The following is a 57,671-nucleotide window of genomic DNA, read 5'->3' on the forward strand; positions in this document are numbered from 1 at the left end:
GCCCAGGGCTCACCCTGAGGCCGGCCGCGGCGGGCATGAATGCCGGGCCGGCGGCATCGGCCAGCCGGTCGGCACTGGGACTCAGCCGGCCAGGGCACTGCGGCCCCGCATCCCCAGCACCTCGTTGCCCACCAGTGCGAACAGCACCAGGGCGCCGCCGCCCAGCACCGCCTGGTTGGGCGCCTCACCCGCACCCCACCAGGCCCACAGCACGCCGAAGATCACTTCCAGCAGGCCCAGCAGCGAGATCTCGGGGCCCGAGAGCACGCGTGCCGCGGCCACGGCCATCAGGCAGGGGATGGCAAGCTGCACCACGCCCAGCAGGGCCAGCAGCGAGATGTCGCGCGCCGAGGCCGCCAGCGGCCAGGCCAGCGGCAGCGTGACAAGGGCCGAAAGCAGCGCGCCGACCAGCACCGCGCCCAGCATGTCGGGCGGGTTTTCGCGGCCCTTGAGGTGCTGCAGCAGCGTCCAGTTCACCGAGGCGGCCAGCGGCACGGCCAGCGCCACCGCCATGCCCAGCAGGGTGCTTGCATCGCCGCCGCCGACTTCGTGCCCGTACATCCAGGCGATGCCGACGCCGGCCAGCGCGATGGCGCCCCAGGTGCGCGGCGCCAGCCGGTGGCCGAGGGCAGTGCGCGCCATCAGCGCCGTGACCAGCGGGCCGATGGACATGGTCACCAGCACATTGGCCACGCTGGTGAGCGTCATCGCCACCATGAAGGCGGTGTACATCACGGCCCAGCAAAGGCCCGACAGCCAGAGTGCGCGACCGCCACTGCGCAGCGCCGCCAGCGTGGCCCGCGGCCCGCGCAGCGCCGGCAACAGCACCGCCAGCGCGAGCGCGTTGAAGCCACTGCGCCAGAAGGTGACCTCGAAGCTGCGCGCCGCCTCGAGGTGGCGCGAAACGACGCCGGCAATGCTCCACAGCAGCGTCGCGGCCACCATCACCCACACCGCGCGGCGGTGGGTCATCACCACGGCCGTGAGGCCCTCAGGCGGCCGGGCGGCCGGCGCGCTTGCGCTCGTGCTCGGACAGGAAGCGCTTGCGCACGCGGATGCTCTTGGGCGTGATCTCGACCAGCTCGTCGTCAGCGATGAACTCCACCGCGTACTCGAGCGTCAGGTCGATGGGCGGCGTGATCTTGATCGCGTCTTCCTTGCCGCTGACACGGAAGTTGGTCAGCTGCTTCTGGCGCGTGGCGTTCACGACGAGGTCGTTGTCGCGGCTGTGGATGCCGACGATCAGGCCTTCGTACACCGGGTCGCCCGGCTTGACGAACATGCGGCCACGGTCGTCGAGCTTGCCCAGCGCGTAGGTGAAGATCTCGCCCGCGTCCATGCTGATCAGCACGCCGTTCTTGCGCCCGGCAATCTCGCCCTTGTAGGCCTCGTAGCCGTCGAAGATGTTGCTGATGAGGCCGGTGCCGCGCGTCAGGTTCATGAACTCATTGCTGAAACCGATGAGCCCGCGCGCCGGGATGCGGTATTCCAGCCGCACGCGGCCGCGGCCATCGGTTTCCATGTTGGCCAGCTCGGCCTTGCGCTCGCCCAGGGCCTGCATCACGCCGCCCTGGTGCTGGTCCTCGATGTCCACCGTCACCATCTCGATGGGCTCGTGGCGTTCGCCGTTGACCTCGTGGAACACCACGCGCGGCTTGCCCACAGCCAGCTCGTAGCCTTCACGGCGCATGTTCTCGAGCAGGATGGTCAGGTGCAGCTCGCCGCGGCCCGAGACCTCGAAGATGCCGTCTTCGGCCGATTCCTTGACCTTCAGCGCGACGTTGCTCTGCAGCTCCTTCTGCAGCCGGTCCCAGAGCTGGCGGCCGGTGACGTACTTGCCTTCGCGGCCGGCCAGCGGACTGTTGTTGACGCAGAAGTTCATCGTCAGCGTCGGCTCGTCCACATGCAACATGGGCAGCGGCACCGGGTTTGCGGGGTCGGTGAGGGTGACGCCGATGCCGATGTCCTCGATGCCGTTGACCAGCACGATCTCGCCCGGGCCGGCCTCGGTGGAGGCGATGCGCTCCAGGCCCTCGAAGGTGAGCACCTGGTTGACGCGGCCCTTGAAAGTCTTGCCGCCTTCCTCGGGCGTGCCTTCGCACACCAGCACGTCGGTCATGGGCTTGAGCGTGCCCTGCGTGATGCGGCCCACGCCGATGCGGCCGACGAAGGTGGAGTAGTCCAGCGACGAGATCTGCAGCTGCAACGGCGCCTCGGGGTCGCCCTGGTGCGCCGGCACATGGTCGAGCACGGTGTCGAACAGCGAGCTCAGGTCGCTGCCCCAGGCCTCGCCCGCCGGGCCCTCCTTGAGCGACGACCAGCCGTTCAGGCCCGAGGCGTAGACGACCGGGAAATCGAGCTGGTCTTCGCTGGCGCCGAGCTTGTCGAAGAGCTCGAAGGCGGCATTGATCACATAGTCGGGGCGCGAGCCCGGCTTGTCGACCTTGTTGACCACGACGATGGGCTTGAGGCCCAGGGCCAGCGCCTTCTTGGTGACGAACCGCGTCTGCGGCATCGGGCCTTCCTGGGCGTCGATCAGCAGCACCACGCCGTCCACCATCGACAGCGCGCGCTCGACCTCGCCGCCGAAGTCGGCGTGCCCGGGCGTGTCGACGATGTTGATGTGCGTGTCCTTCCAGGTCACGGCGCAGTTCTTGGCCAGGATGGTGATGCCGCGCTCGCGCTCGATGTCGTTGCTGTCCATCACGCGCTCGGCCACCTTCTCGTTCTCACGGAAGGTGCCGCTCTGGCGCAGCAGCTGGTCGACCAGCGTGGTCTTGCCGTGGTCGACGTGGGCGATGATGGCGATGTTGCGAATTTGCTTGGTCATGTCGTTCCCTGGACTTCGATCGGGCTCAGCAGGCGGTCGGCGATCAGCTCGCCTGCGGTGATGTGGGCGGTGCCGAGAAAGGCCGGCGGATGGGTGCCGTAGACGCGCACGGCGGGCGCATCGGCCATTGCCACGCGGCGGCGCAGGCCGGTGAGAAAGCGGCCCGCCTCGTCGTCGGGCAAGCGAACTTCGGGCCAGGCCGCCACCAGTGCATCGGCCGGCTGCAGCTGGGCCTCGCGCGTGGCCTCGTCCATGGCCTGCAGTGCTTCCAGCGTGACCGCCTGGGCAATATCGAGCGGCCCGCAGGCAGTGCGGCGTAGCGCCGAGAGATGGGCGCCGCAACCCAGCGCCTGGCCGATGTCCTCGGCCAGGGTGCGGATGTAGGTGCCCTTGGAGCAGACGACGTCGATCACCAGCGTCTCATCCTGCCAGGCCACGATGTCGAGGCGGTGAATGCTGACGCGGCGCGACTCGCGGGCGATCTCGACGCCGGCACGCGCGTACTCGTAAAGCGCCTTGCCCTGGTGCTTGAGCGCCGAATGCATGGGCGGGATCTGAGCTATCACGCCCAGGAAGCGCGCGCAGGCGGCTTCGATGGCGGTGCGGTCAACCGCGACCGGATGCTCCTCGATCACCTCGCCCTCGGCGTCGCCGGTGGTGGTGCGCTGGCCCAGGCGCAGCGTGGCCAGGTAGCGCTTGTCGGCGTCCAGGCTGACCTGGCTGAACTTGGTGGCGGCGCCAAAGCACAGCGGCAGCAGGCCGGTGGCCAGCGGGTCCAGCGTGCCGGTGTGGCCACCCTTCTCGGCGCGCAGCATGCCCTTGGCCTTTTGAAGGGCGTCGTTGCTGGTCCAGCCCAGCGGCTTGTCGAGCAGCAACACGCCGTGCAGCGCGCGGCGCGGGATGCGGGGGCGCTGCGGTTTCACGGGCTCAGTCTTCCTTGGCGCGAACCGAATTGGCGCGCGCAATCAGGGCCGAGAGATCGGCGGCGCGCTCGGTGGTCTTGTCGAAGTGAAAGTGCAGCGTCGGCACGGTGTGGATCGACAAGCGTTTGAAGAGTCCGTTGCGCAGATAGCCGGCGGCCTCGTTCAACGCCGCGGCGCTGTCCTCGGGCGTGCCCAGCAGCACCGAGAAATAGATCTGGGCGTGGGCGTAGTCGGGCGTCACGTCCACGCTGTTGATCGTGACCATGCCCACGCGCGGGTCCTTCAACTCGCGAATGAGCTCGGCCACGTCGCGCTGGATCTGGTCGGCAACGCGGAAGCTGCGGTTCGGTACGGCCTTCTTGTGTCGCATGGTCTGGGTATTCCAAATGAATCAGCCCCGCCTCAGGGGCGGGGCTGATCGCTGGGGTAGCGTCGGCGCCCGCCTTACAGCGTGCGTGCCACTTCCTTGACCTCGAAGAACTCCAACTGATCGCCTTCCTTGATGTCGTTGTAGTTCTTCAGCTTGATGCCGCACTCGAAGCCTTCCTTGACCTCGCGCACATCGTCCTTCATCCGCTTCACCGAGTCGACCTCGCCGGTGTAGATGACGACGTTCTCGCGCAGCAGGCGGAAGCGCGCGCTGCGGATCACCTGGCCGGCGGTGATCATGCAGCCGGCCACGGTGCCGATCTTGCTGGCCACGAAGACGGTGCGGATCTCGGCCGTGCCTATGGTTTCCTCGCGCTGCTCCGGCGCCAGCATGCCGCTCATCGCCGCCTTCACCTCATCCACCGCGTCGTAGATGATGTTGTAGTAGCGGATGTCGACGCTGTTGCCCTCGGCCAGCTTGCGCGCGCCGGCATCGGCGCGCACGTTGAAGCCGATCACCACGGCCTTGGAAGCGATGGCCAGGTTGATGTCGCTCTCGGTGATGCCACCCACCGCGGCGTGCACGATCTGCACCTTGACCTCGGCGGTGCTGAGCTTGAGCAGGCTCTGGGCCAGCGCCTCCTGCGAGCCCTGCACGTCGGCCTTGACGATGAGCGACAGCGTCTGCGCCGCGCCCTCGCCCATGTTCTCGAACATGCCCTCGAGCTTGGCGGCCTGGCGCCGGTTGAGCGTGACCTCACGGTACTTGCCCTGGCGGAAGGTGGCGATCTCGCGCGCCCGGCGCTCGTCGGCCAGCACCATGAATTCGTCGCCGGCCTGGGGCACCTCGGTGAGGCCCTGGATCTCCACCGGCAGCGAAGGTCCGGCCGATTCGCAGGGTTTGCCGTCCTCGTCGAGCATGGCACGCACGCGGCCGTAGCTGCTGCCGGCGAGCACGACATCGCCCTTCCTCAGCGTGCCGCTCTGCACCAGGATGGTGGCCACCGGGCCACGGCCCTTGTCGAGCTTGGCTTCGATCACCAGGCCCTTGGCGGCGGCCTCGGTGGGCGCCTTCAGCTCCAGCACCTCGGCCTGCAGCAGCACCTGCTCGAGCAGGGTATCGATGCCGATGCCGGTCTTGGCCGACACCGGCACGAAGGGTGAATCACCGCCGAAATCTTCGGGGATCACGCCTTCGGCGACGAGTTCGCTCTTGACGCGCTCGACGTTGGCGTCGGGCTTGTCGATCTTGTTCATCGCGACCACGATGGGCACGCCGGCGCTCTTGGCGTGGGCAATGGCTTCCTTGGTCTGCGGCATCACGCCGTCGTCGGCCGCCACCACCAGGATCACGATGTCGGTGGCCTGGGCGCCGCGGGCACGCATCGCCGTGAAGGCGGCGTGGCCCGGGGTGTCGAGGAAGGTGATCATGCCGCGCGGCGTTTCGACGTGGTAGGCGCCGATGTGCTGCGTGATGCCGCCGGCCTCGCCCGCCGCCACACGGGCGCGGCGGATGTAGTCCAGCAGGCTGGTCTTGCCGTGGTCGACGTGGCCCATCACCGTGACCACCGGGGCGCGCGGCAGCGCCTCGCCGTCGGTGCCCGCGGTTTCTTCCTCGGTGAAGGCTTCCGGATCGTCCAGCTTGGCGGCCAGCGCCTTGTGGCCCATTTCCTCGACGACGATCATCGCCGTCTCCTGGTCGAGCTGCTGGTTGATGGTGACCATCTGGCCCAGCTTCATCAGCTGCTTGATGACCTCGCTGGCCTTGACCGACATCTTGTGCGCCAGGTCGGCCACCGAGATGGTCTCGGGCACATGCACTTCCTGGATCACCTGCTCGGGCTGCTGCTGGTAGCCATTGCCACCGCCGTCGCGGTCGCCGCGGCGGGCGCCGCCACGCGGGGCGCGCCAGCCGGCGCGGCCACCGCCGCTGTCGCCGCGGGTCTTGAGCGCGGCGCGCTTCTTGGCCGCGTCGTCGGCCCAGCTGGACGAAAGCTTTTCGCTCTTGACCTGCTTGTTGACGCCGGGCTTGGCGGCGCCGGCGGCACCCGCAGCGGGCGCACCGGGCGCGGCCTTGGGCTTGTGGATGGTGCCCTTGATGGCTTCCTTGGCCGCAGCCGCGGGATCGGGCTTGGGCTCTTCGGGCTTCTTGGCGACCAGCACCTTCTTGGGGCCGGCCATCATCGCGCGGATGGCCGCGGCCTCGGCCTCGGCGGCCTTGCGGCGGCGCGCCAGGTCTTCGGACTTGGCGGCATCTTCGGCCGCCTTGTCGGCAGCCTTGACGACGCGCAGCAACGGCTTGGGCGGCTCGGGCGGCTTCACGGGCTCGGGCACAGGCGCCGGCTCGGCCTTGACGGGCTCGACCTTGGGCGGCTCGGCCTTGGCGGCTTCGGCCGGAGCCGGAACGGCGGCGGCAGCTGCGGCGGCGGCTGCTGCAGCAGCAGCAGTTGCTGCAGCAGAAGCAGGCGTCTTGCCCTTCCTGCCAGTATTGATGGCGGCTGCGGCGGAAACGGCGGCAGCCTGAGCCGCAGCGCGGGCCTCGGCCTGGGCGGCGATTGCCGCAGCGGCCTCGGCCTCTGCGGCGGCGCGCGCCGCAGCCTCGGCGGCGGCGGCAGCAGCAGCTTCGGCGGCGGCGCGAGCCGCGGCTTCCTGCTCCTCGCGCAGGCGGCGGGCCTCGGCCAGTTCCTGCTCCTGCACGCGGATGGCTTCGGCCTGGGCGCGCGCTTCTTCCTCGCGGCGCTGCAGATCGGCCTCGTCGTCGACGCCACCGGCACCCTCTTCGACGGCCGGCGAGGCGTCGTCGCGCTTGACGAAGACGCGCTTCTTGCGGACCTCGACCTGGATCGAGCGCGCACGGCCGCTGGAATCGGCCTGCTTGATCTCGGTCGTGGTCTTGCGCGTGAGCGTGATCTTCTTGCGCTCGGCGCCGGCACTGGTGCCGTGGGCGACGCGCAGGAAGTCGAGCAGGCGCTCCTTGTCCGACTCGGTCAGGGCATCATCGGGCGACTTCTTCGTCACGCCTGCCGAATGCAGCTGCTCGAGCAGCGCCGTGGGCTGGCGGCCTAGCTGCGCGGCGAACTGGGCGACGGTGGTCACGGCCATGGGATCGGTTTCCTCGGGTGTTTCGTGCGGGCGGCCGGCAGCGGATCAGGCGGTGAACCAGTGTTCACGCGCCTTCATGATCAGCGCCTTGGCCCGTTCTTCGTCGATGGCCGTCAGCTCAATGAGCTCGTCCACCGCCAGATCGGCCAGGTCGTCGCGGGTGTGGATGCCACCGACCGCCAGGCTGGCGATCAGTTCCGGCGTCAGGCCTTGGAGGTCGCGCAGATCCTGCGAGACCTCTTCGACGCTTTCTTCCTTGACGATTTCCATCGTCAGCAGCGCGTCCTTGGCCCGCGTGCGCAGCTCGTGTACCGTGTCCTCGTCGAAGGACTCGATCTCCAGCATCTCCTGCAGCGGCACATAGGCCACTTCCTCGAGGCTGGCAAAGCCCTCGGCGATGAGGATGTCGGCGACCTCGGCATCGACGTCGAGCTTGTCGATGAAGAGCGCGCGCACCGATTCGCTCTCGGTGGCCTGCTTGGCCTGCGATTCCTCGGCCGTCATGATGTTGATGCGCCAGCCGGTCAGCTCGGACGCCAGGCGCACGTTCTGGCCGCCGCGGCCGATGGCAATGGCGAGGTTTTCCTCGTCGACCACCACGTCCATCGCGTGCGGCTCTTCGTTGACGACAATGCTTTGCACATTGGCCGGGGCCAAGGCGCCGATGACGAACTGCGCCGGGTCTTCGCTCCACAGCACGATGTCGACGCGCTCGCCGGCCAGTTCATTGGTCACCGCATTGACGCGCGAACCGCGCACCCCGACGCAGGTGCCGATGGGATCGACACGGCGGTCATGGCTGACGACGGCGATCTTGGCGCGGCTGCCGGCATCGCGGGCGCAACTCTTGATTTCGAGCAGGCCCTGCTCGATCTCGGGAACCTCTTGCGCGAACAGCTCGATCATGAAGCCCGGCGCGTTGCGCGACAGCATGATCTGCGGCCCGCGCTGGGTGGGGTCAATGCCCTGCAGGAAGGCGCGCACACGGTCGCCGGTGCGCAGGTTTTCCTTCGGGATCATCTCGCTGCGCTTCAGGCGCCCTTCAACGCGCCCGCTCTCGACGACGATGTCACCCTTGTCCAGGCGCTTGACGGTGCCGACGAAGATCTTCTCGCCGCGGGCCAGGAAGTCGTTGAGCAACTGCTCGCGCTCGGCGTCGCGGATCTTCTGCAGGATGACCTGCTTGGCCGCCTGCGCGCCGATGCGCCCGATGGGCACCGACTCGATGGCTTCCTCGATGTAGTCGCCCTCTTCGATGTCGGGGATGCGGTCGAGCGCGTCGGACAGCATCTCCTCGGCGTCGGGGTTCTGCAGCCCGGCGACGTCAGGCACCACCAGCCAGCGACGGAAGGTCTCGTAGACACCGGTGTCGCGGTCGACGGCCACGCGGATGTCCCATTCCGCGCCGTGGAACTTCTTGCTCGCCGACGCCAGCGCGGCTTCGACGGCACCGAACACGACATCGCGTTCGACCGTCTTCTCGCGCGAGATGGCGTCCACCAGCATCAGCATTTCGCGGTTCATCGTTTCTACTAGCCTCCGTCAGTCGCGGGTGCGGCCGATTCCGCCCCGGTGCCGCCATCGCCAAGCGTCTTGGTCTTGGACTTGCGGCCCTTGAAATCCACCACCGGCACGAGCCGCGCTTCACGCACTTCAGCGAACGTGAAACCCAGCACCTGCTCGGCCTTGCCATCCTTGAAAGCCAGGCTCCAGCCACCTTCAGCGGTCGCGCTCAGCACGCCCTGCCAGGACTTGCGGCCCTGGAACGGCTGCTTGAGCACCAGGGCAACGGCCTGGCCGGCGAAGCGCGCGTAGTCGGCCTCGCGCTTGAGCGGCCGGTCCAGCCCCGGCGACGAGACCTCGAGGCGGGCGTATTCGAGGCCCTCGACCTCGAGCGCGTACTGCAGCTGGCGCGTGACCTGCTCGCAGTCATCAACGGTGACGGCCTCGCCGTCGTCATCAACGCCACCGGCGCCGCGGTAGACGCGGCCGGGCATGCGGTCGATGGTGACGCGCAGCAGGCCGCGTTGCGCGCGCTCGACATCCACCAGCTCGTAACCCAGGCCGGCCACGGTGGCGGCGATGGCTTCCTGCCAGCCCAGGCGCGGGCCAGCCACGGCGGCTGTCTGCCGCCCGGCGGTGTCACCTGTCTTGCGCTGGAAACTGCTGTCGCCCAAACCCTGCCTGCCCCTTGATCGTCTCTGTACCGCCAAAACCAACAGTCCGGGCCCGAAAGCCTCGGCTGCTACGGCCCGGGCATCAGCCCCGACCTTGGCCTCGCCATCCTGGACCGTCACCCGCCACCCCGGGCGAGCCGCCAAGATCGCGCCAAAGAGATGCCAGGAACGCCTGGAACCCCCTCAAAGACGATCGAGCAAAAAAAATGGGCTGGAAGATTCCGCCCACGCAGCTTTTACCCGGAAAGGCGCATTATAGCCCGCCGCTGGAAGCCGGGCAATAGAGCGGCCCGATGGCGAGGCCCGGGCCGGGGCTGCATGACAGAATCCGGCCCGTCCGCACTCATCGACTTTCGGAGACACCATGGGTTTTCTTGCCGGCAAGCGGTTCCTCGTTACCGGGGTGATTTCCAACCGCTCGATCGCCTACGGCGTGGCCCGCGCCTGCCGCGCCCAGGGGGCCGAGCTGGCCTTCAGCTACGTCGGCGAACGCTTCCGCGAGCGCATCACCGAGTACGCCGCCGACTTCGGCTCCGACATGGTCTATGAATGCGATGTCGGCGACGACGCCCAGATCACCGCCCTGTTCGAGCAACTCGGCCAACGCTGGCCCAAGCTCGATGGCTTCGTGCATTCCATCGGATTCGCGCCGCGTGAATCGATCTCGGGCGATTTCTTCGAGGGCCTGTCGCGCGAGAACTTCCGCATCGCCAACGACATCTCGGCCTACAGCTTTCCGGCCATGGCCAAGGCCGCCCTGCCCTGGCTGGCGCCCAATGCCTCGCTGCTGACCCTGTCCTACCTGGGCGCCGTGCGCGCCGTGCCCAACTACAACACCATGGGCATGGCCAAGGCCTCTCTCGAGGCCAGCGTGCGCTACCTGGCCGCGGCCGTGGGCCGCCGGGGCATGCGCGTCAATGGCATCTCGGCCGGCCCCATCAAGACCCTGGCCGCCAGCGGCGTGAAGGACTTCGGCAGGCTGTTGGGCATGGTGGCGGCCACCTCGCCGCTGGGCCGCAACGTCACCATCGACGAGGTCGGCAACGTCGCCGCCTTCCTGCTGTCGGACCTGGCCAGCGGCATCACCGCCGAGATCACCTATGTCGACGGCGGCTACAGCAACGCCATCGTCGCGCCGACCGAGGATCTGTAAGCCGGGGCTGGCGCCGTCGGCATTCAGCCCTCGGCGACGCAGTCGACGTAGTAGCGCCGCGTGCTGCCCTCACCCTCGTCCTCGACGAGGCCGTGGACATCGGTGTCGAAGCCCGGAAACGCGGCGTTGAATTCGCGCGTGAAGCGCAGGTAGTCGACGATCTTGCGGTTGAAGCGCTCGCCCGGCACCAAGAGCGGAATGCCCGGCGGGTAAGGCGTAAGCAGGCTGGTGGTGATGCGGCCTTCCAGCGCGTCGATGTCCACACGCTCGGTCTTGCGCCGTGCGATGTGGGCGTAGGCGTCGCTGGGCTTCATCGCCGGCTGCAGGTCGGACAAGTACATCTCGGTCACCAGGCGCGCGATGTCGCCCTTGGCATACATCTGGTGGATCGCCAGGCACAGATCCTTCAGGCCCATGCGCTCGTAGCGCGGGTGGGCGGCGCAGAACTCGGGCAGGATGCGCCACATCGGCGCATTGCGGTCGTAGTCGTCCTTGAACTGCTGCAGCGCCGTCAGCAGCGTGTTCCAGCGGCCCTTGGTGATGCCGATGGTGAACATGATGAAGAAGGAGTAGAGGCCGGTCTTCTCGACCACCACGCCATGCTCGGCCAGGAACTTGGTGACCACCGCCGCCGGAATGCCGCTGGCGGCAAAGTCGCCCGCCATGTCCAACCCCGGCGTGATGATGGTGCACTTGATGGGGTCGAGCAGGTTGAAGCCGTCGGCCAGCGCACCGAAGCCGTGCCAGGGCTCGTCGGCACGCAGCATCCAGCCGTCGGCGCGGCCGATGCCCGATTCGGCCAGCGTGTCAGGGCCCCAGACGGTGAACCACCAGTCCTTGCCGAACTCCTGGTCGACCTTGCGCATGGCGCGACGGAAGTCCAGGCTCTCGGCGATGCTCTCCTCCACCAGGGCCGGGCCGCCGGGCGCCTCCATCATCGCCGCCGCCACATCGCAGCTGGCGATGATGGCGTACTGCGGGCTGGTGCTGGTGTGCATCAGGTAGGCCTCGTTGAAGAGGTGGCGGTCGAGCTTGCGCTCGCGCGCATCTTGCACCAGCACCTGGCTGGCCTGGCTGAGGCCGGCCAGCAGCTTGTGCGTGCTCTGGGTGGCAAAGACCAGCTGGTCCTTGGGCCGAGGCCGGTTCTTGCCCATCGAGTGGAACTGGCCGTAGAAATCATGGAAGGCGGCGTGCGGCAGCCAGGCCTCGTCGAAGTGCAGCGTGTCCACGTAACCGTCGAGCGCGTGCTTGATGGTCTCGGTGTTGTAGAGCACGCCGTCGTAGGTGCTCTGCGTGAGCGTCAGGATGCGCGGCTTCACGGTGGCGGCATCGACGCCCGCCAGCAGCGGGTTGGCGGCGATCTTGCGGCGTATCGCCTCGGGCGAGAACTCGCTCTGCGGGATGGGGCCGATGATGCCGTAGTGGTTGCGCGTGGGCGTCAGGAACACCGGCACGGCGCCGGTCATGATGATGCTGTGGAGGATGCTCTTGTGGCAGTTGCGGTCGACCACCACCACGTCGCCCGGCGCCACCGTGTGGTGCCAGACCATCTTGTTGCTGGTGCTGGTGCCGTTGGTGACGAAGAAGCAGTGGTCGGCGTTGAAGATGCGCGCTGCGTTGCGCTCGCTCTGCGCCACCGGGCCGGTGTGGTCGAGCAACTGGCCCAGTTCTTCCACGCTGTTGCAGACGTCGGCGCGCAACATGTTCTCGCCGAAGAACTGGTGGAACATCTGCCCCACCGGGCTCTTGAGAAAGGCCACGCCGCCGCTGTGGCCGGGGCAGTGCCAGCTGTAGGAGCCGTCCTGGGCGTAGTCCATCAGCGCCTTGAAGAAGGGCGGCGCCAGGCCGTCGAGGTAGCTGCGCGCCTCGCGGATGATGTGGCGGGCCACGAACTCCGGCGTGTCCTCGAACATGTGGATGAAGCCGTGCAGCTCGCGCAGGATGTCGTTGGGGATGTGCTGGCTGGTGCGCGTCTCGCCGTAGATGTAGATCGGGATGTCGGCGTTCTTGAAGCGGATTTCCTCGATGAACTTGCGCAGGTTCAGCACCGCCGGGTCGAGCTCGGGGCCGGGCGTGAACTCCTCGTCGTCGATGGACAGGATGAAGGCGCTGGCGCGGCTTTGCTGCTGCGCGAACTGGCTCAGGTCACCATAGCTGGTGGCGCCCAGGATCTCGAAGCCCTCCTTCACGATGGCGTCGGCGAGCGCGCGTATGCCCAGGCCCGAGGTGTTCTCGGAGCGGAAATCCTCGTCGATGATGACGATGGGAAAGCGGAAGCGAAGCATCGGAGAAAGCCTGCGTCTGTTGGGGGCAGCGCGAAGTGTAGGCGGCCCTCCTTGCGCTCCGTGTGACGTGCCGTGTGAGGTGCCGGCCGCTCGCTACACTCGGCCGAGGCAGGCGCCCGGAGCGCTTGCGCACCGGAGTCGACGATGGACTGGAACCCGCCCACGCTGTGGTGGCTGGCCGCAGGCGCCCTGGTGGCGGCAGAGCTGGCCACCGGCACCTTCTACCTGCTGATGCTGGCCCTGGGCTGCGCCGCCGCCGCGCTGGCCGCCCACGTCGGCGCCGGCGCCACAGCCCAGGTCGTGGCCGCGGCACTGCTGGGCGGCGGCGCCACCGTGGCCTGGCATCTGCGGCGCCAGCGCGTACAGCAGGCCGCGCCGGCCGAAAGCAATGCCGACGTCAATCTCGACATCGGCCAGCGTGTGCAGGTCGAGGCCTGGTCGGCCGACGGCACGGCGCGCGTGCACTACCGCGGCGCGGCCTGGTCGGCGCGCCTGGCCCGCCCCGGCGCGGCGCAGCCCGGCCGCCACACCATCGTGGCCATACACGGCAGCGAGCTGCAGCTGGCGCCCGCGACCACCGACTGAACGAAGGACATCATGGAAATCGCCCTCATCCTGGCCGTCATCGCGGTCATCTTCATTGCGCGCACGCTCAAGATCGTGCCGCAGCAGCACGCCTGGGTGGTGGAACGCCTGGGCAAGTTCGACCGCTCGCTCACCCCGGGCCTGAGCTTCGTCGTGCCCTTTGTCGACCGCGTGGCCTACCGCCATTCGCTCAAGGAAGTGCCGCTGGACGTGCCCAGCCAGGTCTGCATCACGCGCGACAACACACAGCTGCAGGTGGACGGCATCCTCTACTTCCAGATCACCGACCCCATGCGCGCCAGCTATGGCAGCAGCGACTACATCGTGGCCATCACCCAGCTGGCCCAGACCACGCTGCGCAGCGTGATCGGCAAGATGGAGCTGGACAAGACCTTCGAGGAACGCGACCTCATCAACGCCGCCGTCGTCAACGCGCTCGACGAAGCGGCGCAGAACTGGGGCGTCAAGGTGCTGCGCTACGAGATCAAGGATCTCACGCCGCCGGCGGCCATCCTGCATGCGATGCAGGCGCAGATCACCGCCGAGCGCGAGAAGCGCGCCCTCATCGCGGCCAGCGAGGGCCGGCGCCAGGAGCAGATCAACATCGCCACTGGCGAGCGCGAGGCCTTCATCGCGCGCTCTGAGGGCGAGAAGCAGGCCCAGATCAACAAGGCCCAGGGCGAGGCCGCGGCCATCACCGCGGTGGCCGACGCCAGCGCCGAGGCCATCCGCAAGATCGCCGCCGCCATCCAGCAGCCCGGCGGCGAGCAGGCGGTGCAGTTGAAGGTGGCCGAGCGCGCGGTCGAGGCCTACAGCCACCTGGCCAAGACCAACAACACCATGATCGTGCCCGGCCACATGGGAGAGGTGGCCACTCTCATCGGTACTGCGATGACGCTGATCAAGGGCGGCGGAAAGGCGGCGCCATGAACGACACGCCGCAGCGCAATGTGCTGGGCCTGCCGCTGGTGGCCTGCTCGTACGACCCGCTGACCGGCTGGTTCCGCGACGGCTGCTGCAGCACCGATCTGCACGACCAGGGCAGCCACGTCATCTGCGCCAAGGTGACGGTGGAGTTCCTCAACTACCAGATGGAACGCGGCAACGACCTCATCACGCCGCGCCCCGAGGCGCGCTTTCGCGGCCTCGCGCCGGGCGACCGCTGGTGCGTCTGCGCGCTGCGCTGGCGCGAGGCGCTCGAGGCTGGCTGCGCCCCGCCGGTCGTGCTCGAAAGCACGCACGAGCGGGCCTTGGAGTACGTCCTGCTCGACTGGCTGCGCGCCCACGCCGTGGGGCAGGAGCGGCCGGCATAGAATCACGTCCGCCGCGGAGGGATGGATGAGCGGTTTAAGTCGCATGCCTGGAAAGCATGTGAGGGTTAACAGCCCTCCGCGGGTTCGAATCCCGCTCCCTCCGCCAGTCAGTCTTCGCCAACGGCCGCAGAAGTCCGGACAAACCACCTAAAGCCCCGCCCGCCGGGGCTGCGCCCTGCTCGGCCGCAGTGCGCGGCAATCCGGCCCGTTGTGCGGCAGACCGACACCGGAGGCCGCAGCCGCTCAAGACGCCTGCGAGCGCGCTCGTGACACCATGGCTTTCACCCCGGGTGCCATGTTCGTCGGCACCAGCCTGGTCTGCGGGTGCGCCCGCTGGAAGACACGGAACACCTCGTCGGCAAAGGCCTGGCCGATCTCGGCCACCTCGGCAAAGTCCAGCTCCACCGTCTGGAAGCGCTCCAAGCGCATCGTCAGCCGCTTGGCCTGGGAGCGCGCTACCAGCTTCTCCCCTTCGTGCTGGGCCAGGCGCACCGGCACCAGTGTCCTGGCGAAGGTGTATTCCTCGGGGGCGGCGAACTTGTCGAACACCTCGCGCGTTGTGCGCGGGCTGTCGTTGGCCAGTTGCATGAACACCGTCGTGCCCGCGGCGTCAGCGGCGCGCTCGAACAGCACGTCCACCTTGCCCTCGTCATGCGCGAAATGCAGCCGCCCGGAGCGGATGTCGAAGACGTCGAAAACCTTGGACGAGAAGAAGATGCCCTCGCCGGCGTGGTGGTCCGGGTCGGTGGTGAACTTGCCCTTGGCCAGTTCCAGGATGGCTTCGCGCGGGTCAAACAGGTCCAGTGCGCGCTGGATGCGCAGAAAGATGCCCTCGCCGTCGTCCGTCACCCAGGCCTGGGTGAACAGCCCGTTGCGCCGCATGCCCACATGCACCTCGGGTGAACCGGAGTGGTCGACCGCGTTGTTGACCATTTCCGTCAGGCCGTAGCGCCACACATCGCGCACGTTCTCCGGCAAGTCGGCCACCAGAGGCGCCAGCAACTGCTGCCAGACCCGGTCTTCCGACAGCCCTGCGCGGGCGTAGCTGTGCTGCACCTGGCCGGTGACGGCCAGCGCGTACCGAACCCCGGCCCCCGTGCCTTCGCGCTGGATGAGGCCCGCCTGGATGGCCTTCAACAGCCGCGCGCTGGCCGCTTGTCGCGAGACGGACATCTGCTGCGCCAGGCGCGCCGCCACGTTGCGCGGCTCGGCGGCCACCAGGCGCAGGATGAGGGCGGTGCTGGGGTCCATGCCCTGAATGGTAAAGCTGGGAATCAATAAACGTAAAGGACGATGCTCTTAGACGTCAAGCACCCGTTGATGCGTTGGCTTCTCGCCCGGGCGCACGTCCTCCTCTCTGGAAGAGAACCGCCAAATCCGCTGGCGTAGAAAGACTGCGGCGGTCACGCAACAGCCCGCATCTCCATGTCGATGTGGATGCCCGCAAACGGGCACAGCACCCCGCCGCCTTCGGTACGCTCCACCAGGCCCAGTTCGGCCAAGACCTGCACGTCCTCATGCACGCGCTTCACGTCGCGCCCCACGCGCCGCGCCAGTTCGCGCACCGCCAGCTCACCCTGCCCCTGCAGCACGCGCACCAATTCCCAGCGCCGCTCGGTCAAGCGGCCGAAAAAGGCGCCTGCGCTCTCGAAGTTCAGCACCTCGCCCTGGTAGCTGGCCGCTTGTGCCCGCCGGCCTGCGGCGCGCAGTGCGGCTTGCCAGTCGGGCTGCAGGGTGATGGTGAGGGTGCGTTCGCTCATGTTGCGCTCCTGGCGGCGGCCACGGCCGCGATGAAGTCTTCCACCAACTGCCCCACGGTGGAGAACGTGTAAGGCCGCTGGTGGCCGCCGATGTAGCAGTGGCCGCCCTTGCCGCGCTCGTTGTCAAAGCCCACCACGCGCACGCCGCCCACGGCGTAGACGCCACGGTACTTGTAGCCATGCGTAGTGGGAGGCACCGACTGCGGCACACGCCACACCACCAGCTCGATGACGCCGCCCTCGGGCGTCACGTCCTTGAAGCTGGTGATGAGTTCGGCCTGCATGTTGGCAATTGTGCCAACGACTTGCGGCACTGGCAATCGCGCCAACAACCCGGCACATGCTGCCGGCCACGGCAAGCCGCTCCCACTGCGTTAGCCTCCCGCCCCAGGGAAGGCCCGCCACGCACGCAGCGGGGACAACAGACAACGATGAGCGCCAGCACCACGCCAGATCACCAAGCCCAGGCCCAGGCCTTCATCGCGCGCTGGTCGGGCGCCGGGGGCTCGGAGCGCGCCAACTACCAGCTCTTCATCGGCGAACTGTGTACGCTGCTGGACGTGCCCGCGCCCGGACCGGCCAGCGGGGACGCCGGCGAGAACGCCTATGTCTTCGAGCGCCGCGTGGGCTTTGCGCATGGTGATGGCGGCCAGAGCGTGGGCTTCATCGACTGCTACCGCCGCGGTGCCTTCGTGCTCGAGGCCAAGAAGCTCAGGGCCGGCGCCGGCACGCGGGGCTTTGACGAGGCCTTGCTGCGTGCCCGCGCCCAAGCCGAGAGCTATGCCCGCGCCCTGCCCGCGGCCGAAGGCCGGCCGCCCTTCGTGGTGGTGGTGGATGTCGGCCGCGTGATCGAGCTGTATGCCGAGTTCACGCGCAGCGGCGCCACCTACACGCCGTTCCCCGATGCCCGCAGCCACCGCCTGCCGCTGGCCCGGCTGGCCGAGCCGGCGCTGCGCGAACGCCTGCGCACGCTGTGGCTGGACCCGATGGCGCTGGACCCGGCGCGTCAGCGCCCAGGTCACGCGCGAGGTGGCGGCCAAGCTGGCGCTGCTGGCGCGCGACCTCGAGGCCGACGGCCACGCCGCCGAGCGCGTGGCCGCCTTTCTGACGCGCTGCCTGTTCAGCATGTTCGCCGAGGACGTGGGCCTGCTGCCCCGGGCGGCCAATGGCGAAGGCGCCTTCGTGTACCTGCTGCGCCAGTACCGCGACGAGCCCGAGACCCTGCGCCAGATGCTGCGCGTGCTGTGGACCGACATGGACCGCGGCGGCTTCAGCCCGGCGCTGGCCAAACAGGTGCTGCGCTTCAACGGCAAGCTGTTCAAGGGCTGGGGCCAGGACGACTATGTGCTGCCGCTTTCAAGGCGGGTCGTCGCCGGCCTGCTGGGCGCGGCCGAATCGAACTGGCGCGCGGTGGAGCCGGCCATCATCGGCACCCTGCTTGAGCGCGCGCTCGATCCGCAGGAGCGCCACGCCCTGGGCGCCCACTACACGCCGCGCGCCTACGTCGAGCGCCTGGTGCTGCCCACGGTGGTGGAGCCGCTGCGCGCCGACTGGGCCGACGCCCAGGCCGCGGCCCTGCTGCTGGCCACCGAGGCCGAGGCGCTGGACGGCAAGAAGCGCACCGACAAGCTGGCCGAGGCGCGCGCCGAGCTGCGGCGCTTCCACCACCGCCTGTGTACGACGCGCGTGCTCGACCCCGCCTGCGGCAGCGGCAACTTTCTCTACGTGACGCTGGAACACCTCAAGCGCCTGGAGGGCGAGGTGCTGAACCAGCTCGACGACCTGGGCGACACCCAGGCCCGGCTGGGCCTGGAGGGCGAGACCGTCACGCCGCAGCAGCTGCTGGGCATAGAGATCAACGAGCGCGCCGCCGCGCTGGCCGAGCTGGTGCTGTGGATCGGCTATCTGCAGTGGCACATCCGCACCACCGGCCACGCCAGCGTGGCCGAGCCGGTGATCCACGACTACGGCAACATCGAGCACCGCGACGCCGTGCTGGCCCACGACGGCCAAGAGCCCATGACCGCCGCCGACGGCAAGCTGGTGACGCGCTGGGACGGCCAGAGCTTCAAGGCGCACCCGGTGACCGGGCAGCCGGTGCCGGATGAGGCGGCGGTGGTGCTGCAATGGCGCTACCTGAACCCGCGGCAGGCCGAGTGGCCGAAGGCTGATTTCATCGTCGGCAATCCGCCGTTCATCGGCAACAAGCGCATGCGGGATGCGCTGGGGGATGGCTACGTCGAGGCATTGCGCAGCGCGTGGCCATCCATTCCGGAAAGCGCTGACTTGGTGATGTTCTGGTGGCAGAAGGCTGCAGACACGGTTCGCCAGGATCGGGCGAGGCGGTTCGGTCTGATCACGACCAACAGCATCACCATGATCTTCAACCGCCGCGTCCTCGACGCGCATCTGTTTTCGACGCCAGCGCTGCACCTCGCGTTTGCCGTGCCCGATCACCCGTGGGTGGACTCCGCTGGCGGCGCCGCGGTTCGGATCGCCATGACGGTTGGTGCCCCTGGGCGGGAGGAAGGCCGTCTGCTGGAATCGATTGAGGAGACCGAGGCAGCAGAGGGAGAAGTCGCGGTTCGATTCAAGGCTCGATCCGGGGTCATCCACCCGGACATGAAGATCGGAGCGAATGTCGGTGCAGCAAAGCCCCTGCTGGCCAATCGCGGCATCGCTTTCCGGGGAATTACGCTGCTTGGCGAGGGCTTCTGGGTAGATCACGATGACGAGTTGGTACGCCTCGAACCAGCCGCCGTAAAGCCGTTGCGAAACGGAAAAGACATCGTTGATCGGCCACGCAACAGCTTCTGCGTTGACCTCTTCGGCCTGAGCGAGGCCGAAGCGCGCGAGCGCTTTCCTCGCAGCTACCAGCGCCTTGTCGACAGAGTTCTTCCCGAACGGCGGGTTTGTGAACGCCGCTCCTACCGGGAAAAGTGGTGGCTGTTTGCCGAGCCGCGGGCGGAGTTCCGTTCTGCGTCCAGGGGTTTGGCCTCTTATCTCGCGACATCGATGACGGCGAAGCATCGGCTATTTGTTCGGCTCTTGTCGGAGGTGCGGCCCGACCAGGGGCTGGTTGCCATCTGTCTTGAGGATTCACTGTCCCTCGGCGTGCTGTCGAGCCTTGTGCACGGCGAATGGTCGCTGGTTGCGGGCGGACGTCTTGGCATCGGCAACGACCCTCGCTACAACCAGTCTCGGTGCTTCGACACCTATCCATTTCCCGACGACGACACCGGCCTCACCCCGGAGCTCACCGCCCGCATCCGCGCCCTGGCCGAGCAGCTCGACGCGCAGCGCAAGGCGCAGCAGGCCGCGCACCCGGAACTCACGCTCACCGGCGTCTACAACGTGCTGGAAAAACTGCGCAAGGAAGCACCCCTGTCGCCCAAGGAGCGGCTGATCCACGAGCAAGGCCTGGTGTCGGTGCTGAAGAGCCTGCACGACGACCTGGACGCCGCCGTGCTGGCCGCCTACGGCTGGACCGATCTGCAATCCGTCCTGGCCGACCACCGCCCCGCCGCGGCCGAAGCCCGCGCCGCGGCCGTCGAAACGCTGCTCGAACGCCTGGTCGCCCTCAACACCCGCCGCGCCGCCGAGGAAGCCGCCGGCACGGTGCGCTGGCTGCGGCCGGCGTTCCAGAACCGCGCCGCGGCCCAGCAGGTGATGGACGTGACAACGGCGCAGGATGGCGCTGAATCCGCTGACGCCGCCGAGGCCGCCGCCCTGGCGCCGGCCGCCGTCGTCGAGAAGCGGCCCTGGCCCGCCGGCCTGCCCGAGCAGATCGCGGCCGTGGCCGGCGTGCTGGCCGGCGCCGGGCGGGCGCTGACGCTGGCCGAGCTGGAAGCGCGCTTCACGGCGCGCGGGCGCTGGCGCGAGCGGCTGCCGGTGATCCTGGCGACGCTCGAAGCCGTGGGCCGCGCCAGCCCGCGCGAAGGTCAGCGCTGGCAGGCCATCTGAAGATCCGGGCCGGGTTGCTTCACCTCGTCGTCGCAAAGGCTGACAACGGCCGCGAGCGATACGCCAACCATATCGTGCCCACGCTGCAGGAATCATTCGAGGTGTCGCTGCCGCCCTGCACGAACGGCACGTATCGCAAGCGCTGCATCGGCCTTTTCGAAGGCCCGAGCGATTTGCTGATCAGCGTGCGAGAGAACCGCGATGGACCGCTGTTCTGGGAGGTCTACAACGCCGTGCAGTCGTCGATCCAGGCCCTGAACAAGCTGCATCAAGGTGCCCTGTTGTTCGGCAAGGCGCTACGCGGCGCAGTTTGAGGGTGTACGCGCCGGTCCGACCCTCTGGCATGTGACGGCTGCCTCGGGGTGCCTAACGCCGGTCATTGGGGCACGTCCCTACCGATTTCGCGCGGCGCGTACGCAAGGGAGTCTAGGGCATGCTGACAGTCGAGTTCAAACCGGACGGCGCCGACAAGCGCCTTGCGGGCCCGCGCGAGTCCTTGACAGAGGCGAATTTCGCCGCGCAGGGCCGGCCGCAGCGGGAGCCGCACAAGGCCGCGACGATCCGGGCACGGATGAAGCGCAAGCGTGGAAGCACGATGCTGATTCGCCAGGGCGGAGACGCCAAGGCCAAAAGCCTGGCCGTCTTGGCCAAAGCCCTGCACAAGCGGGTGCGGGAGTCGTGGCACCGGGTAGAAGACCACAAGATCGAGATCAGGGCCAGGCCCTGTCTGCCGATCTCGGGCCGCCCCCCGTCGTCGGCAACCCTGCAACCAGGGGCGACCCGCTCAGTGCTCGACGTTTTCCAGCGCTTCCCGATGCGTTCGGCGGGCTGATTTTCTCGTCGGGCCGAATGTTGCGTGGTGAGCAATGCGGTTGCGCCCATCGCCCCCCGCAGTCCCGCCCTCACCTGCCCTCTCCCACCCGTCACCCGCCCGTCACCCACCCGTCACCCTCTCCGCACCCGCCCCGTTTGGCCGCGCCTTGTCCTCGCTCAAGCCCGCCGCCTTCACCCGGACGCCAAACGATGGTCGAATAGCCATCCGAGTCCGCAGCCGCAAGAGCCAGAGCCCCATGACCCTACTCGTCGCCTATGTGCCCCGCCCCGAGGGGCAAGCCGCCCTGGACAAGGGCATGGAGATCGCCCAGCGCCGCGGTGAGGCGCTGCTGGTGGTGAACGCCGGCCCCGGCGGCCACAAGGAAGACGCCTCGGTGGCCGACGCGCTGGAGATGGAGCGCCTGCAAAAGCTGCTCGCCGCCTCGGGCCTGAGCTTCGAGCTCAAGCAGTTCGAGCGCGGCAGGTCGGCGGCGCAGGAGGTCGAGGCCCTGGTCGAGACGCTGCCGATCTCGCTGGTGGTCATCGGCCTGCGCAAGCGCAGCCCCGTGGGCAAGCTGCTGCTGGGCAGCGTGGCGCAGGAAATCCTGCTCAACGTGCCCTGCCCCGTGCTGGCCGTCAAGGCAGCGGGCTGAAAAGACCCCGCTTCCGGCACCAGTTGCGCACGCCACCCCGCACCGCGGGCGTTAGAGTGCCTAGCCATGTCCTGGAGCCTGCCGTCCGCTCCACAGCCGCGCCCCCACCATCCGAGGACTCCGCACATGCCGCAATTCACTTGGGACACCGCCTACGAAGTCGGTGACTCCGAGATCGACGAGCAGCACCGCCGCCTGTTCGATCTGGCCAATGAGCTGTTGGGCGCCGACACCAAGGCCAGCGTCACCGCCGCGGCCATCCAGCTCTACCAATACGTGCGGGTGCATTTCAAGCACGAGGAAGACCTGATGCGGCGCATCGGATTTCCGGATTACCGCCAGCATGTGCAGATGCACTCGCAGATGGTCGACAGGCTCAACGCGCTGAGCGCCGATATCGCCGACGGCTGCTGGCGCAGCCAGGACCTGCGCGCCTTCATGAACGAATGGCTGCTGATCCACATCGCCGAGCAGGACACGCGGCTGGCGGACTATGTCGCGGCTGCGGCGGCGAGTTCCGCCCCGCACTGACCGGGGCTGACACCATGCCCATCCAGTGGCGCCCGACCATGAGCGTCGGCAACGAGTGGATCGACGGCGACCACCAGCAGCTGATCTTCCTGATCAATACCGCCGAGATGGCCCTGGGGCCCGACGGCGACCGCATCGCGCTGGACGAGGCGCTGCAGCGCCTGGACGCCTACACCCAGGAACACTTCGCCCGCGAAGAGCAGATCATGAAGGCGGTGTGCTACCCACGCTACGTGGAGCACCGCGCGTCACACCGCTCGCTGGTTGAGCGCCTGGCGGCGCTGAGCCTGCAGATCCGGGCCTCCAAGGCCGGCACGCCCAGCGCCGAGGAGGTCGACCAGCTGGTGGGCCTGCTGCGCTCGTGGCTGATCGACCATGTGCTCAAGGAAGACCTGCTGATGAAGCAGGCCCTGCAGTCGCTGCCCGACGACTTCAAGCCCTGAGGCCAGGCCAGCGCGGCAGCCGCAACGGCCGCCGCGCGTCGTGGCCGTCGTGTCAACCCATCACGCGCTGGCGCAGCGCCGCGATGACGCCCGCCAGACGTGCGCGCTGGGCCTCGTCCAGCCCCTTGCGGGCCAGCAGCGCGGCAAAGGCCTGGTCGGTGGTCAGCGGCGCTTCCTTGCTGCGGTGGCGGCCTTCCATGGCCTGCTTCATGGCCAGCAGCTTCATCTCGCGCCGGGCCGCCTCGTAGCCCTGGGGTGATTCCAGGCCCCAACCGGCTTCGACCTGCAGGAACAGCGATTCGGGCGTGTTGGGTACCGCCGCGGCAGCACTGCGCGCCGCCAGGCCCGGCAGCGCGGCGCGCTGGCGCAGCGCGTCTTCCCAGGCCGGCGGGTGGCCGCCGGGCAGCGCGCTCCAGCGCTCGGCCAGGGCCGGCTTGTCGGCGCCTTCGCCGCGCTCGAGTTCGTCGCAGAGGGCCAGCTTGGCCAGCAGGGCGTCGCAGCCGGCATGCCAGGCGCGCTGGGCGCTGCCATCCAGGTGGCGGCGCACCACCTCGTCGGCGGCGATGATGCGGGCTTCCAGTGACGCGGCCTCGGCGCGCGGGGCCGGGCCGATGCGCTGCCACTGCTGGGCCACCTCGGCCAGGGTACGCCGCAGTTCGGCGTCAGGCGCGTCCAGCGAAAGGCCCTCGAGCCGTTCGCACAGCGCGGCGCGCTCGGCGGCATTCGTCTTGAACTCGGCGTCGCGGGCGCTGTTGGCAGCGTCGCGGGCGCTGAAGATGCCGTCGATCGTGCCCTTGAACTCGGCCCAGAGCGCGTTTTCCTCGCCGCGCGGCAGCGGCAGCGCCTTGGCGTTCTGCTGCCACTCGCCCTGCAGCTCGCGCACGCGGTTGACGACGTCGCGGCCGTGGGCGCCGGCGGCGGCCTCGGCGGCCAGCGTGCGGGCGCGGGCGATCAGGCCCTGGCGCTTGTCCTGGGCGCCGCGGCGGGCCTCGCGCAGCGGCGAATCCAGCCGCGCCAGCGCCGCGTTCAGGCGCTCGGTGAGCGCCGGCTGGGCCTTGCGTGGCACGGTGTGCTCGGCGGGCCCGAGCTTGCGCCATTCGACGTTGAACTGGTCCAGCGTGACGGCCAGGGCCTTCCATTCGGGCGAGGTCTCACCCGGCGCCACGGTGGGCAGGGCCACGGCCTCCAGCGCGGTGAGCAGCTGCTGGCGCGAGGCCAGGTTCTGCTCGCGCGCCGCGCGCTGGGCCGCCAGGTGGGCGGCGATGGGTTCGCCGGCGATCTTGAGCGCGGCGTCGAAGCGCTGCCACAGCGCGCGGCTGGTGGCGCCGCCCAGGCGGTCAAGCTCCTTCCAGCGGTTGCGCATGTCGTCGATGACCTCGCCGCGCTGCTTGATCGACAGCTTGACGGCGGGCGCGCCCTCGGCGCCGGCGGTGGCCGCGGCCAGGGCCTCGGCCTGCTGCACCAGCTCGTCGCGGGCGCGGCCGCCGGCCCAGTGCTGCCAGCCCTTGAGCTGGGCGTACTGGGCCTGGACGGCGTCGATGCGGGCGCGCAGCGCATCGGCGGGCGCGCCGTGGTGGAGCTGCTCGTCCAGCGCCACCAGGTGCTTGTGGATCTCGGCCAGCTGGCCGGTGGCCAGCGCCGCCTCGGCCTGGGCCAGCAGGGGCTCCAGCGCCTCGGCCTGGATGGTGCGCACCGCCTTCTGGGCCTCGCCGGCCTGGCTGCGCTTCTGGGCCTGCTGCTGGGCCTGCTGGTCCTTGCGCGCCTGGCGGGCCGCGTCACGGGCCTTCTGCCATTGCTCGACGCGCTGGTTGAGCAGCGCGGCCAGCGGGGCGTCGGCCAGCGGCGCCAGCTGCTGCCAGCGCTGCAGCGGCGTGGGCGGTGCGGGCTCGGCGGGGGCGGCAGCCTCGGGCGCGGGCGCGGGACTGGGCGCTTCGACCGCGGCCTCGGCGGCCACTTCCGCTGCGGGCGCGGACTCGGGCTCGGCGACGGCAGAGGCTGCCGCCGCAGCGGCTTCCTCGTCCTGCGGCGCGGCTTCGGGCGCAGGTGCGGCAGCAGCGTCGACTGCGGGCGAGGCAGCGGCCTCGAACGTGGGCTCTGCGGCGGATGCAACGGGCGCCGGCTCGGCAGTGGCCTCCGGCGCAGCGGCCACAGGTGCCTCTTCGGCGGCGGCCGGGGCGACGGCCGCCGTCGCTTCCGCCGGGATTGCTGCTTCGGCGGCTTCTGCCGGCGCCGCTTGCGCCATGGCTGGTGCCGGATCGGCTGCCGTTGCGGCCTCGACGGGCGCCGGGGCTTCCGCGGCAGCGACCACCTCGGTGGCTTGCTCGGCCACGGCAGCGCCCTCGGCGTCGGCCGCTACAGCCGCTACGGCCGACTCCGTGGATGCTTCCACGGCCACGGCCGGCGCCGCTTCTGCGGGCGCCTCGGCTCCATCGACCGGCGCGGGCGCGGCCGTGTCTACAGCCGGGGGAGCCACGGGCGCGGCCGCCGGCTTGGGCGGCCGGACGCGTTCCGGCGGCGCGCTTTGGAGCACCTCGTCCAGCAGGGCCAGGCGTTCCTCGAGCTGGGCGGCCAGTTGCACGGCGGCTTCCAGCGTCTCGTACACGACGGTGCCGGCCACCGGCGCGGCGGCGGCCACGCCGCGGGCCGTGGCCATGGCGGCGGCGAGTTCGCTGCGGTCGCGCACGCCCGCGGCGGCGGCATTGCAAACCGTGCGCAGCGCATCCAGCGCCTGCACGGCCTGGCCACCCCAGCGCTTGAGCGAGCGCTCCTGTTCGGCTCTTTCCTTCACCTTTTCCCCCAATTGAACGGACAGGGCGGCGAATGTCTCGCCTTGGCCCTCTTGCAACAGTTTGGCATCCAGGGCGCGCCAGGCGCGGTCGAGCTCGACCACCCGGTTGTCGGGGATCAAGGGCGCTTCCAGCAGGGCTCGGGCCGCTTCGATCAGGCGGCTGGCCTCGTCGCCGGCATCGCGGCGGGCGACGCCGGCCAGGTGGCGCTGCTTGGCCAGCTGGTGGACACGGCGGTCGTGGTTGCGGAACTCGCGCTCGGCGAGCTTGAGCGCTTCCTCGCCGGAGAGCGCCTCCACCGCAGCCAGCTTGATCTCCAGCGGCACCTTCTGGCGCGCCAGCGCCAGCAGTGCCTGGTCGTCGCCGCGGGCCGCCTCCAGCGCCGGCTTCCAGTCCACCGGCGGCGGCGCCGGGGCCTTCACGGCGGCCGCGGGTGGCGGCGCCGGGCGCGGCGCGGCGGCAGCGGCTTCCGCGGGGTTCTTCTTGTTGAATATCCAGCCAAGCATGATGGGACGCATACGCGATCGGTCGGTGAAGTGCCCGGATTGTGACGGCTGGGCGGCCCCTGCCCGCCACCGCGCCCGCGGCGAAAGGCCGCGGAGTGCGAGATGCCACGCCCGCGGGCACCAAAACCACACGGCAAATGCCCCGCCACGGGGCCGTCCGGGCCCGCCCGGCGCCGCGTTTCAGCGCCGCGGATTGGCCACGGCCGCCTCGTAGAGCCGGGCGTAGCGCGCCGCCGGCCCGTCCCAGGACAGTTCCTGCGCCATTGCCGCCGCCCAGCGCGCCTGCCAGGCCTCGGGCTGGCGGCGCAGCTCGGCCGCGCGCAGCAGGGCCTGGGCCAGCGCGGCCGGCGTGGCGGCGTCGAAGATGAAGCCGGTGGCCGCGCCGGGGCCGTCGTCGTCGGCCACGGTGTCGGCCAGCCCGCCGACGCGGCGCACCAGCGGCAGCGTGCCGTAGCGCAGGCCGTAGAGCTGGGTCAGGCCGCAGGGCTCGAAGCGCGAGGGCACGGCGATCACGTCGGCACCGGCGATGAGGCGGTGGGCGCGCGCCTCGTCATAGCCGATGCGGCAGACGACGCGGCCGGGATGGGCGCGCTGGGCTTCGAGCAGGGCGGCTTCGAGCGCGGCGTCGCCGCTGCCCTGCAGCGCCAGCTGGCCGCCGGCCTGCAGCAGGGCCGGCAGCGCGGCCAGCATCAGGTCCAGCCCCTTCTGCGCCGTGAGGCGGCTGATCACGGTGACCAGCAGCGCGCCGTCGTCGGGCAGCAGGCCCATCTCGGCCTGCAGGGCGCGACGGCAGACGAGCTTGCCCTCGGGCCGCTCGGCGTCGTAGCGATGGGCCAGGGCGCTGTCGCGCGCCGGATCCCAGACCTTGGCGTCGATGCCGTTCAAGATGCCGCTGACCTGCTCGCCACGGGCGCGGATCACGCCATCGAGGCCGCAGCCGAATTCGGGCGTGGCGATCTCGCGCGCATAGCGCGGGCTCACGGTGACGACGCGGTCGGCGAACTTCAGCCCCGCCTTCATGAAGCTGAGCTGGCCGTGGTATTCCAGCCCCGCGGGCGACATCAGGCGCGAGGCCAGGCCCAGCAGCGGCCAGTCGTGCATCGGGAACAGGCCCTGGAAGGCCAGGTTATGCACCGTGTAGACCGAGGCCGCGCCGGTGGGCGCGTGATCGGCCATGTAGGCGCAGGCCATGGCCGCGTGCCAGTCGTGGGCGTGCATCACCTCGGGCACCCATTGGGCGTCGGCGTCGGCGCCGGCGATGTGGGCCGCCACCCAGCCCAGCAGGGCAAAGCGCTGCAGGTTGTCGGGCCATTCGTCGCCACGGCCGTCTTGATACGGGTTGCCCTCGCGGCGGTAGAGGTAGGGCGCCTCGATCACATACACCGGCAGCAGGCTGCCCGGCAGGCGGCCGAGCAGCAGGCGCACCCGCAGCGCACCAAAGCAGGCGCCGATGTCGACCACGGTGCGTGCGCCCTTCACGCTTTCGAGCACGGCCGGCAAGCCCGGCAGCAGCAGGCGCACGTCCAGGCCCTGGCGTGCCTGCGCCGGCGGCAGCGCCGCCACCACGTCGGCCAGCCCGCCGGTCTTGACCAGCGGGTAGATCTCGGCCGCGACGTGCAGCACCCTCACGGCGGCGTCAGAGCAGGCGCTGCAGCATGTCGCGCGTGACCAGGGTGATGCCGGATTCGGTGCGGAAGAAGCGCGCCGCGTCGGCCGCCGGGTCTTCACCGATCACCATGTGATCGGGGATGAAGCAGTCGCGGTCGACGATGGCACGGGTGATGCGTGCATGACGGCCGACCTGCGACCCAGGCAGCAGCACGCTCCAGTTGACCGTGGCATAGGAATGCACCCGCACCACCGAGAACAGCACCGAGCGGAAGATCGCCCCCGAGACGATGCAGCCGCCCGAGACCAGCGATTCGATGGCGATGCCGCGGCGGTCGTCCTGGTTGTGCACGAACTTGGCCGGCGGCAGCTGGGGCTGGTAGGTCCAGATCGGCCAGTGGGTGTCGTACAGGTTGAGCAGCGGATCGGTGGCCGTGAGGTCGATATTGGCGTCCCAGTAGGCGTCGATGGTGCCGACATCGCGCCAGTAGGGCTGGGCGCCGGGCTTGCTGCCGACGCAACTCAGCTCGAAGGGGTGGGCCACGGCGACACCGGCCTTGACCAGCTTGGGGATGATGTCCTTGCCGAAGTCGTGGCTGGACGTGGGGTCGGCCATGTCGCGCTCGAGCTCGCGGTAGAGGTAGCGCGCGTTGAAGATGTAGATGCCCATGCTGGCCAGCGAGCGGCCGGGCTTGCCGGGGATGGTGGGCGGGTCGGCCGGCTTCTCGATGAAGTCGACGATGCGGCGCTGCTCGTCGATGGCCATCACACCGAAGGCCGTGGCCTCGGCCTTCTCGACCTCGATGCAGCCCACCGTGCATTCGCTGCCCAGGGCCACATGGTCGGCCAGCATGATGGCGTAGTTCTGCTTGTAGATGTGGTCGCCGGCGAGCACCACCACGTAGTCGGCGCGGTAGGCGGCCAGGATGTCCTGGTTCTGGTAGACCGCATCGGCCGTGCCGCGGTACCAGGATTCCTCGTCCACCCGCTGCTGGGCGGGCAGCAGGTCGACGAACTCGTTCATCTCGCTCTTCAGGAAGGCCCAGCCGCGCTGCAGGTGGCGCAGCAGGCTGTGGCTCTTGTATTGCGTGATGACGCCGATGCGGCGTATGCCCGAATTGAGGCAGTTGGAGAGCGCGAAGTCGACGATGCGGAACTTGCCGCCGAAGTAGACCGCCGGCTTGGCCCGCGTGTCGGTGAGGTTCTTGAGGCGGCTGCCACGCCCGCCGGCGAGTACCAGCGCCACGGCGCGGCGCGGCAGGTCGAGGCTCTGGGCGATGTCTACGGGCTTCATGGAGGTTCCTGGTGGGGCCGGAGTTCGCAACTAAATTACAGGCTCATGCGCTAGCGACAAGCTCAAACAGCAGACAGCAGCGTCGCAAAAACATCTCTATTTAACTTTAGAAATAAACTCCAAGCATTTGATATTAATTAATTTTTTCTCTATACATCAAGCGCCATCGTCTTCTTGCCGGCGGCTTGTGCGCGGCGGGATGTTGTGGAGTTACGGGAAATCGAGCACAAAAGTCGTTGACGTTCGAGCGTGCGTTCGGACACACTCAAAGTCATCACCGTGACAAGCGCGGCGCGCGCCGGGCCCTTGCCTGCACCGCCACCCCCGAGCCCGATGAATGCACCGACCATGAACCTGAACGCTCCGCCAGCCTCTGCCTCCGCCGGCCCCAACGCCGCCGTCGAGCGCCACCTGCTCGACACCGTGGCCACCGACCCGGCCGCCGCGTCGCCAGCGGAGATCATGCACGCAGTCGCGCAGGTCGCGCGTGAGCACTTGTCCCGACGCTGGGTGGCCACCGACCGCGCCGACCGTGCGGCGCGCGCACGCCGCGTGTACTACCTGTCGATGGAATTCCTGATCGGGCGCACGCTGTCCAACGCACTGGCCGCCGTGGGCCTGACCGGCGAGATGGCCGCGGCCGCCAAGGCCCATGCCAACACGCTGGAAGACCTGACCGCCACCGAGGCCGACGCCGCCCTGGGCAATGGCGGCCTGGGCCGCCTGGCGGCCTGCTTCCTGGACAGCATGGCCACCGTGGAACTGCCCTCCTACGGCTACGGCATCCGCTACGAATTCGGCATGTTCAAGCAGAGCATCGTGGGCGGTCGCCAGGTCGAACACCCCGACCCCTGGCTGGAGGACGGCACACCCTGGGAGTTTCCGCGCACGGGCGTTTCCTACCCGGTGCGCTTCGGCGGCTGGGTCGAACCCGGCGCCCACGGTTCCAGCGGCTCGATCTGGCGCCACGCCGGCGAGGTCAACGCCAAGGCCTACGACATGGTGATCCCCGGCCACGGCACGCCGCGCGTCAGCACGCTGCGGCTGTGGAAGGCGGCGGCGCCCAGCCAGATCGACCTGCATGCCTTCAACACCGGCGACTACGCCCGCGCCGCCGAGTTCAAGAACCAGTACGAGAACATCTCCTGGGTGCTCTACCCCAACGACAGCACGCCGGCCGGCCGTGAGCTGCGCCTGCGCCAGGAGTACTTCTTCACCAGTGCGTCGATCCAGGACATCCTGGCCCGTCACCTGGCCGAGCACGGCCGTCTGACCAACCTGGCCGAGAAGGTGGCCATCCACCTCAACGACACCCACCCGGCCATCGGCGTGGCCGAGCTGATGCGGCTGCTGGTGGACGAACACGCCTTCGGCTGGGCCGGCGCCTGGGCCCTCACGCAGAAGGTCTTCAGCTACACCAACCACACACTGATGCCCGAGGCGCTGGAGACCTGGCCGGTGTCGCTGATGCAGCATGTGCTGCCGCGCCACCTGGAAATCATCTTCCGCATCAATTCAGAGTTCCTGGCCGCGGCCGCCAAGCTGCGCCCGGGCGACAACGAGTTCATGCGCAGCCTCTCGCTGATCGAGGAACGCGGCGAGCGCCGCGTGCGCATGGCGCACCTGTCCATCGTCGGCAGCCACAAGGTCAACGGCGTCTCGGCACTGCACTCCGAGCTGCTGGTGCAGACCATCTTCGCCAACTTCGCCGCCCTCTGGCCCGAACGCTTCACCAACATGACCAACGGCGTCACCCCGCGCCGCTGGCTGGCCCAGGCCAACACGGGCCTGGCCTCGCTGATCGACAGCACCATCGGCGACGGCTGGCGCCTGCACCTCGACCAGCTCATCGGCCTGCGCGAGCACGCCGCGAACGCCGATTTCCGCAATGCCTTCCTGGCCGTCAAGCAGGCCAACAAGCTGCGCCTGGCCGAGCACATCCGCGCCCACACCGGCGTGCCGGTCGATGCGACCAGCCTCTTCGACGTGCAGGTCAAGCGCATCCACGAATACAAGCGCCAGCTGCTCAATGTGCTGCAGGTGGTGGCCCGCTACCAGGCCATGCTGGCCGACCCCGACGCCGACTGGGTGCCGCGCACCGTCATCTTTGCCGGCAAGGCGGCCTCCAGCTATGTCTCGGCCAAGGCCGTGATCCAGCTCATCCACGATGTCGGCACCGTCATCAACACCGACGCGCGGCTGCGCGGCAGGCTCAAGCTGGTCTTCGTGCCCAACTACGGCGTCTCGGTGGCCGAGGTCATCATGCCCGGCGCCGACCTGTCGGAGCAGATCTCTACAGCCGGCACCGAGGCCTCGGGCACCGGCAACATGAAGCTGGCCCTCAACGGCGCGCTCACGATCGGCACCGACGACGGCGCCAACGTCGAAATCCGCCAGCAGGTGGGCGACGACAACATCTTCATCTTCGGCCTCTCGACCGCGCAGGTGGCGGCCCAGCGCGCCGCCGGCTACCAGCCTCTGCGCATCTACGAAGAGAATCCGCGCCTGAAGGCCGTGCTCGACGCCATTGCCGGTGGCCGCTTCTCCGAGGACGAGCCGGGCCGCTACCGCGCGCTGGTGGACTCGCTGCTGTGGGGCGGCGACCACTACATGCTGCTGGCCGATTTCGACAGCTACGTCGCCGCCCAGAGCCGCGTCGACGCTCTCTACCGCGACCCCCAGGCCTGGGCGCGCAAGGCCATCGCCAACGTGGCCGGCATGGGCTTCTTCTCATCGGACCGCACCATCCGCGAATACGCACGCGATGTGTGGGGCCTGGCGGCCAAGGCCTGACGGGAGCCCGGCCCTGCGCAACGCCCCCGGCATGGATCACCTGAGCGCGGGCTTCTCGCGGGCCGCTCCCGGCCCGGCGGCCTCGCGGCTGCAGCCCGGGCGGCCCTGGCCCATGGGCGCCACGGTCGACGGCGACGGCGTCAACTTCGCCGTCTTCTCGGCCCACGCCTCGCAGATGGACCTGTGCCTGTTCGATGCCGAAGGCCGGCACGAGATCGAAAGGCTGCCCCTGCCGGCACGCAGCGGCGACATCTGGCATGGCCGGCTGCCGGGCGCTGGCGCCGGCCTGGTCTACGGCCTGCGCGCCCACGGCCCCTGGCGGCCCGACCGCGGCCACCGCTTCAACCCCAACAAGCTGCTGCTCGACCCCTGGGCGCGCGAGATCGTCACGCCGCCGGGCGGCTTCGACTGGCGCGGCCCGCATTTCGGTGCCGACGCCGAGTTTCCGCTGCAGATCGACCCGCGCGACAACGCCGCCGGCGCGCACAAGGCGCGCGTGGTGGCCGACGCCTACGACTGGCAGGGCGACCGCCCGCCGGCCACGCCCCTGGTCGACAGCGTGCTCTACGAGATGCATGTGCGCGGCCTCACGCGGCGCCTGCCCGGCGTACCCGAAGCCCAGCGCGGCACCTATGCCGGCCTGGCCAGCGACGCCGCCATCGCCCACCTCAAGCGCCTGGGCATCACCGCGGTGAGCCTGCTGCCGGTGCAGCAGGTGCTGGACGAAGCGCGCCTGCGCGAGCACGGCCTCGTCAACTACTGGGGCTACAACACGCTGGGCTTCTTCTGCCCCGACCCGCGCTACGCCGGCAGCGCCCAGCCGCGCGACGAGTTCCGCGACATGGTCAAGCGCCTGCACCAGGCCGGCCTCGAGGTGCTGCTGGACGTGGTCTACAACCACACGCCCGAAGGCGATGAGCGCGGCGCCACGCTGTCCTGGCGCGGCCTCGACAACAGCTGCTGGTACCGCCTGGTCGACGGCCGGCGCCAGAGCTACGAGAACTGGAGCGGCTGCGGCAACGCGCTCGACATCCGCCACCCGCGCGTGCTGCAGCTGGTGATGGACAGCCTGCGCTACTGGGTGCAGGAGATGCACGTCGACGGCTTCCGCTTCGACCTGGCCCCGGTGCTGGGCCGCGAGGACCACGGCTTCGACGGCAATGCCGCCTTCTTCCGCGCGCTGCAGCAGGACCCGGTGCTGCAGGGCGTGAAGCTGATCGCCGAACCCTGGGACCTGGGCCCCGGTGGCTGGCAGGTGGGGCAGTTCCCGCGCGGCTGGCTGGAATGGAACGACCGCTTCCGCGACACCTCGCGCGCCTTCTGGCTGGGCGGCGATTGCACGCGCGGCGAGCTGGCACTGCGCATGGCCGGCTCGTCCGATCTCTTCCAGGCGCGGCGGCGGCCACCGATGGAATCGGTCAACTACGTCATCTCGCACGACGGCTTCACGCTGGCCGACCTGGTGAGCTACGACATGCGCCACAACGAGGCCAACCTCGAAGGCAACCGCGACGGCACGGGCCAGAACCTGAGCTGGAATTGCGGCTGGGAAGGCCCCACCGGCGACCCCCTGGTGCAGGCGCGCCGCCGCCGCCTGCAGCGCGCCCTGCTGGCCACCCTGCTGCTGGCCCAGGGCACGCCCATGCTGGCCGCCGGCGACGAACTGGGCCACAGCCAGGGCGGCAACAACAACCCCTATTGCCAGGACAACGAGATCACCTGGATCGACTGGTCCCGCGCCGACGAGAAGCTGATCGACTACACGGCCCATGTGCTGGAACTGCGGCGCCGCCTGCTGCCGATGGGCGCGCGCTGGTTCACCGGCCTGCCCGATGCGCGCGGCCGGCAGGACCTGTCCTGGCTGCGCCGCATCGGCGAAGGCATGGCGGCCGAGAACTGGAACGACCGCATGTCGCGCGTGCTCGGCGCCTGGATCGGCGTTCCCGGCCGCGGCCGCGACGCCTTGCTGCTGATGGTGAATGCGCGCGACACCGATGTCGATTTCGTGCTGCCGCCGGGCGAGTGGGTGGCCGAACTCGACAGCTCGGCCGCCGACGGCCGCAGCAGCTGGCGTCGCGGCAAGGCCACCACCTTCCTTCTGCCCTCGCGCAGCCTCGTGCTGCTGCGCGACGCCTCCCCGCATTGAATCCCTGAAGGACAAAGCCATGCGCTTTCCCCGTGCCAGCGGCGTGCTGCTGCACCCCACTTCCCTGCCCGGCCCCCACGGCTCGGGCGATTTCGGGCGCGAGGCCTACCACTTCGTCGACTGGCTGGCCAATGCCGGCCAGCGCCTGTGGCAGGTGCTGCCGCTGGCCGGCATCGGCCCCGGCAATTCGCCTTACATGAGCAACTCGGCCTTTGCCGGCAATGTGCTGCTGGTCGACCTGGCCGAACTGCAGCAGCAGGGCTGGCTGGAGGCCGTCGACCTCGTGCCGGTGGCAGGGTTGGACGACGACAAGGTCAACTTCGCCGCCATGCACCCCTTCCGCATGGAGCGCCTGGCGCGTGCGGCGGTGCGCTTTGCCGCCGCCGGCACGCCGGCCCAGCGCGAGGACTACGCGCGCTTTCTCGATGAGCACCGCTCGTGGATAGCCGACTTCGCCCTCTTCATGTCGCTGTGCGAGGCCCAGGGCTGGCGCGACTGGTGCGAGTGGGAGCCGGCGCTGGCCGCACGCCAGCCGGCGGCAATGGAGGCCGCGCGCCAGGCCCATGCCGGACGCATCGCCTTCTGGCAGTTCTGCCAGTGGCGCTTTTACCGCCAGTGGGCGGCGCTCAAGGCCTATGCCAACGGCAAGGGCATCAAGATCATCGGCGACACCCCCATCTTTATTGCCTACCTCAGCGCCGAGGTCTGGGCCAACCAGGCGCTGTTCGATCTTGACGCCACCGGCCGGCCCACCGTGGTGGCCGGCGTGCCACCCGATTTCTTCAGCGCCACCGGCCAGCGCTGGGGCAACCCGCTCTACCGCTGGAGCGAGCACGCCAAGCACGGCTACGCCTGGTGGGTGGAGCGCGTGCGGCGCGCCTTCGAGCTCTTCGACATCGTGCGCATCGACCACTTCCGCGGCTTTGCCGGCTACTGGGAGATCCCGGCCAGTGCGCCCACGGCCCAGACCGGGCGCTGGGTGCCCGGCCCGGGCGCGGCACTGTTCGAGGCCATCGCCCAGGCGCTGGGGCCGGTGCCGGTGATCGCCGAAGACCTGGGCATCATCACGCCCGATGTCGACGCGCTGCGCAAGCAGTTCGGATTCCCCGGCATGCGCATCCTGCAGTTCGCCTTTGCCGGCGACGCGGCCGACCGCTTCCTGCCCCACAACCACGAGCCCGACACCGTGGTCTACCCGGGCACGCACGACAACGACACCGTTGCCGGCTGGTGGGCCGCGGCCAGCGACCACGAGCGCCATTTCGCCCGCGGCTATCTCGCCACCGACGGCCACGACATGCCGTGGACGCTGATACGCGCCGCCATGGCCAGCGTCGCCGACACCGCCGTCCACCCCATGCAGGACGTGCTGGCCCTGCCCACCGAGCACCGCATGAACTTCCCCGGCCAGGAATCGGGCTGGTGGGGCTGGCGCTTCCAGTGGGGCCATGTCCAGGCCTGGCACGCGGCCCGCCTGGCCGAACTGGCGCGGCTCTACGGCCGCACCGGCGCCAGCCCGTAAGCGCGGAGCAAGCAGAAAGCGACGCCGGCACGCGCCCGAACAGAAGGCCCTTGCCTTTGATCTGAGTCAGACCGTCAGACGCTGGCGTTACCTACGCTCGCGCTTGCTCTGCATCGGTTTCGGATGGTCAGCTGGCTCTCGCCAATTCGCCCGGCGGCGAACAGCGCGCAAGGTCAGACCGCGAGGGATCGCTTCAGTTTTTTACGGAAGCTCCGCGCTTGAACCCAGCAGTACCACCCGACCCCCCCGCCCTGCCACCCATCGTGGCCATCGGGGCCTCCGCCGGCGGCCTCGATGCGCTTGAGCGTCTGTTCGACAGCCTGTCCTGCGACTCGGGCGCCACCTACGTGGTCATTCAGCACCTCTCGGCCGACCACAAGAGCATGATGGCCAACCTGCTGTCGCGCCACACGCGCATGCCGGTGGTCATGGTCGAGAAGGACACGCGCATCCAGGGCGACCATGTGTACCTGATCCCTCCGGGGTCCATCATGCACCTGGGTGACGGGCATCTGCGCCTCACGCCCAAACCCCCGGGCACGCTGACGCTTCCCATCGATGTCTTCTTCACCTCGATGGCCACTCGCCACGGCGCGCGTTCGGTGGGTGTGATCCTGTCCGGTACCGGCTCGGACGGCACGCGCGGCGCTGCCGCCATCAATGATTCCGGCGGCCTGCTCATCGCGCAGGAGCCGCAGACGGCCAAGTTCGACGGCATGCCACGCAGCGTGATTGCCACTGGACTGGTGGATGCCATCCTTCCGGTGGAGCAGATCGGCCCGCGCATCCTGGCCCACCTTCAGAACCAGCCCGCGCGTGGGCCGGAACCCGATCCGGCTGCGGCCGACCCGGCCATGCCCGCCACTGCCGAGTCGGCGCTGGACGGCATCATGCACCTGCTGCTGCTGCTGGGCGGCATCGACTTCCAGGAGTACAAGCCCGGCACGGTGATGCGACGCATCGAGCGCCGCATGAGCGTGCGCAAGGTGCGCTCGCTCAAGGCCTACCTGGAACTGCTCAACGAAGACCGCAACGAGGTCATCACGCTGCGCCGCGAGTTGCTGATCCCGGTGACCAGCTTCTTCCGCGATGCCGAGGCCTTCGAGATCCTGGCGCGCCAGGTGGTCGACCCGCTGGTGGCGCGCAAGCAGGCCGGCGAATCCATCCGTGTCTGGTGCGCGGGCGTGGCCACCGGCGAAGAGGCCTATTCGGTGGCGATGCTCTTCCTCGAGGCTTTCGAGCAGCTCAAGCGCTGGCCCAACCTCAAGATCTTCGCCACCGACGTCGAGCAGCAGAACATCGAGACCGGAGGCGCCGGCTACTACCCCGAATCGGTCGCCGCCGAAGTGACACCGGCCCAACTCGAGCGCTTCTTCACGCGCAAGGGCAGCGGCTATGCGGTCAAGAACGAGTTGCGTCAGTGCATCGTGTTTGCGCGCCACAACCTGCTCGCCGATCCACCCTTCACGAAGATGGACCTGGTGGTCTGCCGCAACACGCTGATCTACTTTGGCAGCGCAGCGCAGGAGCGCGCGCTGCGCCGGCTGCAGTACGCACTGGGCAGCAAGGGCCATCTGTTCCTGGGCTCCAGCGAATCGCTGGGCAGCCTGGTCGACGATTTCACCCCGGTCAGCGCGCGCAACAAGCTTTGGCAGATGAGCAGTCCGTCGCGGCTGCCGCTGGACACCTCGCGCGCCCCCGGCTACGGCCGGCCCGGCCTGCGTTCGGTACTGCCCTCGGCTTCCAACACGCTGCGGCTCAAGACAAACCCGGTCGAACAGGCCTTCGGCGTGCTGCTGAGGGCCTTTGCGCCGCCGGCGGCGGTGCTGGTCAACGGACGCCACGAGCTGGTGCATTCCTTCGGCGACATGCACGGCATCCTGCAACTGCGCCCGGGCCATGCCAGCCTGGAGCTCAACCGCGTGCTGCCCGAGTCGCTGGTGGCCGTGGCCTCGGCCCTGCTCTTCAAGGCCGGCCGCGAGGGCAGCAATGTCAGCTCGGACAGCGTGCGTGTCGACACCGAAGATGGCCATTTCCAGCACCTGCGCCTGAGCGCCTGGCCGGTGGGCGAGATCGAAGGCGAGCGCTTGACGCTCCTGGCCTTCGAGCACATCAACGCGGCGGCACCGCACGAGGCGCTCGACAAGGTCGACGTCGGCGTCGAGAGCACCGAGCGCATCGACGTGCTCGAACGCGAACTGGCGGCCACGCGCGAGAGCCTGCAGGCCACCATCGAGGAACTCGAGACCTCCAACGAGGAGTTGCAGGCCACCAACGAGGAACTGATGTCCTCCAACGAGGAACTGCAGAGCTCCAACGAGGAGCTGCAGTCGGTCAATGAAGAGCTGAACACGGTCAATGCCGAGTACCAGGAAAAGATCGACATCCTCAACCACCTGAATGCCGACCTCGACAACATGACCCAGGCGGTGGCGGTGGCCACGGTCTTTGTGGACGAGGGCCTGCACCTGATGCGATTCAGCCCCGAGGCTCGCTCGATCTTCAAGGTTCGCGACGCCGACCTCGGCCGCCCGTTGGATGAGGTCAATCACCTGCTGGAGTATCCGGACCTGGTCGCCGACCTCGTCCAGACCGTGCGCGGCGGCGCGCGCATCGAGAAGGAAGTGGGCAGCCGCCAGGGCCGGCACTACTTCGTGCGCATGCTGCCCTATCGCGTGCCGTCCACTTCCGCCCGCGGCGCGGTAGCCAGCTTCCTCGACGTGAGCGCGCTGCACGAGCTGACACGCATGCAGCAGATCATCGATGCCCTGCCCGAGCACATCGCGGTGCTCGACCCGCAAGGCATCATCACCCAGGTCAACCGCGCCTGGAGCGATTTCGCCATCGCCAACGGCGACCCCCTGCTGCAGCACACCGGGCCGGGCTCCAACTACCTGAAGGTCTGCGGCACAGCCGGCGATGCCGCAGACCATTCGGCCCAGGAGGCCTGCCGCGGCCTGGCCGAAGTCCTGGCGGGCCGTCTGCCCGCATTCGCGATCGAATACCCCTGCCACAGCCCCGGTCAGGAGCGTTGGTTCGGCATGCACGTCTCGGCGGTGGGTGGTGATCGGCCCGGCGCCGTGGTCAGCCATGTCGATATCACCGGCTGGCGGCGCTTGCGAAATCGGCCCGCGCCATGAGCGAATCGCAGCAGCAGCGGCTGGAGCGGCTGCAGCGGCTCAAGCTGCAGGCTCAGCAGCTCATCGCCAACCAGGATCCGGCCCAGGAGCCAGTGCCGCTGTCGCCCGAGATCGCGCGCCTGCTCGAAGACCTGCGCATCTACCAGGTCGAATTGGAACTGCAGAACGAGGAGTTGCGCCGGGCCCAGCAAGAAGCCGAAACCGCACGCGCCCGCTACCAGTGCCTCTTCGAGCAGATGCCGCTGCCAGCCCTGGTGCTCGACGCCGCGGGCCAGGTGGAGCATTGCAATGCAGGCGCCACCGATCTGTTGGGGCCGCGCGCCGCTTACACCCACGGCGACAACCGGCTTTCAGACCGCCTTGCACGCGCCGACCGCGGCCGGCTGCATTCGGCGCTGCGCAACCTCACCGTCGAGCAGCCCCAGGTGCTGGAGCGGCTGCAACTGGCCGACCGGCAGGTCGAGTCGCAGGCGCGCACGATGGACGGTCACCTGATCCAGCTCGACCGCGACTTCCACATCGACCGAAAGGCGCTGCTGCTGCTGGTGGACCGCGAGGCCGAGATCGCACGCGAACGCGCGCAGCGCTTCTTCTCGTCCATCCTCGACGGCAGCGACAACCCTATCTGTGCCACCGGAACGGGGGGCGAGTTCCTGGTAGCCAACCGCGCCATGCTGCGCTTCCTGGGACGCAGCACCGAAGAGGTGCTGGGCCAGCAGCGCGAGCGCTTCGTCCCGCTGCGCGACGCTGCCCTGCACAGCGAGGCCGACCTGCGCGTCCTGGAAACGGGCGAGCCCGTGATGCTGGAAGAGCGCATCTCCGGCAGCCCGGAGGGTGAGCTGGAACTGGTCACGCACAAGTTCCCGCTGCGCAACGCCGAGGGCCGGATCTACGGCGTCGGCGGCATCTCGACCGACGTCACCGAACTCAAGCACCAGCAGGGCCAGGCGCGGCTGAGCGAATCGGTGTTCTTGATGGCGTCCGAGGCCATCATCGTGACCGACCCCGAAACCCGCATCGTGCGTGTCAACCCGGCCTTCACCGCGCAGAGCGGCTTCTCGGAAGAATCGGTGCTGGGCCACCTGGCCAGCTTCCTGAAGTCCGGCTGGCAGGACGAGGTGGCCTACCAGGCGATGTGGGAAGCGCTGGAGCGCGACGGGCGCTGGGCCGGCGAGTTGCGCAATCGCGCCGCCGATGGCCGCGACTACGCTGTCTGGAGCAGCATCAGCGCCATTTACGACGACCGCGGGCGCGTGGCGCGCTACATGTCAATCCAGACCGACTTGTCGGCCCTGCAGGCGGCGCAGTCGCAAGTGCAGCGGCTGGCCCTGTTCGACAGCCTCACCGGCCTGCCCAACCGCGCGCTCTTCGAAGACCGCATCCGGCACCTGCTGGCGCACGCCGAGCGCCACGGCGAAGCCTTTGCAGTGATCTTCACCGACCTCGACCACTTCAAGGAGATCAACGACACCCTGGGCCACGCCGTCGGCGACGAACTGCTGCGGCAGGCCGCCGCGCGCCTGCGGAGCTCGGTGCGCGGCGAGGACACCGTGGCCCGCATGGGCGGTGACGAGTTCGTCGTGTTGCTGCCCACCGCCGACCATGCGGCGGCCCTGCTGGTGGCCGAGAAGATGCTCCAGACCCTCAGCCAGGCCCTGGTGCTCGATGCGGTGCCAGAGTACCTGCCCACCGCCTCGGCCGGCATCGCCGTCTATCCCGCCGATGGCAGCGACATCGAGCAGCTGCTGCGCCACGCCGACATCGCGATGTACCGCGCCAAGCAGGCCGGGCGCAACCGGGTCGTGGTATTCGACGCGCAGATGGCGGCCGAGAACGCGCGCATCTTTGCAATCCAGACCGACCTCGCCTCGGCCCTGCTGCACGGTGAGTTCCGCGTCCACTTCCAGCCCAAGTTCAACCTGTCCACCGGCCGCATGGTGGGCGCCGAAGCTCTGGTGCGCTGGCAACGTCCCGGCCTGGGCCTGGTATCGCCGGCCGATTTCATTCCGGTGGCCGAGAAGAGCGGACTGGTGGTCGAGATCGACCGCTGGGTGCTCAATGAATCATTGCGCCAGGTGGGCCTGTGGCAACGCCAGGGCATCTGGCATGCGGGCTGGCGCGTGGCCGTCAACCAGTCGGCGCGCGACCTGCGCGACCCGTCCATGCTGCGCGAGGTCGAAGCCGCACTGCAGCTCAATGGCGTGGTGGCCGGCGCGCTGGAACTGGAGATCACCGAGAGCGCCCTGCTCGAACACACCGACGAGGTGGTGCGGCGCCTGGCCGAACTCAGTGCCCTCGGCGTGACGCTGGCCATCGACGACTTCGGCACCAATTACTCGAGCCTGTCGTACCTGAGCAAGCTGCCGGTGCAGGTGATCAAGATCGACATGAGCTTCGTCCGCAACATGCTGCTCAACCCGAGCGACCGCGTGCTCGTCGAGACCATCATCACCATGGCCCACAACCTCGGCCATCAGCTGGTGGCCGAGGGGGTCGAAGACCCGGCCCAGCGTGATCAGTTGCTGGCGCTGGGTTGCGAGGTCGGCCAGGGCGGTCTGTTCGGCTGGGCCGTCAATGCCGAAGAGTTCGCCCGCCAGCATTTCCAGCAGGCCGCAGCTTAGCCAGGGGCAAGGCCGCGCCGGCGCCGATCAACGCTTGGCTGGCGGCAGGTCGGTGCAGCTGCCGTGGGCCACTTCGGCGGCCATGCCTATGCTTTCGCCCAGCGTCGGGTGCGGGTGGATGGTCTTGCCGATGTCGATCTCGTCGGCGCCCATCTCGATGGCCAGGGCGACCTCGCCGATCATGTCGCCGGCATGGGTGCCGACGATGCCGCCACCCAGGATGCGATGGCTCTCGGCGTCGAACAGCAGCTTGGTGAAACCCTCGTCGCGGCCGTTGGCGATGGCGCGGCCGCTGGCCGTCCAGGGGAACAGGCCCTTCTTGACCTTGATGCCCTTGGCCTTGGCCTCGTCCTCGGTGAGGCCGACCCAGGCCACCTCGGGGTCGGTGTAGGCCACGCCGGGGATGACGCGGGCATCGAACTGCGCCTTGGCGTCACCGGCCGCCACCTCGGCCGCCACATGGGCCTCATGCACTGCCTTGTGCGCCAGCATGGGGTTGCCGACGATGTCGCCGATGGCGTAGATGTGCGGCACATTGGTGCGCATCTGCACGTCCACCGGGATGAAGCCGCGCTCGCCGACGATGACGCCGGCCTTCTCGGCGCCCACCTTCTTGCCGTTGGGGCTGCGGCCCACGGCCTGCAGCACGAGGTCATACACGCCCTCGCTCTTGGTGCCGTCCAAGCCCTCGAACTGCACGCGGATGCCGTCGGCTGATGCCGAGGCGCCCACGGTCTTGGTCTTGAGCATGATCTTGTCGAAGCGGTGGGCGTTCATCTTCTGCCACACCTTGACGAGGTCGCGGTCCGGGCCTTGCATCAGGCCGTCCAGCATCTCCACCACGTCGATGCGTGAGCCCAGCGTGCTGTAGACCGTGCCCATCTCGAGGCCGATGATGCCGCCGCCGATGACCAGCATGCGCTCGGGCTTCTGGCGCAGTTCCAGCGCGCCGGTGCTGGTGACGATGCGCGGATCATCCTTGGGCAGGAAGGGCAGCTTCACCGCCTCGGAACCGGCCGCGATGATGGCGTTCTTGAAGCGGATGGTCTGCACCTTGCCGTCGGCCGCCGTCACCTTCAGGTGGTGGGGGTCGGCGAACTCGCCCTGGCCCTGCACCACCGTCACCTTGCGCATCTTGGCCATCGCCGCCAGGCCGCCGGTGAGCTTGTTGACGACCTTGTTCTTGTGCGCCAGCAGCTTGGGCAGGTCCACCTGCGGCGCGGCGAAGCTCACGCCCAGGTCGGCGAAGTGCTTCACCTCGTCCATCACCGAGGCCACATGCAGCAGGGCCTTGCTCGGGATGCAGCCGACATTGAGGCACACACCGCCCAGCGTGGCGTAGCGCTCCACCAGCACCGTCTTCATGCCGAGGTCGGCGCTGCGGAAGGCAGCCGAATAGCCGCCCGGGCCGGCGCCCAGCACCAGCATCTCGCATTCGAGGTCGGCACCACCGGCGTAGCTGGCGGCCGCGGGCGCCGGTGCCGCAGGCGCGGCGGGTGCCGCAGCGGTGGGCGCGCTGGCCGGGGCCGGCGCTGAGGCAGCAGCGGCTGCGGCGCCGGTCTCCAGCGCCAGCACCACCGAGCCCTCGCCGACCTTGTCGCCGACCTTGACCTTGAGTTCCTTGACCACGCCGGCGGCCGACGACGGGATCTCCATCGAGGCCTTGTCGCTTTCCACCGTGATGAGGCTTTGCTCGGCCTTGATCGTGTCGCCGGGCTTCACCAGCACCTCGATCACGGCCACTTCCTTGAAATCGCCGATGTCCGGCACCTTGATGTCGATGAGGGCCATGGTCAGCCTTTCTGCTTGAGCTTGAAGGTATGGAGCCGGACGGGGCCGGCCGAACTGGTGTCGAATTCGCAACCGGCCGCCACGCCGGCTTCGGCCACCTCGCGCGCACTGCGGGCGCGGTCGTAGGCGGCGTGCATGGCGCCGAGCGCAAAGCGCCGCCCCGAGCCAATGGCCCAGAAGCGCTCGAACTCGAACACCTCGCGGTAGGACTCGACGCCCCAGATGCCATGCACATTGGCGATCAGGATCGAGAACTGGCTGCTCTCGTAGGGGTCGGAATCCTGTTCCTTGGTGTTGAGGAAGAAGTGGTCCTTGAGCCGCGGGTGCAGGCGCACGAAGGTCTCGAAGAGGCCGTCGCGCGTGTCGAGCCTGCGCTCCTCGGGCGCCAGCGCGGTGAGCGCCTGGCGCAGCACCGGCATGTGCGCGGTGCTGCCCACGGCGCCGACCACCGAGCCGGCCACCTCGAACATCTTGTCGTTGGCCTCGTAGCCCGGGGGCAGCCGCGTCTCGCCGAAGCTGACGAGGCTGTCCGAGGCGATGGCCAGCGTGCCGCCCTTGCGGGCGACCACCACGGTGCTCATCAGAGCAGGACGCGGCGGAAATCGGCCAGGATGCCGCCCAGGTAGGCGTTGAAGCGTGCCGCCGCCGCGCCGTCGATGACGCGGTGGTCCCAGCTCAGGCTCAGCGGCAGGATCAGGCGCGGCACGAAGGCCTTGCCGTCCCAGCGCGGCTCGGTGCTGCTCTTGCACACGCCGAGGATCGACACCTCGGGCGCGTTGATGATGGGCGTGAAGTAACGCCCGCCGATGCCGCCCAGGCTGCTGATGCTGAAGCAGCCGCCGCTCATGTCGGCCGGGCCCAGCTTGCCGTCGCGCGCCTTCTTGGCCAGCTCGTTCATCTCGCTGCTGATCTGCAGCACGCCCTTCTTGTCGGCGTCCTTGATCACCGGCACCACCAGGCCGTTGGGCGTGTCGGCGGCGAAGCCGATGTGGAAGTAGTTCTTCAGCACCAGCTGCTCGCCATCCAGGCTGGCATTGAACTGCGGGAACTTCTTCAGCGCCGCGACGCTGGCCTTGATCAGGAAGGCGAGCATCGTGACCTTGATGCCCGACTTCTCGTTTTCCTTGTTGAGCTGGACGCGGAAGGCTTCCAACTCGGTGATGTCGGCATCGTCGTGGTTGGTGACGTGCGGGATCACCACCCAATTGCGGTGCAGGTTGGCGCCGCTGATCTTCTGGATACGGCTGAGATCCTTGCGCTCGATGGGGCCGAACTTGGCGAAGTCGACCTGCGGCCAGGGCAGCAGGCCCGGGAAGCTGCCGCCCGCCGCGGCGGCGGCAGCGGGTGCCTTGGCCTTCTGCGCCGCGGTCTGCACGTCACCGGCCATCACGCCCTTGACGAAGCCCTGCACGTCGACCTGGGTGATGCGGCCCTTGGGGCCCGAGCCCTTGACCTCGGCCAGCGGCACGCCCAGTTCGCGTGCCAGGCGGCGTATCGAGGGCGAGGCGTGCGGCAGCGCGGCAGTGGGCGTGCCGGGTTGGTGGGCGGGCAGTGCTGCCACGGTGGCGGCTGCCGGCGCAGCGGCCGGGGCTGCTGCCGCGGCAGCCGAGGCGGTGGCCGGCGCAGGCGCCGCGGGTGCCGCAGTTGCAGCGGGCGCACCAGCGCCTTGCAGCACGGCGATGGCCGTGCCCTTGGCCACCTTGTCGCCCACCTTCACCAGCAGGCGCTCCACCACGCCGGCGTGGGAGGACGGAATCTCCATCGAGGCCTTGTCGCTCTCCACCGTGATCAGGCTTTGCTCGACCTTGACGGTGTCGCCCGGCTTCACAAAAAGCTCGATCACCGCGACCTCGGCGAAGTCGCCGATGTCAGGCACGACGACCTCGATGGGACCCGTTGCTGCCGCAGCAGCCGGTGCCGCCGCGACAGGCGCCGCCGCTGCTTGTGCGGGTGCGGCAGCAGGCGCAGCCGCCACCGAACCGGCGGCGCCACCGGCGGCCTCGACCACCAGCACCAGCGTGCCTTCGCTGACCTTGTCGCCGAGCTTGACCTTCAACTCCTTGACGACACCGGCATGCGACGACGGAATCTCCATCGAGGCCTTGTCGGATTCCACGGTCAGCAGGCTCTGGTCAGCGGTGATCGTGTCGCCCGGCTTGACCATCACCTCGATGACCTCCACGTCCTTGAAGTCGCCGATGTCCGGAACCTTCACTTCAACCAACGCCATGGCGCGTCTCCTTTCTTCTTCTCGTTATGCGTAGAGCGGGTTGATCTTGTCGGCATCGATGCCGTACTTGGCGATGGCCTCGGCCACCCTGGACACCGGCAGCACACCCTCGTCGGCCAGCGCGCGCAGCGAGGCCAGCACGATGTAATGGCGGTTGATCTCGAAGTGCTCGCGCAACTTGCTGCGGAAATCGCTGCGGCCGAAGCCGTCGGTGCCCAGCACCTTGTAGGCGCGGCCCTTGGGGATGTAGGCGCGGATCTGCTCGGCGTAGCTCTTCATGTAGTCGGTGGAAGCCACCACCGGGCCTTCCTGGCTGGCCAGCTGCGTCGTCACGAAAGGCACGCGCGCCGCCGCCGTGGGGTGGAGCAGGTTCCAGCGTTCGCAGTCAAGGCCGTCGCGCGCCAGCTCGTTGAAGCTGGGGCAGCTCCAGACGTTGGCGGCCACGCCCCAGTCGGCGGCGAGCAGCTTCTTGGCTTCCATGCTCTCGCGCAGGATGGTGCCGCTGCCCAGCAGGTTGACGCGCGGCGCCTTGGCGGCGGCCACGCCTTCTTCCAGCAAATACATGCCCTTGATGATCTGCTCCTCGGTGCCGGGCCTGAGGCCGGGCATCGGGTAGTTCTCGTTCAACAGGGTCAGGTAGTAGTAGACGTTTTCCTGCTTCTCGACCATGCGCTTCAAGCCATGGTGGATGATCACCGCCACCTCGTGGGCGAAGCTGGGGTCGTAGCTGATGCAGTTGGGGATGGTGCCGGCCAGGATGTGGCTGTGGCCGTCTTCGTGCTGCAGGCCTTCGCCGTTGAGCGTGGTGCGGCCGCTGGTGCCGCCGAGCAAGAAGCCGCGCGCCTGCATGTCGCCGGCGGCCCAGGCGAGGTCGCCGATGCGCTGGAAGCCGAACATCGAGTAGTAGATGTAGAACGGCACCATGATGCGGTTGTTCGTCGAGTACGACGTCGCTGCCGCGATCCAGCTGGCCATGCCGCCGGCCTCGTTGATGCCTTCCTGCAGGATCTGGCCGTTGACCGTTTCCTTGTAGTACATCACCTGGTCTTTATCCACCGGCGTGTACTTCTGCCCCTCGGGGTTGTAGATGCCGATCTGGCGGAACAGGCCTTCCATGCCGAAGGTGCGCGCCTCGTCCACCAGGATGGGCACGACGCGCGGGCCCAGAGCCTGGTCGCGCAGGAGTTGGGTCAGGAAGCGCACATAGGCCTGCGTGGTGCTGATCTCACGGCCTTCGGCGGTGGGCTCGAGCACGCTCTTGAAGGTCTCGAGCGAGGGCACGGTGAAGCTCTCTTCGGCCTTGACACGGCGCGCCGGCAGGTAGCCGCCCAGGGCCTTGCGGCGCTCGTGCAGGTACTTCATTTCCGGCGTGTCGTCGGCCGGCTTGTAGAAGGGGATCTTGGGCAGGTCGGCGTCGGCGATGGGGATGTTGAAGCGGTCGCGGAAGAACTTGATGTCCTCGTCGCTGAGCTTCTTGGCCTGGTGGGCGGTGTTCTTGCCCTCGCCGGCGCTGCCCATGCCCCAGCCCTTGACCGTCTTGACCAGCAGCACGGTGGGCTGGCCGACGTGGTTGTTGGCGCGGTGGAAGGCGGCGTAGACCTTGGCGGCGTCATGGCCGCCGCGGCGCAGGTTCCAGACCTCCTTGTCGCTCATCTTGGCGACGAGCTCCAGCGTGCGCGGGTCGCGGCCGAAGAAGTTCTTGCGCACGAAGGCGCCGTCGTTGGCCTTGAAGGCCTGGTAGTCGCCGTCCAGCGTGTCGAGCATGATCTTGCGCAGCGCGCCGTCCTTGTCGCGCGCCAGCAGCGGATCCCAGTTGCTGCCCCAGATCAGCTTGAGGGCGTTCCAGCCCGCGCCGCGGAAGGTGCCTTCCAGCTCCTGGATGATCTTGCCGTTGCCGCGCACCGGGCCGTCCAGGCGCTGCAGATTGCAGTTGACGACGAAGACCAGGTTGTCGAGCTTCTCGCGCGCCGCCAGGCCGATGGCGCCCAGGCTCTCGGGCTCGTCCATCTCGCCGTCGCCGCAGAAGACCCAGACCTTGCGGTTGGCGGTGTCGGCAATGCCGCGTGCGTGCAGGTACTTCAGGAAGCGCGCCTGGTAGATGGCCATCAGGGGGCCCAGGCCCATGCTGACGGTGGGGAATTGCCAGAACTCCGGCATCAGCTTGGGGTGCGGGTAGCTGCTCAGGCCCTTGCCGTCGACCTCTTGCCGGAAGTTGAGCATCTGCTCTTCCGTAATGCGGCCTTCCAGGAAGGCGCGCGCATAGATGCCGGGGGCGCAATGGCCTTGCACATAGAGCAGGTCGCCGCCATGGCCTTCACTCTCGGCGTGCCAGAAGTGGTTGAAGCCGGCGGCAAACATGTGCGCCAGGCTGGCGAAGCTGCTGATGTGGCCACCCAGATCACCGCCGTCGGCCGGGTGCAGGCGGTTGGCCTTGACCACCAGGGCCATGGCGTTCCAGCGCATGTACGCCCGCAACCGGCCTTCGAGGGCGCGGTTGCCGGGGCTGCGCTCTTCCTCGTCGGGATCAATGGTGTTGGTGTACGCCGTGTTGGCCGAGAACGGCATGTCGATGTTGTTCTGGCGCGCATGCTCGAGCAGGCTCTCGAGCAGGAAGTGCGCGCGCTCTGCGCCTTCGGTGCCGATGACGGCAGAAAGCGCCTCCAGCCATTCACGCGTTTCCTGGCTGTCGGTGTCGGTGAGCGAACCATTGGCGGCTGCGCCAAGGAAGGATTCCGGCAATGCGGACATGCTTGTCTCCTGCGGGGTGTTTTGTGAACGGGCGCGAGTGTGTCACAGCTTCTTGAAATTTCAAATAGTGCTTTTCACTTTCATAATATGAAATGAAAGAAGAGCCCATCCGCGCACCCGGATAATTGGCCCCATGACCCTTCCGCGCGCCCCGGACCCCGAACCCGCCGTCCCCGTACCCGCCGCCCAGCGCCTCATCAAGCAGTGGTGGCGGCGCCAGTCGCCGGCACGGCAGGACCGCTTCGCCACCCTGGGCCCGCTGCTGTCGGTGCTGCTGTTTCTGGCCGCCATCATTTCCGCGTTCTGGTACCTGCGCAACGAGGAAATCGAGCGGGAGACCGAGTCGGTCAAGCGTGATACCGAGATCACCCAGCAGCAGCTCGGCCTGCGCCTGATCCAGAACCAGGAGGCCCTGATTCGCCTCGCCCGCGACCTCGTCTCGCGCGACATCGACGCCGACGAGTTCCAGGGCCAGGCCAACACCTTCCTGCGCGAGCGGCCCGAGATCACGCACATGACCTGGATCGACGCCCAGCGCGGCGTGCGCGCCATCCACTGGGCGCCGCTGTACCCGCCAGCCGCCGCCGAGCCGCAGGCGGTGCTGCCCCAGGAGGGCCGCGCCAATGAGCCCGAGGCCACCTTCCGCGCCGCCCGCGACAGCCGCTCGCCAGCCTACTCGCGCGGCTTCATCGACCCTTCCGGCACCCCGGTCTTCCAGCTCCACATGCCGCTGATCGAGCGTGGCACCTTCACCGGCGCGATCATCGTCGAGTACGCGATCGACACCCTGGTGCGCCACTTCGTGCCGGCGGATGTGGCGCGGCGCCACATGCTCTCGGTGATCGACGAGCACCAGAAGGTGCTGGCCGCCACCGTCACGGGCCTGCCCGGCACCGCGTCGCGCCGTGCGCCCATCGTCAGCGATGCACCGCTCACGCCGGCGCTCAACGGCCTGCTGCTGCGAGGCCAGGGCTGGCGCACCAGCATCGGCCTGGTCAACAACACCTTGTTCTGGATGGTGGTGGCGTTGTCGGTGCTGACCTTGTGGATGCTGCTGGGCACCTGGCGCCACATGCGCCGGCGCGGCCAGATCCAGGGCGCGCTGGTGCAGGAGACGAATTTCCGCCGCGCGATGGAGAACAGCATGCCCACCGGCATGCGCGCGATGGATCTCGAGGGCCGCGTCAGCTATGTCAACGCCGCCTTCTGCCAGATGACCGGCTACACCACGGCCGAGCTCATTGGCGGCATGCCGCCCTACCCCTACTGGCCGCCCGACCGCCTGGAAGAGAACAGCCGCCTGCTGCAGCAGGAACTGCAAGGCCGCAGCCCCAGCGGCGGCATCGAGGTGCGCGTGATGCGCAAGGACGGCACCGAGTTCGATGCCCGCATGTACGTCAGCCCGCTGATCGACCCCAAGGGGCAGCAGACCGGCTGGATGACGAGCATGACCAACATCACCGAGGCCAAGCGCATCCGGGATCAGCTCAGCGCCAGCCACGAGCGCTTCACCACGGTGCTGGAAGGCCTGGACGCCTCGGTCTCGGTGCTTTCGGTGCAGCAGGGCGAGCTGCTGTTCGCCAACCGCAGCTACCGCCTGTGGTTCGGCGGCGATGCGCGCGGCCACCAGATCATGGCCGGCGGCGTCATCGGCACGCCCTTCAGCAACGACGACGACGACGAGATCGATTCGCTCTCGGGCCTGCCGACGCAGGCGCTCACCGAGGCCGGCGCCAGCCCGCGCGAGGTCTTCGTCGAGCCGCTGCAGAAATGGTTCGACGTGCGTGCGCGCTACCTGCAATGGACCGACGGCCGCCTGGCCCAGATGCTGATCGCCACCGACATCACGGCGCGGCTGCGCGCCGAAGAGCAGAGCGCGGCCCAGGCCGAGAAGGCCCAGGTCACCAGCCGCCTGGTGACCATGGGCGAGATGGCCAGTTCGGTGGCGCACGAGCTCAATCAGCCGCTCACCGCCATCACCAACTACTGCAATGGCATGGTCTCGCGCGTCAAGGCCGCCTCGATCAGCCAGGACGACCTCATCGCCGCGCTGCACAAGACGGCGCGCCAGGCCGACCGCGCCGGCCAGATCATCCGCCGCATCCGCGCCTTCGTGAAACGCAGCGAACCGCAACGCCAGGCGACGCAATCACGCCAGATCGTCGACGACGCGGTCGACCTCGCCGGCATCGAGCTGCGGCGGCGCAACGTCGCCATCCACACCTATGTCGCGCAGCGCCTGCCGCCCATCCTGGTCGCCCCCATCCTGATCGAGCAGGTGCTGCTCAACCTGCTCAAGAACGCCGCCGAGGCCATCGACAACGCCCAGTTGCCGCCGGCGCGCCGCCACATCGAGCTGCGCGTGATTCCACGCCACACGCCCGACGAGGGCGGCGTGATCGAGTTCAGCGTCACCGACATGGGCCCGGGCCTGGCCGACGAGGTCATCTCGCGCCTCTATGAAGCCTTTTTCTCGACCAAGGCCGAGGGCCTGGGCATCGGCCTGAGCCTGTGCCGCACCATCATCGAGTCGCACCGAGGCCGGATGCGGGCCCAGAACCTCTACAATGCAGGCCAGGTCGTGGGCTGCCGTTTCTCGTTCACCTTGCCGGTCGATTTGTCGGCGCGCGCCGACCCCGCAACGGCCTCGTCCGAGTTCGGTCGCCTGGCCGAATCGTCCACCCCTTCCAGCGGCCAGCAGGCCACGGTCCCCGAATGAGCCTGATTCCCAAGAAAGGCACCGTCTACGTCGTCGATGACGACGAGGCCGTGCGCGATTCCCTGCAGTGGCTGCTCGAAGGCAAGGACTACCGCGTCAAATGCTTCGACTCGTCCGAGAGCTTCCTGTCGCGCTTCGACCCGCGCGAGGTGGCCTGCCTCATCGCCGACATCCGCATGGACGGCATGAGCGGCCTTGAGCTGCAAGACCGCCTGCTCGAACGCCGCAGCCCGCTGCCGATCGTCTTCATCACCGGCCACGGCGATGTGCCGATGGCCGTCACGACGATGAAGAAGGGCGCGATGGACTTCATCGAAAAGCCCTTCAAGGAAGAAGAGCTGCTCGGCCTGGTGGAGCGCATGCTCGATCAGGCGCGCAACGCCTTCAGCCACCACCAGGAGCAGGCCAGCCGCGACGCCCTGCTCTCGCGCCTGACCACGCGCGAGGCCCAGGTGCTCGAGCGCATCGTCGCCGGACGCCTGAACAAGCAGATCGCCGACGACCTGGGCATCAGCATCAAGACGGTGGAGGCGCACCGCGCCAACATCATGGAAAAGCTCAACGCCAACACGGTAGCCGATCTGCTGAAGATCGCGCTCGGCGCCCAGTCTGCCAAGGCGTAAGCCTGCCCGCTGCACCTTCCAAACCAAGGCCGCGCTATGCGGCCTTTGTCATTTCCGGACCGCTCCCCATGACCGCAAAGACCATTGACGGCGTCGCCCTCTCCAAGCTGATCCGCGCCGAAGTCGCCACCCGTGCCGCCGGGCTGGCCGCCCGTGGCCGCCAGCCCGGCCTGGCGGTGATCCTGGTCGGCGACGACCCGGCCAGCGCCGTCTATGTGCGCAACAAGGTCAAGGCCTGCGAGGAGCACGGCCTGCGCTCGGTGATGGAGGTCTACCCGGCCAGCCTGGGCGAGGCCGAGCTGCTGGCCCGCATCAAGCTGCTCAACGCCGACGCCAGCATTCACGGCATCCTGGTGCAGATGCCGCTGCCCAAGCACATCGATCCGCAGAAGGTGATCGAGACCATCGCCACGGCCAAGGACGTCGACGGCTTCTCGGTGCACTCGGCCGGCGCGCTGATGGCCGGCCTGCCAGGGCTGCGCCCGGCCACGCCCTGGGGCTGCATGAAGCTGATCGAAAGCACCGGCGTGGCCCTCAAGGGCAAGCACGCCGTCGTGATCGGCCGCAGCAACACCGTCGGCAAGCCGATGGCCCTGCTGCTGCTGCAGGCCCACGCCACCGTCACCGTCTGCCACAGCGGCACGCCCGACCTGGCCCAGCACACGCGCCAGGCCGACATCGTGGTGGCCGCGGTGGGCCGGCGCGGCACGCTCACGGCCGACATGGTCAAGCCGGGAGCCATCGTCATCGATGTCGGCATCAACCGCAACGAGGCCGGCAAACTTTGCGGCGATGTCGACTTCGAAGCCGTGCGCGAGGTCGCCGGCTGGATCACCCCGGTGCCCGGCGGCGTCGGCCCCATGACCATCACGATGCTGCTCGTCAACACGGTGCAGGCCGCGGAGGCGGCATGAGCGTCGCCAACCCGCTGCTCGAGGCGGCCGAGCTGCGCGACTACGCCGCGGTGCGGCCCGAGCATGTGGGCCCGGCGCTCGACGAACTGCTGGCCGCAGCCGACGCGGCACTGGAACTCGCCGTCGGCCCCCAGGTCGCGCCCGACTACGACGCGCTGGCTGCCGTGCTGGACGTGGCGGTCGAGCGCCTTTACGCCGCCTGGGGCACGGTCAACCACCTGCAATCGGTGGCTGACACGCCTGAGCTGCGCGCGGCCCAGGCCGAGAACCAGCCGCGCGTGATCGACTTCGGCACGCGGCTGGCTTCCGACACCCGGCTCTATGCGAAGTACAAGGCAATCGCGGCCCATGCGGGCCAGCTGGGCCCGGTGCGGCGCAAGGCGCTGGCCGACACGCTGCGCGATTTCGTGCTCGGCGGCGCCGAACTGCAGGGTGAGGCGCGCGAGCGCTATGCCGCCATCCAGGAACGCTGCGGCGCGCTCTCGCGCCAGTTCGGCGACCACCTGCTCGACGCCACCGACGCCTGGACGGTGACAGTGCCCGAGGCCCAGCTGGCCGGCGTTCCCGACGATGTGCGGCAGGCAGCACGCGCCGCTGCCGCATCCGACGCCGGCGACTGCCGCCTCACGTTGCAGGCCCCCTGCTACTTCCCGGTGATGCAGTACGCCCGCCACCGCCCGCTGCGCGAGGCGATGTACCGCGCCTATGGCACGCGCGCCAGCGAGTTCGGCCCGCCCGAGCGCGACAACGCGCCTCTCATGCGCGAGCTGGTCGAGCTGCGCCAGGAAGAGGCCGCCCTGCTGGGCCATGCCAGCTTTGCCGAGCTGGCCCTGGTGCCCAAGATGGCGGCCACGCCGGCCGAGGTGCTGAGCTTCGTCCAGGACCTGGCCCGCCGGGCCCGCCCCTGCGCCGAGCGCGAACTGGCCGAGTTGCGGGACTATGCGATGCGAGATCTCGGCCTGCCCGACCTGCAGGCCTGGGACCGTGCCTACGCCGCCGAGTGCCTGATGCAGTCGCGCTACGCCTTCAGCAGCCAGGAGGTGCGCCAGTACTTCACCCTGCCGCGCGTGCTGGAGGGCCTGTTCCGCCTGATCGAGACGCTGTTCGGCGTCACCATCCGCGAGGACAGCGCGCCGGCCTGGCACGAGAGCGTGCGCTTCTTCCGCGTCTGGCGCGGCAGCGAGGCCGTGGCCGCCTTCTACCTCGATCTGCAGGCCCGCAGCGGCAAGCAGTCTGGCGCCTGGATGGACGAGGCGCGCGGGCGCTGGCTGCGCCCCTGCGGCCAGCTGCAGCGGCCCATCGCCTACCTGGTGTGCAACTTCGCGCCCCCGGTGGGCGGCCAGCCGGCGCTGCTGACGCACGACGACGTCATCACCCTCTTCCACGAGTTCGGCCACGGTCTGCACCACATGCTGACCCAGGTCGACGAGCGCTCGCTCGCCGGCATCTCGGGCGTCGAGGCCGACGCCATCGAGCTGCCCAGCCAGTTCATGGAGAACTTCTGCTGGGAGTGGGAGGTGATCCAGCGCCTCACCGCCCATGTCGAGACCGGCCAGCCGCTGCCGCGTGCGCTGTTCGAGCGCATGGTCGCGGCGCGCCATTTCCACGGTGGGCTGCAGCTGCTGCGCCAATGCGAGTTCTCGATCTTCGACATGCGGCTGCACGCCGAGGCCGGCGCCGCGGCGCGCGTCCAGGCCCTGGCCGACGAGGTGGCGCTTGCCGTCCAGCCCGTGCCGCCACCGTCCTTTCTGCGCTATCCCAATACCTTCGCCCACATCTTCGACGGCGGTTATGCAGCCGGTTACTACGGTTACGCCTGGGCCGAGGTGCTGTCGGCCGACGCCTATGCGGCCTTCGAGGAAGCCGGCGTCTTCGACCCCGCCACCGGGGAGCGCTTCCGCCGCCAGGTGCTCGAGACCGGCGGCAGCCGCACAGCGCTGGAGAACTTCCGCGCCTTCCGCGGGCGCGAACCGCGGCTCGATGCCCTGCTGCGCCACCGTGGCCTGGCTTGAGCCGGCGGCCGATGTCGGCTAGATTGCACGACCTCATGCGCACACTCCAAGCCCCGGCCAAGGCCCAGCCCCAGACCCATCGCCGCCTGCGCGGCGCCATGGCCCTCCTGCTGCTCGCCACCGCGGCCTGGCCGGCGCTGGCGCAATACAAGGTGGTGCAACCCGACGGCAGCGTCACCTACACCGACCGGCCACCTACCTCGGGGGCGGCCAAGGTCACTGCACTTGGGCGCCTAGGCACTGCCTCGGCCGCCGAGGAAGGCCTGCCGGCCGACCTGCGCCAGACCATGCAGCGCTTCCCGGTCGTGCTCTACAGCACCCAGGACTGCCAGCCCTGCGATGCCGGCCGGCGCCTGCTGCAGCAGCGCGGCGTGCCCTATGCCGAACGCCGCGTCGTCAGCGAGGAAGACGCGGCGGCGCTCGAGCGCGTCGCCGGCGGCCGCACCGTGCCGGCGCTCACCATAGGCTCGCAGCCAGTGCGCGGCTTCTCGGATACCGAGTGGCAGGCCTATCTCGATGCTGCCGGCTATCCGCGTGAATCGCGCCTGCCGCGCAACTGGCAACAGCCCGAACCAGCCACCTCCACCCCTGCCGAACGCGGGGTGCAGCTGCGTCCGGCGGCGGTCACTGCACCGCCGGCGCGTGCGGCCGCCCCGGCGCCCGACCCCGAGACGCCGGTCGGCCTGCGCTTCTAAGTCCGGCTTCAGCGCCGTTCTTCGGGCGGCGCCAAGCCGCTTGCCAGCCACGAGCCGCCCACCACCGCGGCACCCACGGCCCAGAACAGCAGGCTGGCACCCACCAGCGTGCCGACCGCGCCAAACAGCAACGGCATTGCCGCGCTCGACATGTTCATCAGCATCGAGCGCAGCGCCAGCGATTCGCCGTGGCGGTGCTCGGGCGTGAGCTGGTGCAGCATGGACATCACCATGGGCTGCACGCTGCCCAGCGACAGGCCCAGCAGCAGCGCCAGCAGGCCCATCACCCAGGGCAGCGTGGCGAAGGGGTAGAGGGCGAACACGGCGCCGGTGGCGGCCATGGCCACGCGCAGCACGAGCACCTCGCTGAGCCGGTGCGCCAGCGCCGGGATGGCCGCCCGCACCAGGGTCACCGAGAGCGTGAAGCTGCCCAGGATCAGGCCTATGGTGGCGGCACGGAAGCCCAGTTCGTGGCCCAGCACCGGCACCGCGAAGGTGTGGACGTCCCAGCACATCGAGAGCAGCCAGTTGACGACGAAGAGGCGCTTGATGCCGGGCGCCTGCAGCAAGTCCCAGGCGCGACGGCCCGGCGGCACCGCAACGGTGGCAGCCGGCGCCAGCCGCGGCACGTAGCGCGCTGAGACGAGCGTGGCCAGCGGCAGCAGGGCCAGCAGCGCGAAGGCGGCACCAAAGCCCCAGGCGTCGATGACGAAGCCGGCGCTGACCGGGCCGATGACATTGGCCAGCGGCGGCGCCACGCCCAGCCAGGCGAAGATGCGCACGCGCTCGGTGTTGTCGCGCGCCGCCAGGCCGGCCGAGCGCTGGATGGTGAGCAGGCCGATGTTGGTGCCGGAGCCGGTGGCCATGGCGCCCCCGCACAGCAGCGCGAAGCGCCAGCCACCGCCAACCTGGGTGGAGGCGATGGCCAGCAGGCCGCCGGCCACACTCAAGGCCACCGCCAGGTAGACCGGCCGGTGGTAGCCCAGGCGGTCGGCCAGGCGGCCGGCGGGCAGCGCGATCAGCACCGGCGCGGCGGCAAACAGCGCCAGCAGCAGGCCCACGGCCCAGGGGCTGGCGCCCTCGCGCAGGGTCTGCAGCGGCGCGGCCATGCGCAGCCCGGCCATCGCCGCGTGCATGCCCAACTGGCCGGCCACCAGGGCCAGAAGCACCGGGCCCGTGCGCGCGGCGTGGCCGTCTTGCGCCGGCTCAGCCATCCGGCGCGGCGGCTGCGCCTTCGGCCAGCCCCGGCAGCAACTCGGCCGCGCGGCCCTCGGGCAGGGCCTCGACACTGCGCAGCTGGCGCGCCATGGCGCGCGTGCGGGTCTCGGCCAGGTCGATGCTGTGGCTGGCCTCCTCGAGCTTCTTGCGCGTCTTCGCCAGCACCTCGCCGAACTTGCCGAACTCGGTCTTGACCGCGGCCAGCACGTCCCAGACCTCGGCCGAGCGCTGCTCCAGCGCCAGCGTGCGAAAGCCCATCTGCAGGCTGTTGAGCAGGGCCAGCAGCGTGGTCGGGCCGGCCAGCATCACCTTGTGCTCGCGCTGCAGTGCCTCGGCCAGGCCGGGGCGGCGCAGGGCCTCGGCATACAGGCCCTCGGTGGGCAGGAAGAGCACGCCGAAATCGGTGGTGTGGGGCGGCGCCAGGTATTTGTCGCGGATGCTGCGCGCCTCCAGCCGCAGCCGTGTCTCGATGGCCTTGGCCGCGGCCTCCATCGCTGGCGCGTCGGCGCGCTCGCTGGCGTCGAGCAGGCGCTCGTAGTCCTCGCGCGGAAACTTGGCGTCGATGGGCAACCACAGCGGCGCATCGTCGGCGCGCCCGGCGCCGCGGCCCGGCAGGCGGATCGCGAACTCCACGCGCTCGGCACTGCCCGGCACCGTGGCCACGTTGGCAGCGTACTGCCCGGGCGTGAACACCTGCTCCAGCAGCGCCGCCAGCTGCACCTCGCCGAAGACGCCGCGCGTCTTGACATTGGTGAGCACGCGGTTGAGCGCGCCGACGTCGCGCGCCAGCGCCTGCATCTCGCCCAAGCCGCGGTGGACCTGCTCCAGCCGCTCGGCCACCTGGCGAAAGCTCTCGCCCAGGCGCTGCTCGAGCGTGGCGTGCAGCTTCTCGTCGACGGTGGCGCGCATCTGCTCGAGCTTCTTCTCGTTGCCTTCCTGCAGCGCCGCCAGCCGCGTCTCGACGGCCGCCCGCATCTCGGCCTGGCGGCGGTCGTGGCTGTCGGACAGGCGCCGCAGCTGCTCGGACTGCGCCCGCGCCGCCTCGCCGCCCTGGGCCAGCAGGGTCTGCTGGAAGCCAGCCAGATCGGCCCGCGCGCCCTGGCCCTGGCGACCCAGCTCGTCACGCAGTTCGCGCTCAAGCCTCTCGATGGCGCTGGTGGTCGCGGCAGCGCCGGCATCGCGGCGCAGCGCCAGATAGATCAGCAACAGCAGGTTCAGCGCCAGCAGCGCTGGCACGATCCAGGCGGGCATGGCGGCGGCGTTCAGGCCCGCCGGGTGGCCAGCTCGGCGGCGTTGATGGGCGTGGGCGCCACGCCGCCAGTCAGGGCCGCGATCAGGTTGTCGGCCGCCAGGTCGGCCATCGCGCGCCGCGTCGCCACCGTGGCGCTGGCGATGTGGGGCGTGA

The 57,671-nt window shown here is 69.2% G+C and carries 42 protein-coding genes, 1 tRNA gene and 1 pseudogene (1 of these 44 only partly in view); 22 read left to right on the forward strand and 22 right to left on the reverse strand.

The window, feature by feature from the left end:
- Positions 1-81: 81 nt before the first annotated feature.
- The 7 genes from JMV16_RS01440 to rimP all read right to left on the reverse strand — a co-directional run bounded on the left by JMV16_RS01440 (position 82) and on the right by rimP (position 9,326).
- Entirely contained in the window at positions 82-972 is an 891-nt protein-coding gene (locus JMV16_RS01440; RefSeq protein ID WP_201492367.1) for a DMT family transporter, read from the reverse strand.
- Positions 973-991: 19 nt separating this feature from the next.
- The gene (gene typA / locus JMV16_RS01445) at positions 992-2,830 is read right to left on the reverse strand and encodes a translational GTPase TypA (protein ID WP_201492368.1); all 1,839 of its coding nucleotides are present in this window, start codon (positions 2,828-2,830) and stop codon (positions 992-994) included.
- Complete coding sequence (truB, locus tag JMV16_RS01450) at positions 2,827-3,753, reverse strand: tRNA pseudouridine(55) synthase TruB (RefSeq protein ID WP_201492369.1); 927 nt, start codon at positions 3,751-3,753, stop codon at positions 2,827-2,829. The genes typA and truB overlap by 4 nt, the downstream gene beginning before the upstream one ends.
- A gap of 4 nt (positions 3,754-3,757) precedes the next feature.
- Positions 3,758-4,123: a 30S ribosome-binding factor RbfA gene (rbfA, locus tag JMV16_RS01455; protein ID WP_201492370.1), complete on the reverse strand. Its 366-nt coding sequence runs from the start codon at positions 4,121-4,123 to the stop codon at positions 3,758-3,760.
- A 74-nt stretch (positions 4,124-4,197) separates the two neighbouring features.
- On the reverse strand, positions 4,198-7,224 hold the full coding sequence (infB, locus tag JMV16_RS01460; protein WP_201492371.1) for a translation initiation factor IF-2: 3,027 nt from the start codon (positions 7,222-7,224) through the stop codon (positions 4,198-4,200).
- A gap of 45 nt (positions 7,225-7,269) precedes the next feature.
- Positions 7,270-8,748 carry a transcription termination factor NusA gene (nusA, locus tag JMV16_RS01465; RefSeq protein ID WP_201492372.1) on the reverse strand — a complete coding sequence of 493 codons (1,479 nt, stop codon included), beginning with the start codon at positions 8,746-8,748 and terminating at the stop codon, positions 7,270-7,272.
- Between the two features lie 8 nt (positions 8,749-8,756).
- Positions 8,757-9,326, reverse strand: a complete 570-nt coding sequence (gene rimP, locus JMV16_RS01470) for a ribosome maturation factor RimP (protein ID WP_201492808.1) — start codon at positions 9,324-9,326, stop codon at positions 8,757-8,759.
- Between the two features lie 439 nt (positions 9,327-9,765).
- Here rimP and fabI point away from each other — a divergent pair, with 439 nt between their 5' ends.
- Positions 9,766-10,554 carry an enoyl-ACP reductase FabI gene (gene fabI / locus JMV16_RS01475; protein ID WP_201492373.1) on the forward strand — a complete coding sequence of 263 codons (789 nt, stop codon included), beginning with the start codon at positions 9,766-9,768 and terminating at the stop codon, positions 10,552-10,554.
- A 23-nt stretch (positions 10,555-10,577) separates the two neighbouring features.
- Here the strand turns inward: fabI and JMV16_RS01480 are convergent, their stop codons facing one another.
- Entirely contained in the window at positions 10,578-12,839 is a 2,262-nt protein-coding gene (locus JMV16_RS01480; RefSeq protein WP_201492374.1) for an arginine/lysine/ornithine decarboxylase, read from the reverse strand.
- A 144-nt stretch (positions 12,840-12,983) separates the two neighbouring features.
- Here JMV16_RS01480 and JMV16_RS01485 point away from each other — a divergent pair, with 144 nt between their 5' ends.
- The 4 genes from JMV16_RS01485 to JMV16_RS01500 all read left to right on the forward strand — a co-directional run bounded on the left by JMV16_RS01485 (position 12,984) and on the right by JMV16_RS01500 (position 14,843).
- Positions 12,984-13,424, forward strand: coding sequence for an NfeD family protein (locus tag JMV16_RS01485; RefSeq protein WP_201492375.1), 441 nt, complete (start codon positions 12,984-12,986; stop codon positions 13,422-13,424).
- Positions 13,425-13,436: 12 nt separating this feature from the next.
- Complete coding sequence (locus JMV16_RS01490; RefSeq protein WP_201492376.1) at positions 13,437-14,354, forward strand: SPFH domain-containing protein; 918 nt, start codon at positions 13,437-13,439, stop codon at positions 14,352-14,354.
- Positions 14,351-14,737: a DUF2237 family protein gene (locus JMV16_RS01495; RefSeq protein ID WP_201492377.1), complete on the forward strand. Its 387-nt coding sequence runs from the start codon at positions 14,351-14,353 to the stop codon at positions 14,735-14,737. The genes JMV16_RS01490 and JMV16_RS01495 overlap by 4 nt, the downstream gene beginning before the upstream one ends.
- A gap of 15 nt (positions 14,738-14,752) precedes the next feature.
- Positions 14,753-14,843, forward strand: a tRNA-Ser gene (locus JMV16_RS01500).
- Between the two features lie 137 nt (positions 14,844-14,980).
- On the opposite strand, the gene JMV16_RS01505 is transcribed toward JMV16_RS01500, so the two are convergent.
- From JMV16_RS01505 to JMV16_RS01515, 3 genes are all read right to left on the reverse strand, one after another.
- On the reverse strand, positions 14,981-15,988 hold the full coding sequence (locus JMV16_RS01505; protein ID WP_201492378.1) for an STAS-like domain-containing protein: 1,008 nt from the start codon (positions 15,986-15,988) through the stop codon (positions 14,981-14,983).
- Between the two features lie 152 nt (positions 15,989-16,140).
- On the reverse strand, positions 16,141-16,497 hold the full coding sequence (locus JMV16_RS01510; RefSeq protein ID WP_201492379.1) for a hypothetical protein: 357 nt from the start codon (positions 16,495-16,497) through the stop codon (positions 16,141-16,143).
- The gene (locus JMV16_RS01515) at positions 16,494-16,781 is read right to left on the reverse strand and encodes a DUF6516 family protein (protein WP_201492380.1); all 288 of its coding nucleotides are present in this window, start codon (positions 16,779-16,781) and stop codon (positions 16,494-16,496) included. Before JMV16_RS01515 ends, JMV16_RS01510 begins: the two co-directional genes overlap by 4 nt.
- 147 nt (positions 16,782-16,928) lie before the next feature.
- On the opposite strand from JMV16_RS01515, the pseudogene JMV16_RS24480 reads away from it, so the two are divergent.
- The 7 genes and pseudogenes from JMV16_RS24480 to JMV16_RS01545 all read left to right on the forward strand — a co-directional run.
- Positions 16,929-17,408 (forward strand): annotated as a pseudogene (locus JMV16_RS24480) (type IIL restriction-modification enzyme MmeI); the annotation flags it as partial.
- Between the two features lie 214 nt (positions 17,409-17,622).
- Complete coding sequence (locus JMV16_RS01520; RefSeq protein ID WP_310737068.1) at positions 17,623-20,460, forward strand: class I SAM-dependent DNA methyltransferase; 2,838 nt, start codon at positions 17,623-17,625, stop codon at positions 20,458-20,460.
- Between the two features lie 14 nt (positions 20,461-20,474).
- Positions 20,475-20,774 carry a hypothetical protein gene (locus tag JMV16_RS01525; protein ID WP_201492381.1) on the forward strand — a complete coding sequence of 100 codons (300 nt, stop codon included), beginning with the start codon at positions 20,475-20,477 and terminating at the stop codon, positions 20,772-20,774.
- 119 nt (positions 20,775-20,893) lie between these two features.
- The gene (locus tag JMV16_RS01530) at positions 20,894-21,292 is read left to right on the forward strand and encodes a hypothetical protein (RefSeq protein ID WP_201492382.1); all 399 of its coding nucleotides are present in this window, start codon (positions 20,894-20,896) and stop codon (positions 21,290-21,292) included.
- Between the two features lie 238 nt (positions 21,293-21,530).
- On the forward strand, positions 21,531-21,926 hold the full coding sequence (locus JMV16_RS01535; protein ID WP_201492383.1) for a universal stress protein: 396 nt from the start codon (positions 21,531-21,533) through the stop codon (positions 21,924-21,926).
- Positions 21,927-22,052: 126 nt separating this feature from the next.
- Positions 22,053-22,457: a bacteriohemerythrin gene (locus JMV16_RS01540; RefSeq protein WP_201492384.1), complete on the forward strand. Its 405-nt coding sequence runs from the start codon at positions 22,053-22,055 to the stop codon at positions 22,455-22,457.
- Between the two features lie 14 nt (positions 22,458-22,471).
- The gene (locus JMV16_RS01545) at positions 22,472-22,900 is read left to right on the forward strand and encodes a bacteriohemerythrin (RefSeq protein ID WP_201492385.1); all 429 of its coding nucleotides are present in this window, start codon (positions 22,472-22,474) and stop codon (positions 22,898-22,900) included.
- 52 nt (positions 22,901-22,952) lie between these two features.
- On the opposite strand, the gene JMV16_RS24485 is transcribed toward JMV16_RS01545, so the two are convergent.
- The 4 genes from JMV16_RS24485 to JMV16_RS01565 all read right to left on the reverse strand — a co-directional run bounded on the left by JMV16_RS24485 (position 22,953) and on the right by JMV16_RS01565 (position 29,444).
- Positions 22,953-26,192, reverse strand: a complete 3,240-nt coding sequence (locus JMV16_RS24485; protein WP_201492386.1) for a DUF349 domain-containing protein — start codon at positions 26,190-26,192, stop codon at positions 22,953-22,955.
- 180 nt (positions 26,193-26,372) lie between these two features.
- A complete protein-coding gene (gene glgA / locus JMV16_RS01555; RefSeq protein ID WP_201492387.1) occupies positions 26,373-27,821 on the reverse strand; it encodes a glycogen synthase GlgA in 1,449 nt (482 codons plus the stop codon).
- A gap of 7 nt (positions 27,822-27,828) precedes the next feature.
- A complete protein-coding gene (glgC, locus tag JMV16_RS01560; RefSeq protein WP_201492388.1) occupies positions 27,829-29,094 on the reverse strand; it encodes a glucose-1-phosphate adenylyltransferase in 1,266 nt (421 codons plus the stop codon).
- Positions 29,095-29,243: 149 nt separating this feature from the next.
- Entirely contained in the window at positions 29,244-29,444 is a 201-nt protein-coding gene (locus JMV16_RS01565) for a hypothetical protein (RefSeq protein WP_201492389.1), read from the reverse strand.
- Here JMV16_RS01565 and JMV16_RS01570 point away from each other — a divergent pair.
- The 5 genes from JMV16_RS01570 to JMV16_RS01590 all read left to right on the forward strand — a co-directional run bounded on the left by JMV16_RS01570 (position 29,443) and on the right by JMV16_RS01590 (position 41,316).
- Positions 29,443-31,887 (forward strand): glycogen/starch/alpha-glucan phosphorylase, encoded by a 2,445-nt coding sequence (locus JMV16_RS01570; RefSeq protein ID WP_201492390.1) that lies wholly within the window; start codon positions 29,443-29,445, stop codon positions 31,885-31,887. The two genes, JMV16_RS01565 and JMV16_RS01570, sit on opposite strands and share 2 nt — an antisense overlap.
- Positions 31,888-31,918: 31 nt before the next feature.
- The gene (gene glgX, locus JMV16_RS01575) at positions 31,919-34,033 is read left to right on the forward strand and encodes a glycogen debranching protein GlgX (protein ID WP_201492391.1); all 2,115 of its coding nucleotides are present in this window, start codon (positions 31,919-31,921) and stop codon (positions 34,031-34,033) included.
- A 19-nt stretch (positions 34,034-34,052) separates the two neighbouring features.
- Entirely contained in the window at positions 34,053-35,555 is a 1,503-nt protein-coding gene (gene malQ, locus JMV16_RS01580) for a 4-alpha-glucanotransferase (protein WP_201492392.1), read from the forward strand.
- A 218-nt stretch (positions 35,556-35,773) separates the two neighbouring features.
- A complete protein-coding gene (locus JMV16_RS01585; protein WP_201492393.1) occupies positions 35,774-38,695 on the forward strand; it encodes a CheR family methyltransferase in 2,922 nt (973 codons plus the stop codon).
- Positions 38,692-41,316, forward strand: coding sequence for a bifunctional diguanylate cyclase/phosphodiesterase (locus tag JMV16_RS01590; protein WP_201492394.1), 2,625 nt, complete (start codon positions 38,692-38,694; stop codon positions 41,314-41,316). The genes JMV16_RS01585 and JMV16_RS01590 overlap by 4 nt, the downstream gene beginning before the upstream one ends.
- A 27-nt stretch (positions 41,317-41,343) precedes the next feature.
- Here the strand turns inward: JMV16_RS01590 and lpdA are convergent, their stop codons facing one another.
- Genes lpdA through aceE form a run of 4 tightly spaced genes read right to left on the reverse strand, consistent with a single transcriptional unit; the run spans position 41,344 to position 48,085 of the window.
- A complete protein-coding gene (gene lpdA / locus JMV16_RS01595; RefSeq protein WP_201492395.1) occupies positions 41,344-43,107 on the reverse strand; it encodes a dihydrolipoyl dehydrogenase in 1,764 nt (587 codons plus the stop codon).
- Positions 43,108-43,109: 2 nt separating this feature from the next.
- The gene (locus JMV16_RS01600) at positions 43,110-43,688 is read right to left on the reverse strand and encodes an MFS transporter (RefSeq protein ID WP_201492396.1); all 579 of its coding nucleotides are present in this window, start codon (positions 43,686-43,688) and stop codon (positions 43,110-43,112) included.
- On the reverse strand, positions 43,688-45,337 hold the full coding sequence (aceF, locus tag JMV16_RS01605; protein ID WP_201492397.1) for a dihydrolipoyllysine-residue acetyltransferase: 1,650 nt from the start codon (positions 45,335-45,337) through the stop codon (positions 43,688-43,690). Before aceF ends, JMV16_RS01600 begins: the two co-directional genes overlap by 1 nt.
- 24 nt (positions 45,338-45,361) lie before the next feature.
- A complete protein-coding gene (aceE, locus tag JMV16_RS01610; protein WP_201492398.1) occupies positions 45,362-48,085 on the reverse strand; it encodes a pyruvate dehydrogenase (acetyl-transferring), homodimeric type in 2,724 nt (907 codons plus the stop codon).
- Between the two features lie 133 nt (positions 48,086-48,218).
- On the opposite strand from aceE, the gene JMV16_RS01615 reads away from it, so the two are divergent.
- The 5 genes from JMV16_RS01615 (at position 48,219) to JMV16_RS01635 (ending at position 55,048) form a co-directional block, all read left to right on the forward strand.
- Complete coding sequence (locus JMV16_RS01615) at positions 48,219-50,804, forward strand: PAS domain S-box protein (protein ID WP_201492399.1); 2,586 nt, start codon at positions 48,219-48,221, stop codon at positions 50,802-50,804.
- Complete coding sequence (locus JMV16_RS01620; RefSeq protein ID WP_201492400.1) at positions 50,801-51,427, forward strand: response regulator transcription factor; 627 nt, start codon at positions 50,801-50,803, stop codon at positions 51,425-51,427. The genes JMV16_RS01615 and JMV16_RS01620 overlap by 4 nt, the downstream gene beginning before the upstream one ends.
- A 68-nt stretch (positions 51,428-51,495) precedes the next feature.
- On the forward strand, positions 51,496-52,341 hold the full coding sequence (gene folD / locus JMV16_RS01625) for a bifunctional methylenetetrahydrofolate dehydrogenase/methenyltetrahydrofolate cyclohydrolase FolD (RefSeq protein ID WP_201492401.1): 846 nt from the start codon (positions 51,496-51,498) through the stop codon (positions 52,339-52,341).
- Positions 52,338-54,353, forward strand: a complete 2,016-nt coding sequence (locus JMV16_RS01630; RefSeq protein WP_201492402.1) for a M3 family metallopeptidase — start codon at positions 52,338-52,340, stop codon at positions 54,351-54,353. Before folD ends, JMV16_RS01630 begins: the two co-directional genes overlap by 4 nt.
- 35 nt (positions 54,354-54,388) lie before the next feature.
- Positions 54,389-55,048 carry a glutaredoxin family protein gene (locus tag JMV16_RS01635; protein WP_236580305.1) on the forward strand — a complete coding sequence of 220 codons (660 nt, stop codon included), beginning with the start codon at positions 54,389-54,391 and terminating at the stop codon, positions 55,046-55,048.
- Between the two features lie 8 nt (positions 55,049-55,056).
- Here the strand turns inward: JMV16_RS01635 and JMV16_RS01640 are convergent, their stop codons facing one another.
- The 3 genes in view from JMV16_RS01640 to JMV16_RS01650 are tightly spaced (at most 11 nt apart) and all read right to left on the reverse strand, a layout consistent with a single transcriptional unit that may run on beyond the window.
- Positions 55,057-56,262 carry an MFS transporter gene (locus JMV16_RS01640; RefSeq protein WP_201492403.1) on the reverse strand — a complete coding sequence of 402 codons (1,206 nt, stop codon included), beginning with the start codon at positions 56,260-56,262 and terminating at the stop codon, positions 55,057-55,059.
- Positions 56,255-57,517 (reverse strand): DNA recombination protein RmuC, encoded by a 1,263-nt coding sequence (locus JMV16_RS01645; protein ID WP_201492404.1) that lies wholly within the window; start codon positions 57,515-57,517, stop codon positions 56,255-56,257. The genes JMV16_RS01640 and JMV16_RS01645 overlap by 8 nt, the downstream gene beginning before the upstream one ends.
- Before the next feature lie 11 nt (positions 57,518-57,528).
- Positions 57,529-57,671, reverse strand: the 3' portion of a protein-coding gene (locus tag JMV16_RS01650; protein ID WP_201492405.1) for a 2-hydroxyacid dehydrogenase. It continues 850 nt past the right edge of the window; 143 of the gene's 993 nt are visible here — the last part of the coding sequence; its start codon lies beyond the right edge, outside the window; its stop codon occupies positions 57,529-57,531.

Origin of the sequence: Rubrivivax sp. A210, assembly GCF_904426505.1 — a bacterium.
GTDB lineage: Bacteria > Pseudomonadota > Gammaproteobacteria > Burkholderiales > Burkholderiaceae_C > Rubrivivax.

Coding starts and splice junctions, on each gene's coding strand:
- JMV16_RS01440 (WP_201492367.1), bottom strand. CDS start 972: ATGACCCACCGCCGCGCGGTGTGGGTGATGGTGGCCGCGACGCTGCTG.
- typA (WP_201492368.1), bottom strand. CDS start 2,830: ATGACCAAGCAAATTCGCAACATCGCCATCATCGCCCACGTCGACCAC.
- rbfA (WP_201492370.1), bottom strand. CDS start 4,123: ATGCGACACAAGAAGGCCGTACCGAACCGCAGCTTCCGCGTTGCCGAC.
- infB (WP_201492371.1), bottom strand. CDS start 7,224: ATGGCCGTGACCACCGTCGCCCAGTTCGCCGCGCAGCTAGGCCGCCAG.
- nusA (WP_201492372.1), bottom strand. CDS start 8,748: ATGAACCGCGAAATGCTGATGCTGGTGGACGCCATCTCGCGCGAGAAG.
- fabI (WP_201492373.1), top strand. CDS start 9,766: ATGGGTTTTCTTGCCGGCAAGCGGTTCCTCGTTACCGGGGTGATTTCC.
- JMV16_RS01480 (WP_201492374.1), bottom strand. CDS start 12,839: ATGCTTCGCTTCCGCTTTCCCATCGTCATCATCGACGAGGATTTCCGC.
- JMV16_RS01485 (WP_201492375.1), top strand. CDS start 12,984: ATGGACTGGAACCCGCCCACGCTGTGGTGGCTGGCCGCAGGCGCCCTG.
- JMV16_RS01490 (WP_201492376.1), top strand. CDS start 13,437: ATGGAAATCGCCCTCATCCTGGCCGTCATCGCGGTCATCTTCATTGCG.
- JMV16_RS01495 (WP_201492377.1), top strand. CDS start 14,351: ATGAACGACACGCCGCAGCGCAATGTGCTGGGCCTGCCGCTGGTGGCC.
- JMV16_RS01505 (WP_201492378.1), bottom strand. CDS start 15,988: ATGGACCCCAGCACCGCCCTCATCCTGCGCCTGGTGGCCGCCGAGCCG.
- JMV16_RS01510 (WP_201492379.1), bottom strand. CDS start 16,497: ATGAGCGAACGCACCCTCACCATCACCCTGCAGCCCGACTGGCAAGCC.
- JMV16_RS01515 (WP_201492380.1), bottom strand. CDS start 16,781: ATGCAGGCCGAACTCATCACCAGCTTCAAGGACGTGACGCCCGAGGGC.
- JMV16_RS01520 (WP_310737068.1), top strand. CDS start 17,623: ATGTTCGCCGAGGACGTGGGCCTGCTGCCCCGGGCGGCCAATGGCGAA.
- JMV16_RS01530 (WP_201492382.1), top strand. CDS start 20,894: ATGCTGACAGTCGAGTTCAAACCGGACGGCGCCGACAAGCGCCTTGCG.
- JMV16_RS01535 (WP_201492383.1), top strand. CDS start 21,531: ATGACCCTACTCGTCGCCTATGTGCCCCGCCCCGAGGGGCAAGCCGCC.
- JMV16_RS01540 (WP_201492384.1), top strand. CDS start 22,053: ATGCCGCAATTCACTTGGGACACCGCCTACGAAGTCGGTGACTCCGAG.
- JMV16_RS01545 (WP_201492385.1), top strand. CDS start 22,472: ATGCCCATCCAGTGGCGCCCGACCATGAGCGTCGGCAACGAGTGGATC.
- JMV16_RS24485 (WP_201492386.1), bottom strand. CDS start 26,192: ATGCTTGGCTGGATATTCAACAAGAAGAACCCCGCGGAAGCCGCTGCC.
- glgC (WP_201492388.1), bottom strand. CDS start 29,094: ATGAAGCCCGTAGACATCGCCCAGAGCCTCGACCTGCCGCGCCGCGCC.
- JMV16_RS01570 (WP_201492390.1), top strand. CDS start 29,443: ATGAACCTGAACGCTCCGCCAGCCTCTGCCTCCGCCGGCCCCAACGCC.
- JMV16_RS01565 (WP_201492389.1), bottom strand. CDS start 29,444: ATGGTCGGTGCATTCATCGGGCTCGGGGGTGGCGGTGCAGGCAAGGGC.
- glgX (WP_201492391.1), top strand. CDS start 31,919: ATGGATCACCTGAGCGCGGGCTTCTCGCGGGCCGCTCCCGGCCCGGCG.
- malQ (WP_201492392.1), top strand. CDS start 34,053: ATGCGCTTTCCCCGTGCCAGCGGCGTGCTGCTGCACCCCACTTCCCTG.
- JMV16_RS01590 (WP_201492394.1), top strand. CDS start 38,692: ATGAGCGAATCGCAGCAGCAGCGGCTGGAGCGGCTGCAGCGGCTCAAG.
- lpdA (WP_201492395.1), bottom strand. CDS start 43,107: ATGGCCCTCATCGACATCAAGGTGCCGGACATCGGCGATTTCAAGGAA.
- JMV16_RS01600 (WP_201492396.1), bottom strand. CDS start 43,688: ATGAGCACCGTGGTGGTCGCCCGCAAGGGCGGCACGCTGGCCATCGCC.
- aceF (WP_201492397.1), bottom strand. CDS start 45,337: ATGGCGTTGGTTGAAGTGAAGGTTCCGGACATCGGCGACTTCAAGGAC.
- aceE (WP_201492398.1), bottom strand. CDS start 48,085: ATGTCCGCATTGCCGGAATCCTTCCTTGGCGCAGCCGCCAATGGTTCG.
- JMV16_RS01615 (WP_201492399.1), top strand. CDS start 48,219: ATGACCCTTCCGCGCGCCCCGGACCCCGAACCCGCCGTCCCCGTACCC.
- JMV16_RS01620 (WP_201492400.1), top strand. CDS start 50,801: ATGAGCCTGATTCCCAAGAAAGGCACCGTCTACGTCGTCGATGACGAC.
- folD (WP_201492401.1), top strand. CDS start 51,496: ATGACCGCAAAGACCATTGACGGCGTCGCCCTCTCCAAGCTGATCCGC.
- JMV16_RS01630 (WP_201492402.1), top strand. CDS start 52,338: ATGAGCGTCGCCAACCCGCTGCTCGAGGCGGCCGAGCTGCGCGACTAC.
- JMV16_RS01635 (WP_236580305.1), top strand. CDS start 54,389: ATGCGCACACTCCAAGCCCCGGCCAAGGCCCAGCCCCAGACCCATCGC.
- JMV16_RS01640 (WP_201492403.1), bottom strand. CDS start 56,262: ATGGCTGAGCCGGCGCAAGACGGCCACGCCGCGCGCACGGGCCCGGTG.
- JMV16_RS01645 (WP_201492404.1), bottom strand. CDS start 57,517: ATGCCCGCCTGGATCGTGCCAGCGCTGCTGGCGCTGAACCTGCTGTTG.